Source organism: Flavobacterium psychrotolerans, from assembly GCF_003097635.1.
Lineage (GTDB): Bacteria > Bacteroidota > Bacteroidia > Flavobacteriales > Flavobacteriaceae > Flavobacterium > Flavobacterium psychrotolerans.
The window spans coordinates 1-57,671 of sequence record NZ_QCZI01000008.1 but is presented as its reverse complement, the minus strand read 5'-3'; the positions used below and the strand labels follow the sequence as shown (position 1 = coordinate 57,671).

36 protein-coding genes and 2 tRNA genes (1 of these 38 running past the window's edge) are annotated in these 57,671 nt (G+C 38.4%); 25 read left to right on the top strand and 13 right to left on the bottom strand.

Translation table 11 applies throughout. The annotated features are described in order from the left end of the window. The 13 genes from DB895_RS07760 to DB895_RS07700 form a co-directional block, all read left to right on the top strand. Positions 1–1,300, top strand: partial view of an alpha-amylase family glycosyl hydrolase gene (locus DB895_RS07760; protein WP_116724797.1) — the 3' portion only. 56 nt of this gene lie to the left of the window's left edge; only the last 1,300 of its 1,356 coding nucleotides appear in the window; its start codon lies beyond the left edge, outside the window; the stop codon is at positions 1,298–1,300. Between the two features lie 78 nt (positions 1,301–1,378). After that, positions 1,379–1,450: transfer RNA gene (locus DB895_RS07755), tRNA-Arg, on the top strand. A gap of 128 nt (positions 1,451–1,578) precedes the next feature. Further along, positions 1,579–3,012, top strand: coding sequence for an MBOAT family O-acyltransferase (locus tag DB895_RS07750; protein WP_116724796.1), 1,434 nt, complete (start codon positions 1,579–1,581; stop codon positions 3,010–3,012). Next, entirely contained in the window at positions 3,012–3,893 is an 882-nt protein-coding gene (locus DB895_RS07745; protein ID WP_116724795.1) for a hypothetical protein, read from the top strand. The genes DB895_RS07750 and DB895_RS07745 overlap by 1 nt, the downstream gene beginning before the upstream one ends. Positions 3,894–4,331: 438 nt before the next feature. Continuing rightward, positions 4,332–5,372, top strand: a complete 1,041-nt coding sequence (locus tag DB895_RS07740; RefSeq protein WP_116724794.1) for a hypothetical protein — start codon at positions 4,332–4,334, stop codon at positions 5,370–5,372. A 12-nt stretch (positions 5,373–5,384) separates the two neighbouring features. Continuing rightward, the gene (locus tag DB895_RS07735) at positions 5,385–6,224 is read left to right on the top strand and encodes a polysaccharide deacetylase family protein (protein WP_116724793.1); all 840 of its coding nucleotides are present in this window, start codon (positions 5,385–5,387) and stop codon (positions 6,222–6,224) included. 707 nt (positions 6,225–6,931) lie between these two features. Then, positions 6,932–8,374: a circularly permuted type 2 ATP-grasp protein gene (locus DB895_RS07730; RefSeq protein WP_317046135.1), complete on the top strand. Its 1,443-nt coding sequence runs from the start codon at positions 6,932–6,934 to the stop codon at positions 8,372–8,374. Between the two features lie 48 nt (positions 8,375–8,422). Beyond that, a complete protein-coding gene (locus DB895_RS07725) occupies positions 8,423–9,376 on the top strand; it encodes an alpha-E domain-containing protein (RefSeq protein WP_116724792.1) in 954 nt (317 codons plus the stop codon). A 6-nt stretch (positions 9,377–9,382) separates the two neighbouring features. Then, a complete protein-coding gene (locus DB895_RS07720; RefSeq protein WP_116724791.1) occupies positions 9,383–10,333 on the top strand; it encodes a transglutaminase family protein in 951 nt (316 codons plus the stop codon). 143 nt (positions 10,334–10,476) lie between these two features. Further along, a complete protein-coding gene (locus DB895_RS07715; RefSeq protein WP_116724790.1) occupies positions 10,477–11,565 on the top strand; it encodes a glycosyltransferase in 1,089 nt (362 codons plus the stop codon). A gap of 106 nt (positions 11,566–11,671) precedes the next feature. Then, entirely contained in the window at positions 11,672–12,289 is a 618-nt protein-coding gene (bioD, locus tag DB895_RS07710) for a dethiobiotin synthase (protein WP_116724789.1), read from the top strand. Between the two features lie 29 nt (positions 12,290–12,318). Beyond that, on the top strand, positions 12,319–13,590 hold the full coding sequence (bioA, locus tag DB895_RS07705; protein ID WP_116724788.1) for an adenosylmethionine--8-amino-7-oxononanoate transaminase: 1,272 nt from the start codon (positions 12,319–12,321) through the stop codon (positions 13,588–13,590). A 170-nt stretch (positions 13,591–13,760) separates the two neighbouring features. Further along, a complete protein-coding gene (locus DB895_RS07700; protein WP_243694644.1) occupies positions 13,761–14,942 on the top strand; it encodes a beta-ketoacyl synthase N-terminal-like domain-containing protein in 1,182 nt (393 codons plus the stop codon). A gap of 67 nt (positions 14,943–15,009) precedes the next feature. On the opposite strand, the gene DB895_RS07695 is transcribed toward DB895_RS07700, so the two are convergent. Continuing rightward, the gene (locus DB895_RS07695; RefSeq protein WP_116724787.1) at positions 15,010–15,489 is read right to left on the bottom strand and encodes a regulatory protein RecX; all 480 of its coding nucleotides are present in this window, start codon (positions 15,487–15,489) and stop codon (positions 15,010–15,012) included. A 767-nt stretch (positions 15,490–16,256) separates the two neighbouring features. Between DB895_RS07695 and DB895_RS07690 the strand changes: the two genes are divergently transcribed. After that, complete coding sequence (locus DB895_RS07690; RefSeq protein ID WP_116724786.1) at positions 16,257–24,272, top strand: fibronectin type III domain-containing protein; 8,016 nt, start codon at positions 16,257–16,259, stop codon at positions 24,270–24,272. A 160-nt stretch (positions 24,273–24,432) separates the two neighbouring features. Here the strand turns inward: DB895_RS07690 and bioB are convergent, their stop codons facing one another. The 3 genes from bioB to DB895_RS07675 form a co-directional block, all read right to left on the bottom strand. After that, positions 24,433–25,518, bottom strand: coding sequence for a biotin synthase BioB (gene bioB, locus DB895_RS07685; protein WP_116724785.1), 1,086 nt, complete (start codon positions 25,516–25,518; stop codon positions 24,433–24,435). Between the two features lie 103 nt (positions 25,519–25,621). After that, a complete protein-coding gene (locus DB895_RS07680; protein ID WP_116724784.1) occupies positions 25,622–26,059 on the bottom strand; it encodes a hypothetical protein in 438 nt (145 codons plus the stop codon). Between the two features lie 151 nt (positions 26,060–26,210). Then, positions 26,211–27,140, bottom strand: a complete 930-nt coding sequence (locus DB895_RS07675) for a bifunctional riboflavin kinase/FAD synthetase (protein ID WP_116724783.1) — start codon at positions 27,138–27,140, stop codon at positions 26,211–26,213. Positions 27,141–27,354: 214 nt separating this feature from the next. On the opposite strand from DB895_RS07675, the gene DB895_RS07670 reads away from it, so the two are divergent. Continuing rightward, positions 27,355–29,643: a zinc-dependent metalloprotease gene (locus tag DB895_RS07670; protein ID WP_116724782.1), complete on the top strand. Its 2,289-nt coding sequence runs from the start codon at positions 27,355–27,357 to the stop codon at positions 29,641–29,643. A gap of 51 nt (positions 29,644–29,694) precedes the next feature. On the opposite strand, the gene pth is transcribed toward DB895_RS07670, so the two are convergent. The 3 genes from pth to DB895_RS07655 all read right to left on the bottom strand — a co-directional run bounded on the left by pth (position 29,695) and on the right by DB895_RS07655 (position 32,209). Further along, positions 29,695–30,321 (bottom strand): aminoacyl-tRNA hydrolase, encoded by a 627-nt coding sequence (gene pth, locus DB895_RS07665; RefSeq protein WP_116724781.1) that lies wholly within the window; start codon positions 30,319–30,321, stop codon positions 29,695–29,697. A 253-nt stretch (positions 30,322–30,574) separates the two neighbouring features. Beyond that, positions 30,575–31,183 (bottom strand): 50S ribosomal protein L25/general stress protein Ctc, encoded by a 609-nt coding sequence (locus DB895_RS07660; protein WP_116724780.1) that lies wholly within the window; start codon positions 31,181–31,183, stop codon positions 30,575–30,577. 84 nt (positions 31,184–31,267) lie between these two features. Continuing rightward, positions 31,268–32,209 carry a ribose-phosphate pyrophosphokinase gene (locus DB895_RS07655; RefSeq protein ID WP_116724779.1) on the bottom strand — a complete coding sequence of 314 codons (942 nt, stop codon included), beginning with the start codon at positions 32,207–32,209 and terminating at the stop codon, positions 31,268–31,270. Positions 32,210–32,429: 220 nt separating this feature from the next. Between DB895_RS07655 and DB895_RS07650 the strand changes: the two genes are divergently transcribed. Next, positions 32,430–32,509, top strand: a tRNA-Leu gene (locus DB895_RS07650). A gap of 40 nt (positions 32,510–32,549) precedes the next feature. Here the strand turns inward: DB895_RS07650 and DB895_RS07645 are convergent. Next, complete coding sequence (locus DB895_RS07645) at positions 32,550–33,548, bottom strand: GntR family transcriptional regulator (RefSeq protein WP_116724778.1); 999 nt, start codon at positions 33,546–33,548, stop codon at positions 32,550–32,552. Positions 33,549–33,665: 117 nt separating this feature from the next. Here DB895_RS07645 and DB895_RS07640 point away from each other — a divergent pair, with 117 nt between their 5' ends. From DB895_RS07640 to DB895_RS07610, 7 genes are all read left to right on the top strand, one after another. Next, the gene (locus tag DB895_RS07640; RefSeq protein WP_116724777.1) at positions 33,666–34,703 is read left to right on the top strand and encodes an aldose epimerase family protein; all 1,038 of its coding nucleotides are present in this window, start codon (positions 33,666–33,668) and stop codon (positions 34,701–34,703) included. A gap of 2 nt (positions 34,704–34,705) precedes the next feature. Further along, complete coding sequence (locus tag DB895_RS07635) at positions 34,706–35,803, top strand: glycoside hydrolase family 53 protein (protein WP_243694643.1); 1,098 nt, start codon at positions 34,706–34,708, stop codon at positions 35,801–35,803. Between the two features lie 2 nt (positions 35,804–35,805). Continuing rightward, on the top strand, positions 35,806–36,858 hold the full coding sequence (locus DB895_RS07630; protein WP_243694642.1) for a glycoside hydrolase family 53 protein: 1,053 nt from the start codon (positions 35,806–35,808) through the stop codon (positions 36,856–36,858). A 5-nt stretch (positions 36,859–36,863) separates the two neighbouring features. Then, a complete protein-coding gene (gene galA, locus DB895_RS07625) occupies positions 36,864–39,296 on the top strand; it encodes a beta-galactosidase GalA (protein ID WP_116724775.1) in 2,433 nt (810 codons plus the stop codon). Between the two features lie 89 nt (positions 39,297–39,385). Beyond that, positions 39,386–40,555: a galactokinase gene (galK, locus tag DB895_RS07620; protein ID WP_116724774.1), complete on the top strand. Its 1,170-nt coding sequence runs from the start codon at positions 39,386–39,388 to the stop codon at positions 40,553–40,555. Further along, on the top strand, positions 40,556–41,611 hold the full coding sequence (locus tag DB895_RS07615) for a UDP-glucose--hexose-1-phosphate uridylyltransferase (RefSeq protein ID WP_116724773.1): 1,056 nt from the start codon (positions 40,556–40,558) through the stop codon (positions 41,609–41,611). A gap of 19 nt (positions 41,612–41,630) precedes the next feature. Then, positions 41,631–43,301 carry a sodium/sugar symporter gene (locus DB895_RS07610; RefSeq protein WP_116724772.1) on the top strand — a complete coding sequence of 557 codons (1,671 nt, stop codon included), beginning with the start codon at positions 41,631–41,633 and terminating at the stop codon, positions 43,299–43,301. Between the two features lie 5 nt (positions 43,302–43,306). Here the strand turns inward: DB895_RS07610 and DB895_RS07605 are convergent, their stop codons facing one another. The 3 genes from DB895_RS07605 to recA form a co-directional block, all read right to left on the bottom strand. After that, positions 43,307–43,747, bottom strand: coding sequence for a LexA family protein (locus DB895_RS07605; protein ID WP_116724771.1), 441 nt, complete (start codon positions 43,745–43,747; stop codon positions 43,307–43,309). Further along, complete coding sequence (locus tag DB895_RS07600) at positions 43,738–45,012, bottom strand: Y-family DNA polymerase (RefSeq protein WP_116724770.1); 1,275 nt, start codon at positions 45,010–45,012, stop codon at positions 43,738–43,740. Before DB895_RS07600 ends, DB895_RS07605 begins: the two co-directional genes overlap by 10 nt. 144 nt (positions 45,013–45,156) lie before the next feature. Beyond that, positions 45,157–46,188, bottom strand: coding sequence for a recombinase RecA (gene recA, locus DB895_RS07595; protein ID WP_116724769.1), 1,032 nt, complete (start codon positions 46,186–46,188; stop codon positions 45,157–45,159). A gap of 137 nt (positions 46,189–46,325) precedes the next feature. On the opposite strand from recA, the gene DB895_RS07590 reads away from it, so the two are divergent. Both DB895_RS07590 and DB895_RS07585 read left to right on the top strand, forming a co-directional pair. Beyond that, positions 46,326–47,063, top strand: coding sequence for a lysophospholipid acyltransferase family protein (locus DB895_RS07590; protein WP_116724768.1), 738 nt, complete (start codon positions 46,326–46,328; stop codon positions 47,061–47,063). Positions 47,064–47,125: 62 nt separating this feature from the next. Beyond that, the gene (locus tag DB895_RS07585) at positions 47,126–48,112 is read left to right on the top strand and encodes an acyl-ACP desaturase (RefSeq protein WP_116724767.1); all 987 of its coding nucleotides are present in this window, start codon (positions 47,126–47,128) and stop codon (positions 48,110–48,112) included. Positions 48,113–48,372: 260 nt separating this feature from the next. Here the strand turns inward: DB895_RS07585 and DB895_RS07580 are convergent, their stop codons facing one another. After that, positions 48,373–49,176, bottom strand: a complete 804-nt coding sequence (locus DB895_RS07580; protein WP_116724766.1) for a T9SS type A sorting domain-containing protein — start codon at positions 49,174–49,176, stop codon at positions 48,373–48,375. Between the two features lie 260 nt (positions 49,177–49,436). Beyond that, a complete protein-coding gene (locus DB895_RS07575) occupies positions 49,437–56,783 on the bottom strand; it encodes a T9SS sorting signal type C domain-containing protein (protein ID WP_116724765.1) in 7,347 nt (2,448 codons plus the stop codon). Between the last annotated feature and the right edge of the window lie 888 nt (positions 56,784–57,671).

Sequence of the window (57,671 nt, the reverse complement as noted above, 5' to 3'; positions counted from 1 at the left end):
CTGTAAAACCAACAAATTATCAAACAGTGATAATGGTCAAATCAGCGGTCATCCAGCTTGGATTATGCAAGGCAATATTTATGAAGTTAACGTGCGCCAATACACGCCCGAAGGAACTTTAAATGCGTTTGCAAAACATCTTGACCGATTGAAATCGATGGGAGTAGAAACGATTTGGTTCATGCCTCTTAACCCTATTAGCAAAGTGGGCAGAAAAGGTTCTTTAGGGAGTTATTACGCCGTTTCTGATTACACGAAACTTAATCCTGAATTCGGAACAATGGAAGACTTTAAGAAAGTTGTACAATCCATTCACCAAAAAGGGATGAAAGTAATAATTGACTGGGTGCCCAATCATACTGGAGCAGACCATCGTTGGCTTACACAACAACCTAATTTTTTTGTAAAAGACAAATCTGGGAAGGCAGCCGTTGCTTTTGATTGGGACGACACCCGACAGCTGGACTATAAAAACCAAGTAATGCAAGACAGTATGGTTGCTGCAATGAAATTTTGGATTAAAGACACGGATATAGACGGATTAAGATGTGATGTTGCATGGAATGTTCCTGCTTCCTTTTGGCGTAAGTCAATCCCACAATTAAAAAAAATGAAGAATGTTTTTATGCTTGCGGAAGGGGATAGTACCTATCTTCCAAAAAGTGGTTTTGATGCTGTATATCCTTGGCACATGTTTAAAATGATGGAGAAAATTGCAAAAGGCGAAAAACCAGCATCTGGTTTGGATAGCATAAATAAAGAAAATGAGACTCGATATCCTGAAAATACAATTCAAATGTATTTTACCAGCAATCATGATGAAAATAGTTGGAATCATGCCGATTTTGGGAGTTTTCCTGGAGATGTACATGCGCCATTTGCCGTATTTACTCAAACCATGAAAAATAGCGTTCCATTAATTTATAGCGGACAAGAAGAACCCGTATTAAGAGCCTTGAAGTTTTTTGATAAAGATCCTATGACTTTTAAAAATTTTCAAAGAGAAAAATTCTATAAAACACTGCTTGCTCTTAGAAAAAGAAATACTGCGCTTTCTGCTGATGCTTCATTCAAAAAAATAGATGTTGGAAACGAAAATGCCATTTATGCTTATACAAGAGAAAATGGAAACCAAAAAGTATTTGTAATTCTAAATTTATCAGGAAGCGAGCAGGCAATTTCTATAAAAGACAAATCATTAATAGGAAATACACACAGTGTTTTTGAACAAAAAGAGGTGCTTTTAAATAGTGCCGAAAGGACTATTAAACCTTGGGGGTATGAAATTTATGAATACTAATCTATCAGAAATATAATCCTTGATTTAACCCCAGTGAAATCAAATTATTCAAATCAAACGAATAGTCTTTTTTATTTTAGCTCCGTAGTTCAACGGATAGAATGGGAGTTTCCTAAACTTTTGATTCGGGTTCGATTCCCGACGGAGCTACTAAAAACAATTGCTGCAATCGTGATTTTTTGGTTTGAATAAACCAAGACAAACCATAATGCAGTGCCATTCAGGTAAAACGTAATTCGATTTGCATTTCTGGATTAGAAACCAACTTTAATCAATCTATGTTTTTTAATTCTCTTTCTTTTGCTGTTTTTTTACCAATAATTTTTCTGCTGTATTGGTTTGTTTTTTCAAAATCGAAACTAACACAAAACGGTTTGTTGTTACTGGCGAGCTATTTTTTTTACTCCTGTTGGGATTGGCGCTTTCTTTTTTTATTGCTTTTCTCCACGTTTTTGGATTATTATACCGGGATTCAAATTGAAAATAGCGACTCTAAAAAAAAGAGAAAAATTTGGTTTTGGCTAAGCATTGGAACCAATCTTGGTTTTTTGGGAGTCTTTAAATACTATGATTTTTTTGCCCTCTCTCTTTCGAATCTGTTGTCGAATGTCGGAATCAAAGAAAACCCATTGCTCTTGCATTGGATACTGCCCGTGGGAATCTCCTTTTATACCTTTCACGGATTATCTTATGTAATTGACATTTACAAATCCCGAATCAAAGCCGAACACAATCCTATCGATTATGCCTTGTTTGTGAGTTATTTTCCGTTGCTGGTTGCCGGTCCCATTGAACGAGCCACACATTTATTGCCTCAGGTAAAAGAGAAAAGAAGCTTTAACTTTCAGCAGGCAAAAGATGGAGTTTTCATGATTGTATGGGGATTGGTCAAGAAAGTTGTGATTGCGGATACGTGCGCCACTTATGCCAATGCCATTTTTGACCATTATGAATCCATGAATGCGCTGTCACTTGCTCTGGGAGCCGTCTATTTCGCCTTCCAAATTTACGGGGATTTCTCAGGCTATTCGGATATGGCGATAGGGATTTCTAAATTGTTCGGACTTGAACTGTTGCGAAATTTCAACTATCCCTATTTTTCCCGAGACATAGCCGAATTTTGGAGACGTTGGCACATTTCATTATCGTCGTGGTTTAGGGATTATGTCTATATCCCTCTTGGCGGAAGTAAAGGAAGTAAAGTAAAACAGGTTCGTAATGTTTTCATCATTTTCCTGTTGAGTGGTTTTTGGCATGGAGCCAATTGGACCTATATTGCTTGGGGATTCATCAATGCGCTGTATTTTTTACCGCTTTTGCTTCGGAATAAAAATCGCTCAAATATTGAAGTTATTTCGCTAAAATGGAATCTGGATTCGGTCAAGGTCATTCTTAGCATATTGATGACTTTTGTTTTAACGTGCTTGGCTTGGGTTTTTTTTAGGGCTAAATCGATTACAGCGGCATTTGACTATATCAAAAGAATGGCGACCAACGGTATTTTTCAATCACAATATTTAGCGAACCGCCGCTACAATTATGAAATTCTGATTTTAATCCTGATTTTTGTCTCTGTAGAATGGAACAACAGAATCAAACAGGAACCCATTTCAGGACGTTTTTCCATACTACGACTTGCTTTATGTTTTGGCGCAATTTTGGCTCTCGGAACCTACTCTGATTACAAAGCATTCATCTATTTCCAATTCTAATGAAACAGTTTCTACTACTTGTCGTTAAAGCTTTTGTCTTACTCTATCTGATTGCTTGGGTTTTAGATTTGGCGTACACACAAGTCTATTTGCATTCTTCAAAACGCGGGAAGGTGGAAGCAGTATTTAACGGAAAGCCCAAAAAATATGACGTGGTGATTTTGGGAACTTCTCGAGCGAACAACCATTTTGTTCCTGAACTTTTTGAAAAAAAAGGACTAAAAACCTTTAACTACGGAATGAGTGGCTCTCATTTATTTGAAACCTCTTTGTTATTGGAACTCATGATAGAACGTAAGTTTCAAATGAAGTGCATTATTCTGGAAGCCGATTTGAGTTTAAGCAACGACAAAAGAGACGAGGGAACCACTGCGCGCTACTTGCCTTTTCTGCATCATTCAAAGGCCATTGCTAACCATTTTCGGCAGGAAAAGGAATTTTATGGGTGGTGTTGTATCCCATTTTACCGCTATATCGAATACGATTCACAAATAGGTTTCAGGGAAATGTACGAGTCACTTCTGGGTAAAACCACTAGTAATTTAGATAACGGAGGATATTATCCCTTGCACACAAAAAATGAGGCCAATATGAAAAACAACTATCAAAGTTTAAATCCCTTGCATAACAAATACTACGAAAAAATAAAACAAATTTGTAAATCAAACAACATTCGCCTCATTACAGTCACAACTCCTGTTTGTGAAAACGTAAAAGGAATGGACTATTTTCAAAAAGTCACCGAAATGTATCCGGAAATACACAATTTAGAAAACTTTGTTCAAGGTGATGAATACTTCTCGTCATGTGGACACCTGAATGACAAAGGCGCTAGGTTATTTACCCAAAAAGTAATAAACCTGTTTTTTAGTGAAAAATAAGTGTTTGTTCCTGACTAGTTCTTTATTTACCAGAAAGGTATGCCGTCGGTTGATGTCTTTTAGTCCAATCGTTATGGAATAACCCCGCTCTAAATTCCGTTTAGTTTTCCGCCATTATGATTATTAGATAATATCAATATTTTATAAATTATTTAATGATGTTTTATTAATTAGTATCAGTTTTTTAGCAATAACTATTAAATGAAGCCGTTTAAATGGCCAAAAGAGGGCAAAAATATAGAAGTCAAAAAAAATGTACGATGGGAATTAAAGCCTTCATACCCCCAAATGACTTTACGTGGAAATTGACCCCAAAAAGAATTGTTCCAGTTTGTTCATTTTTCACAAGTTATTGAAAATGAAAAATAAAAGAGACCGAATTTTGTAATAACTAACAATTCTTAAATCCTTATATTTGTATCGAAAATTAATTATTTTATGAAAAAGTCCCTTAAAGCGTTTCTTGTTCTCATCACCCCTATGTTATTTCTTCTTATTGTCACTGGCTGCAACAAGGCAAAATCAGCAGAAGCATTAGCTGAAAATTTAATAACAGTTAAGGAAACTTCTGTCCTTGTGTCAAAAGAGAAATCACTAACAATTGATACCGCCGACTACGATAAAAGAATGTTGGCATTAAGTAATAAGGACACAACGGGAAGATGGCCGGTAAAAGCGCCATATCCATTGCCGGGAGCTGTTTTGCCTTATAACAGAATCATTGCATTTTACGGGAATTTATATTCTAAGAGGATGGGGATTTTAGGAGAACTCCCAAAACAAGAAATGCTAAAAAAATTACAGGGAGAAGTTGCCAAATGGCAAGCCGCAGATCCTACAGTGAAAACAATTCCCGCTTTGCATTATATTGCTACCACTGCTCAAGGGAAGCCGGGAAAAGACAACAAATACCGCATGCGTTTGGCCACACGTCAGATAGATACCGTCATAAAATGGGCTAAACCTATCAATGCGTTGGTGTTTGTGGATATTCAGGTAGGCCATAGTACGGTAAAAGACGAGGTGGTTCCGCTAGAAAAATTTCTTATACTACCCAATGTTCATTTGGGGATTGATCCCGAATTTTCGATGAAAAACGGGGAGGTACCGGGAACCAAAATTGGCACCTTTAATGCCGAAGATATCAATGACGCTATAGATTTCTTGGCCAACTTGGTGCGAAAAAACAATCTTCCACCAAAAATATTAATCGTGCATCGTTTTACCCAAGGCATGGTTAGGGGTTACGAAAAAATTAAAAAAGTGCCTGAAGTACAAGTTGTGATGGACATGGACGGATTTGGCGATAAAGTATTGAAAAAATCAACCTACTTGCGCTATATTTTTAGAGAACCGGTTCAATTTACGGGATTCAAGTTGTTTTATAAAAATGACATTAAAAAAGACAGCAATGGCATGTACACTCCGGAAGAACTTCTGAAGTTCAAGCCTCAGCCAATCTATATACAATACCAATAATTTGACATAACCATGAAAAATAGACTATTTTCATTCTTCATCCTATTGATTTTGTTTTCTAGTTGTCAAAAGGAACAAAGCAAATTAAAAAAAGAAGCAACTTCTATTCGTGATCAGGTTAAAGTGGAGTCGCCTAAAAAACAGATGGCTGACGCTACTACAATTCTTTCCAGAAAGGAAGTGCCTATATTGTGTTATCACAACATCAAAAATATTACTGCCAGTACCAGTGAATTTGCTACGGTCTATACCGTGACTCCGGCCGCTTTTGCGGAACAAATGAAAATTTTGTCCGATAATGGCTATCATACTATTTTGCCCAATCAATTGGAAGACTATCTGGTATATGATAAGCCCTTGCCGTCAAATCCGGTGATGATTACGTTTGATGATACCCGAGAAGAACAGTTCAGTATAGGGGCTGCCGAAATGAAAAAATACGGTTTCAAAGGGGTGTATTTTATAATGACGGTTTCAATCAATCGTCCGAATTACATGACTAAAGAGCAAATCAAGAATTTATCTGACAATGGGCATGAAGTTGCCGCGCATACTTGGGATCACCACATGGTCACTAAATATGAGGGTGCCGATTGGGGAACTCAACTGGTAAAACCTAAAAAGAAATTGGAAGACATCATTGGCAAGCCAGTGAACTATTTTGCCTATCCTTTTGGATTGTGGAACCATTCTGTTATTCCAGAAGTTAAAAATAGCGGTTACAAGTTGGCATTCATTCTGTCCACAAAGAGAGATTCACTAGAGCCGCTTCATACAGTTAGGCGTATTATTGTTTCCGGTTTTTGGTCAGCTCCTACAATGCTGAAAGAAATGAAATCCTCTTTTAAATAATTGGCTAAGAAAGTTCAGAAAGGATTTTTTAATACTAACTTTGGTTTAACGGTTGTACATTGGATAGCAATCCTACTTCTAGACCAGCTAAATCGCACAAAGCAGATAATTTGTCCTACTTCCTACACTAACCGTTGCTTCTTAAATGGTTTAATAAGGATAAAATCGAACGTTTATTCTTTCTGTTTACGAGAGCAATAGTTCAAGCCGTCAAGCGACAATTGTTTACGGTACATACTAACTTTGGCATTGTTCAAATTCGAAAAATTGTCGTTCAATAAGTAATCAGGATCTTGTTGGAACGTATTATTTTAAGCAGTAGACTTGGGTTTGTTGCACGTCTGTTTTGTAATGTCTTCTTCTTCTAATTTAAATTCAGAAACAGGGCTTCTATTGCTTGAAAGCGACAATTTATTGTTTTTAACGTTAAAATCAATGGGGTTATCTTGTATTATCGCTATTTTTTTAATCGTAACCCAGTTATAATTTGGGGATAAAGTAAAAAATATTTATTTTTCATGGTGTGAAATCAAAAAAATAAAGCGTTTTAATACAAGAATAGTCAAAAAAGAATAGTCAAAAAAAAGAATATCACATAAATTATTAAATAGTCAGCTAAATGACTTTTTTGAATAAAATAAAACTCTATTTTAGTACAAAATACATGAATTTTATATGTAAATGTATTAAAAGTTGAATTTTTAATAATGATGATGATGGAATCGATGCCTAAATTAAACCCAAACGGTTGGGATGAGATGTTTTCTAGTAAAGGAGTGCGGAGCTCTTACCGTCAGGTTATGCAAACTTTACAAAACTTAAACCAAGAACGACTGAACCACAAACAGAATCAGGCGGCTGATTCCTTTATGAACCAAGGAATTACGTTTACTGTTTACGGCGATGATAATCAAGGGATTGAGAGAATTTTCCCCTTTGATATTATCCCCAGAATTATTACCCAAAAAGATTGGCTTGAAGTAGAAACAGGCATAAAACAGCGGCTAAAAGCACTTAATTTGTTTTTAGAGGACATTTATAACGAACAGCAAATAATAAAAGAAGGGATTATTCCGGCTTCATTGATTGCTTCTTGTCCGCACTACATCCAAGAAGTTCACGGGATTAAAGTGCCCCACAACATTCACGTGCACATTGCTGGAATCGATTTGATTCGGGGTGCAAAAGGAGAATTCTATGTGCTGGAAGACAATCTAAGATGTCCAAGCGGTGTGAGCTACATGCTCGAAAACAGAGAAATCACCAAGCGAATATTTCCCAAAATGCTGGCGGCCAACAACGTAAGCATGGTTGGGAATTATCCCATGCTTTTTCACAATATTTTGATTTCTCTATCCCCGCGAAATATTTCCAATCCTAATGTGGTGTTGCTTACACCCGGTATCTATAACTCGGCCTATTACGAACACACATTTTTGGCCAGACAAATGGGTATTCCGCTCGTGGAAGGAAGGGATTTGGTAGTAAACAACAATGTTGTATATATGAAGACCACATCAGGCCTTCATCGGGTGGATGTAATTTACCGACGCTTGGACGACGAGTACCTTGATCCTTTGGTTTTTAAACCCGATAGTACTTTGGGGGTTCCCGGACTAATTAGTGCTTACAAACAGGGGAATGTAGCCCTTGTGAATGCAGTAGGGAATGGTGTGGCCGATGACAAGGCTGTTTATGCTTATGTTCCCGATATGATAAAGTATTACCTCAATGAAGAGCCTATTCTTAAAAATGTCCCTACCTACCAAATGGAAAATCTGGAGGAGAGAGAATTGGTATTTGCCGATATGGGAAATATGGTCATTAAAGAAACCAATCAAAGTGGCGGATACGGAATGGTTATGGGTAATAAAGCTACTGATAAAGAATTGAAAAATGCCAAAATTGCCATTGCCAATAATCCAAGAAATTTCATTGCACAGCCCATTATTCAGCTCAGCACGGTGCCTTGTTTGATTGACGGCCAGCTAAAACTGCGGCATGTTGATTTTAGGCCTTATGCCTTGTGCGGGCCTAACGGCGTGGAAATTGTGCCAGGCGGACTTACTCGGGTCGCCTTAACAGAGGGTTCACTAGTGGTCAATTCTTCTCAAGGCGGTGGCAGTAAGGACACTTGGATCGTGAGGTAATTAAAAACGAAAAGTGACGTCTTCGGACTTTTCTAAAAAACAAACAAAATGAAAGTAAACATGCTCAGCCGGGTAGCAGACGGAATGTACTGGCTCAACCGATATATGGAAAGAACAGATGGAATGCTGCTCACCCTAAACACGTCCTATATCTTGTCTTTTGATAAAGAAACTAACGATTGTCAAGGGTACAAGCCCTTGTTGGGGTATTATACCGACTTGTCTCCAAAACAAATTACTGATTCTCAATACGACACGAACTTTGTATTGAAGTACATCATCTGTGACAACCAAAACCAAAATTCCGTAAAAAATCTTGTCATCAAAGCCCGTGAAAACGCAAGGGGGTCTCAAGATAAAATAACAAAAGAACTTTGGGAACACATCAACTCGTTGTATCATTATATGAATTCGCCGGAATTACCTAAAAAACTAGAGACCTATGAGGCACTTGGTATTATTACCAAACTCAATAAAGATCTTTTACTTTATAATGGCATTCTGCACGTTACCATGCCTAGAGGATTGGGATGGTGTTTCATGAGTATTGGTAAACATATAGAACGCTGCCTGCAAACTATTTCTATGACTCAGGCATACTACAGTCCCATCAATTACAATCTTGACGGGGACGAGGATTTGCTGTATTGGAGAAGATTGTTATTGTCCCTTTCTGGTTACGAGTTGTATCTGAAAAGCTACAGCAATATCCCACACAATCGCAAAGTGGTGCAACAGGTAATTTTTAATAGGGATTTCGCGCATTCGGTGATTTATACCCTAGAATTAATAGATACCTATTTAGAGACCCTTTTCAAAGACAACAAATTGAGTGAAGCCAGAACCTTGCAGAATCAATTTGGAAGATTAAAAAGCTACGTCGAGTTTACAGACTATCATCACCTAACTAACCAACAATTGAAAGATGTGCTCAATAATACAACGGCTCAATTGGTGCAGTTTTCAACAGATTTTTCGAAATTATTTTTCTCTTATACGTAATTAAAAATGGCGGTTTTCAAAATAGTACACATTACAAAATACCAATACAATTGGCCCATAAAAGAGAGCATAAATGAAATACGTTTGTTTCCTCATAATTTCGAGAATCAAGATGTACTTCAATACGAACTCTTGATAACCCACAATCCTGAAGTGGAAATTTCAAAGGATTATTATGGGAATCGGGTTGGCAATTTCAATAATTTGGAGGCACATTCCGAAATGACTATCGAATCCAGAATGTTAGTTCGGGTCAATCATTCGCTAAAAATACCTGAAATTGATCCTACCACAATACAAGATTTGGCAGAAGAAAAAGAAAAAAACATTGCCTTACTTCGTCTTTGTTATCCTGAAACAATCCAAAAACAAAATAAAATCGATGCCATATTAAATAAAATAAGTTGTACCGATAAATCTGTTATCGAAATTGCACAACAATGCAACCAATATATTTTTGAAAACTTTACCTATACCAAAGGAATCACCAATATTGAAACCACGGTAGATGAAATTTTGGGAATTAAAAAAGGGGTTTGTCAAGACTTTGCCCACGTACTGTTGCAACTCTTGCGCACTGCTGGCATTCCTTCAAGATATGTGAGCGGTTATATTTGCCCTAACGAAAGCGGACTTAGGGGTGAGGGAGCCACACATGCTTGGGTAGAAATTTACACTCCAACTCAAGGTTGGTTAGGGCTGGATCCTACCAATAATATATGGACGATGGACAATCACATTAAGCTTTCTGTGGGAAGAAATTTTTATGATTGCACCCCCGTTAAAGGAACGTTCAAAGGACTTGCCAGACAAACCCTTTCGGTATGCGTTTCTATAGGGTATGAGGATGGAAGGCATTTCGAAGAAATAAATGACGTACAACTGGAAGAAGTTTCAGTAGAAGAACAGGTGCAACTGGATTATATAGAGCAATTGCACCATCAGCAACAGCAATAAAATTTCAATTAAAAACAAGGCGGAAGTTCTCTTAGTGTATCCAAATGCGGAATTGGATAATTTTCCGAAAATTCCATTAGGTGGATTGAAGCTAATTGAAATCAAAACATTTTAGTTTTTGTAATATACTTAAAAAAACGATTATGAATTTAGCCAACAAGAATATTTTAGTTGCCCCACTAAATTGGGGTCTGGGTCACGCGACACGTTGTATTCCTATCATAAAAGCATTGGAAGCAAATGGTTTTACGCCAATAATCGCTTCAGATGGAATTGCACTCGAAATGTTGAGAAAAGAATTCCCACACCTCCCTACACTAGAACTGCCTTCCTATCAAATTGAATCGGATAAAAGCAGGGCAAATTTAAAATGGGAAATGTTAAAAAATATGCCAAAGATGATTCGCGCTATATTGGATGAGAATAAATTGGTGGAAAAATGGGCGAAAGAATATACTCTTACCGGTATTGTTTCAGACAATCGTCTGGGGGTTTTTAATAAGAGGGTACAATCCGTTTTTATTACTCATCAACTGAAAGTCATGACAGGAAGCACTACTTGGATTACCAGTAAACTATACCAACGGGCTATCAGAAAATTTGATGAATGTTGGGTTCCTGATTTTGAAAAAGGGCCTAATTTAACTGGCACGTTAGGACACGCGGTAAATCATGGCTTGAAATTAAAATACATAGGCCCTTTAGGGCGATTGGAAAAAAAGGAACTTCCCATAAAATATGATTTGATGGTTCTTCTTTCTGGTGCTGAACCCCAACGGGAAATACTGGAAAACATATTGTCACAAAAACTGTTGAATTTTGATGGAGAAATAGTTTTTATCAAAGGAAAATTGGAAAATAGCCAGACAAGGGAGCGGGTAAATAATATTCTGCATTACAACTTTATGACGTCCAATGAACTGGAACGCACTTTTAATGAAAGTAAAGTTGTGCTTTGCCGCTCCGGTTACACCACGGTTATGGATTTGACAAAGTTGGGAAAAAAAGCCTTTTTTATTCCAACGCCCGGGCAATACGAACAGGAATATTTGGCAAAAAAGCTAAAGAGGCAGGGTCTTGTTCCATATGCTAGGCAAGACGATTTTACATTAGAACATTTAAAGGAACTCGATTTGTATAAAGGATTAAATATGGTTGACAATCCCATTCCTTGGAAAAATCTATTTTATCTTTTCGGAAGCGAAACAAGAGCTGTAAAAAAACCTTTTTAGAAGGGTAAGGGGAAATGCGTTAAAGTGCATAGTTTTGACTATTTTTGTGGACAATAAATACTGTGGCAAAATCTATAAAAGAAGTGTCATTTGTAAGTCATAAATCATGAAACTATTCATAACAGGAATATCAACCGATGTAGGTAAAACCATTGCTTCTGCCATTATAACCGAATCGCTCCAGGCCGATTATTGGAAACCTGTTCAAGCAGGGGATTTGGAGAATTCCGACAGTCATAAAATTAAATTGTTTGTTTCCAATACAAAAACGGTAATTCATCCCAATTCATATTCATTTAATACGCCGGCAAGTCCGCATCTTGCTGCCGAAATCGAAGGAATCACAATCGATTTAAACAAAATCGTAGAGCCTATTACCCATAATCATCTTGTCATTGAAGGGGCAGGAGGGATTCTGGTTCCGCTAAATGACAAAAATTGTGTGGTCGACCTCATTCAGCCTGATTACAAAGTTATTCTTGTTTCCCGACATTATTTAGGCAGCATCAATCACACTTTGCTCACCATCGAGGCCTTACAAAATAGAAAGATAGCCATTGCTGGAATTATTTTTAACGGAGTCGAAAATAAAGCTTCGGAAACAATCATTCTAAACAAAACGGGCATAAACTGCATCGGAAGAATAGAACCGGAACCTTATTTCGACAAAAATGTCGTTTTAGAATATGCCGATTTGTTTCGGGAAAAACTATTGGAACTGTAATTTTTTTAAGTCAGTAAATTAAAAATCAAATGAACCTAACAGAAAGAGACAGCCAATGCCTTTGGCATCCTTATACCCAACATAAAACAGCGGCACCTCCTGTTGCCATAGCTAGAGGGGAAGGCGCCTTGCTTTGGGATGACCAAAACAAGGAATATATTGATGCCATTGCTTCCTGGTGGGTCAATCCGTTTGGGCACAGTAACCGCTGTATAGCCGATGCCATATATAAACAACTCACCACATTAGAGCACGTTTTATTTGGCGGATTCACCCATGAACCTGCGATTTTGGTAGCCGAAAAATTGTTGCAAATCCTTCCGGACAATCAAAAGAAAATCTTTTTTTCTGATAACGGTTCCACTGCAGTTGAAGTTGCAATAAAAGTGGCATTGCAATATTTTTATAATTTGGGGAAAAAGAGAACCACCATAATTGCCTTCGAAAATGCCTTTCATGGCGATACTTTTGCAGCCATGGCAGCCAGCGGGATTTCCTTTTATACCCAGGCCTTTCAAGGAATGTTTATTGATGTGGTTCGAATTCCAGTTCCGGTAAAAGGGGAGGAGCAAGCTAGTTTTGATGCGCTTCGTGAGCGGATAAAAACCAATAACTGTGCGGGGTTTATTTTCGAGCCCCTAGTGCAAGGTGCCGCAGGAATGGTGATGTACGAGCCCGAAGCCTTGGATCAGCTCATCCAAATTTGCAAAGAAAACAACGTGCTCACCATTGCCGATGAGGTCATGACGGGTTTTGGAAAAACCGGAAAAACATTCGCCTGTGATTACATTAAAGAACAGCCCGACATGATGTGTTTGTCTAAGGCATTAACGGGCGGAACAATCCCCATGGCGATTACCACATTTACCCAGGAATTATTTGATGGGTTTTATAGCGACGACATCAACAAAGCCTTGTTCCACGGGCATACTTTTACCGCAAATCCTACGGGTTGTGCCGCGGCATTAGCAAGTATGGAGTTGTTGCAAACCCAGGAAATGCAAGAAAATATCGCCAGAGTACATAGGAGCCACTTGGATTTTCAGAAAAAAATCCAGTTGCATCCCAAGGTAACCACCACACGCGTACTCGGGGTAATTTTTGCATTGGAAATCAAAACCGAAGACCACGCTTCTTATTACGGGACTTTGCGCAACAAGCTTTATGATTTTTTTATAGAAAACGGCGTTATTTTGCGTCCCGTTGGGAATATCGTTTACATTTTGCCGCCCTATATCATTACCGAAAAACAATTACAAAAAGTCTATCAAGTTGTAGAAAAAGCAATAGAAATTGCTTAAATTTGGAGCTATTCCTGCTATTCGTTACAATCTGTCCTTTCGAGGAACGAAGCAATCTTTTAAGGAGATTGCCCTATTCCTCTAAAGGGCAGGATTTCCACTTTTATCAGGGCTAAAAATCAATCGAATAACAAGACAATATGGAGCACGTATGAAGGTAGGTGTTATCCATGAAAAAATATATTATGGTGTCCAAAACGATTTCCATTACCGCCATTTCTTCCATTTCTCCCTTAGGGAACAACCCTGAAACCGTTTGGGAAAAGTATCTCAACAACCAACATTGTTTTATTGAAAAAGATTTTGGCAATCAAAAAGCGTTTGCTGCCGTTTTAGACGCAGCTTCGAAGGAAGAAATCGAATCCATAAGACAATTCGACATCAAATACAAATCCTTAGATCCATCGGTATTGTTTGCCATTGCTGCTTCCCGTAAAGCCATTGCCCAATCAGGCTGGACTAAAAACGACATCTTTGGCGTGAATTTGGGCTCTTCTCGTGGCGCGACCGAATTATTTGAAAAACACCATCAGGAATTTTTAGCCACCGGAAAAGCGCAAACCTTAGCGTCACCTACCACCACGCTAGGGAATATTTCATCCTGGGTTGCCCATGATTTGCAGAGTCAAGGGCCCGACATTTCACATTCCATAACCTGCTCTACTGCTTTGCATGCGTTGTTAAATGGCGTGGCATGGCTTCGTGCGGGCATGGCTGATAAATTTTTAGTAGGTGGTAGTGAAGCCCCACTGACCAATTTTACTATTGCCCAAATGAAAGCGCTAAAGATTTATGCACAGTCTAAAGAGGAGCTTGACGTATGGCCTTCCCGCGCTTTAGATTTTGAAAAAAAGCAAAGCACCCTGATTCTTGGCGAAGGGGCAGCGGTTTGTTGTCTAGAAATTGGCAAATCAGCAAATGCATTGGCCTATATTGAAGGCATTGGCTATGCCACGGAAATTTTAGAACACAACATTTCCATTTCGGCGGAAGCCCTATGTTTCCAGAAATCCATGAAAATGGCCTTGGCAAATACTAATGCTGATGAGGTGGATGCCATTGTCATGCATGCGCCCGGAACAAAAGCCGGTGATTTGACGGAATACAAAGCCATCCAAAAAGTATTTGGTTCTCAATTGCCTTTGCTTACTACCAACAAATGGAAAATAGGACATACTTTTGGCGCTTCGGGAATGCTTAGTATTGAATTGGCGATCATGATGATGCAAAGGCAACATTTTATAGGAGTGCCTTTTGTGCCAGTACAACAATCCAAAAAAGTCATCAAGAAAGTATTGGTGAATGCGGTAGGTTTTGGAGGAAATGCCGTGAGTGTTTTACTGTCATTGTAACCAATTAAAGGATTGGTGTGTTTTATTGATAATTCGACGCACGTTGTAATTTGTTTTTGAGTCTATTTTATTCTGTTTCGGAATTTTCCAACTCCTTCATTTTCTCATACACCCAATTGCTCTCAAACCCTTTGCGCAAGAAATAATCACAAAACTTTTTACGTTTTTTCAGTACATTAGTTTCTCTGATACTTTCCCATTGGTGTTGAGTGACGCGATGAAAAGTGGCGGCATATTCCTCGGGAGTAATTTCCTTGAGTGCTGTGTTGATGTTGTATTGCGAGATGTTTCTGAATTTCAATTCGTTCACAATTCTAATTTTCCCCCAATGTTTGATACGATGTTTTCCTCGTGCAAAACTGCAGGCAAAGCGTTCCTCATTTAAAAAATTATGTGCAATGAGATGCACCACCACTTCGTCGAGGTCTGGAGGTTTTATGCCCAAATCATACAATTTAGAAACTACCTCTTGGTGACATCGATCCTGGTAGGCGCAGTAATGTTCCAATTTTTGTTTGGCTTCGTTAAAAGTGGCTGTATGCGTCATTGTAATGCAGTTGCAAAACGGAGGTTTGTTGCTTGCAAAAATAGTTAAAATCAGTTGCTTTCAACCCATTTTTTCTATCATTATATTTCAGGATTTTTGGTTTGCAATAGGTTAATTTTTTTGAAAAATGAAGGTCTTTTTCTTTTCAAAAAGGCTCTTTAATAGCTGACACTTTCGCAATCCTGATTTTTTGGGTGCATTAGATGTTATTTGTATGTATTAATCATATTTTTCGGTATATAAATGGTAATATAGTCCCTAAAATTCACTTTTATACAAGTGATTCACAATAAAGTAAGATATTTCTCATGATGAATATGTTAATTTTTTAATCTTGTTAATAGGGGAATAATAGGCCATTTTGTCTGTTAAACATTGAAAATAAAAGAATATTTGACTTTGTTTTTTTAATAAAATAATTATCATATATTTATATATTATAGTAAAATATTAAATAATTATCGTATATTTAACTAAAAATTATCGATAAAAATATTTTATTTCACATTGTTAAATGAATTTTACAATATAATTTTCAGGAGGTTAAGAGTGTTGTGTGTTATAAAAATGCGTTAATTACAACGTTATAGTTGAAAATTTAACAATTCAAAATGCTTGAAATCGGTTGAAATTGACTTACTTTTGAACCCCCTATTTTACTCATCGTAAAATTGTCAGTTTTGCATGCGATAAATAATACTTATTGCATGTTTTAATGCGAATATGGGATACGGAAAAAATTATTTTAACTATAATGCCACATATTTATGAAATTGAAATTACTGTTTTTATCACTTGCATTGTTTGTTGTTTCTTTAGGGAGTTATGGGCAGACTGTGGTTAGTTATACTGCGATGACAGCTCCTTCATGTCCTGCTAACTCGGCATCAACCATTTCAGCCGTCCCAGCAGGCTTGACATTTTCTCAAATATTGAGAGGATCTGGAGTGACTTGTACAAATACGTCAACTTCTATTAATGGTAGCGGGTTTAATAATACTTTAGCAAATAATATAACCAATTCAGCTTGGTTCACTTATAGTATTACAAGTGATGCGTCAGTGACTTTTACTTTGTCGAGTCTAAGTATCGTTTCTCGCGTTAGTAGCGTAACTGGAGCTCCTACTGTTTCTGTACAATATAGTATTGGGGCAGGGGCAAAAACTCTTATAGGGACTTATACGCCAACAACATCGGCTGCAACTTATGTAATCACTCCCGGTACGGCAATAGCGGTTGGGGCTAGTCAGGTGCTGAATGTCTATATTATTCCAGTTGGTTTAACATCTGCCGGAACAACTTGTAGAGTAGAAGCTAATACCTCTGCGACAGTAACAACAACACCTGCCGGCCCAACGGTATCTGGAGCTCCAACAATTGGGGCTGCCACCGCCACCGGAGTTTCGGGTCAGGCAACGGTTGCCTTTACCGCTCCTGCATCTAATGGAGGTTCAGTAATTACATCTTATACCGCAACGTCATCTCCTGGTGGGATCACCGGAACAATATCTCAGGCAGGAAGTGGCACGATAACCGTAAACGGCTTGACCAACGGAACGGCTTATACTTTTACAGTAACGGCACTTAATGGAGTGGGGACTAGTGCCGCAAGCGCGGCCTCTGGTTCGGCAACTCCTTATACGGTTCCTAATGCGCCAACGGCAGCTACTGCCACGGCAGGAAACGGGCAGGCATCTGTAGCTTTTACCGCACCGGCATTTAATGGGGGTTCGGCAATTACCTCTTATACTGTGACTTCATCACCGGGTGGTTTTACAGGTTCTGGGGCTACAAGCCCTATAGTCGTTACGGGTTTAACCAACGGAACTGCTTATACTTTTACTGTTACGGCCACCAATGCCGCAGGAGCTGGGGCGGCAAGTGTTGCGTCAAATGCAGTAACACCAAATAGTGGGCCAACAGTCTCTGGAGCTCCAACAATAGGAACGGCAGTAGCAGGAAATGCTCAAGCTTCTGTTCCGTTTACCGCACCAGCCTCTAATGGAGGTTCAGCAATTACCACTTATACCGCAACTTCTTCCCCTGGAGGAATTACCGGAACTTTAAATCAGGCGGGAAGCGGTACCATAATCGTTACGGGCTTGACCAACGGAACCGCTTATACTTTTACCGTTACGGCTACTAATGGAATAGGAACAAGTGTTGCAAGTGCGGCATCCAATTCTGTTACGCCTTTTACCGTGCCTAATGCACCTACAATAGGAACGGCTACAGGCGGAAGTACACAGGCGTCAGTAACTTTTACCGCACCGGCTTTTAACGGAGGTTCGGCAATTACTTCTTATACCGTGACATCATCGCCAGGTGGTTTTACAGGTACAGGGGCATCTAGTCCTATAATCGTTACGGGATTAACTAACGGAACGGCATATACTTTCACTGTTACGGCTACCAATGCTGCAGGAACAGGAGCGCCAAGTGCTGCATCCAATTCAGCAACACCTCTTGGGGCGCCAGTTAACGACTTATGTTCTGGTGCAACAACATTGGTTCTGGATGCTGCGGCAATTACTGGGACATTTGTAAATGGGACTTCAACTGCGGGAAATACTTTTGCATACGCTCCGACAAAGAATGATGTATGGTATTCTTTTATACCTACATGTACCGGAAATCATACCATTACAGCTAGTTATACAGCTGGTCCAGATTTAGACTTTGATGTTTTTACTACAACTTGTCCAACAACTGGAACTGCTCCGGTAATTGCTCACGGATCGGTTGCAGGTTCTGAAACAAAAACAGCAAGCTTTATAAGTGGTACAACGTATTATATTCGCTTAATTGATTTTAATACAAATGCGACTACCTTCACCATAGGGATTACAGCACCTGCTGCGGTTGCACAAGCAGTAACCTCGTCTGCGGCTTCTTCCGTTTTAGCGACTACCGCCACCTTAAACGGGAATGTTACCACATTAGGAGTTTGTCCCGCTTCAACATTTAAAGGTTTTGTGTATTCACTTACAAGTGCCAATGCCAATCCAATAAATTTAGGCACAGGCGTTACCACAACATCAGTAGCTGTTGGGGCTACCGGAGCCTTTACTTCGGCTTTAACCGGTCTGACCGCGGCAACCAATTATACTTTCAAAGCCTATGTGTTTGATGGTACAACCTATACTTATGGTGCAACACAAACATTTACAACCATAACCGTACCAGGCGCACCAACAGCGGTAACTGCTACCGCAGGTAACACCCAAGCAACAATTTCGTTTACTGCTCCGGCCTCTAATGGGGGCTCAGCTATTACCTCTTATACGGTGACTTCGGCTCCGGGTGGTTTTACAGGTACAGGAGCAACAAGTCCTATAATAGTTTCGGGTTTAACCAATGGAACGGGGTATACTTTTACCGTTACAGCTACTAATGCTGCAGGTACTGGAGCGCCAAGTACCACATCAAATTCAGTGACTCCAACTGCTGTTGCACCATCGGCACCAACCATTACGGGAATAACTCCAAGTAGTGGTCAATTATCGGTAGCTTTTACCGCTGGGGCAACGGGAGGTTCAGCCATAACCAATTATAAATATTCTACTGATGGTGGAGCAACCTTTACGGCTTGTTCGCCTACGCAGACCACCAGCCCAATCTTAATTACAGGATTGACCGATGGTACTTCTTACAATGTACAAATCCTTGCAGTAAATGCGATAGGAGACGGGACACCAACCGGAAGTACAGCAGCAACTCCAGTGGCTGTGGTAACGCCAATTTATTTAAACGATTTTGGAACAACAACAACTCCAAAACCTTATACGGCTGTAACAACACTTGATCCCAACTTGTCCAGTTCATCTTGGACTAATAATACAATTGCTTTTACAGCTTTAGTTGGAAGTAGTGGTAATAGTTTATCCAATACTTCGTCAGGATCACTTGTCTATACCTTGACTTTTAATGTAGCGGCAAATTACGGACTTTCGGTAACGTCTTTTAATTTTTGGGGAAACCACAGTGGTACAGGTTCTACTGCATGGTCCATGACAATTAACGGTACGGCCGTTGGATCAGGATCGTTCCCGTCAGCGGCTGCTTACGGACAGACCAATGTTTCCAATGCCATTAGCGGATTAAGCGGAACGATAACCGTTGTTATGACAATGACTGGTTCTACGGGAGGTTCAACTCGTTTAGATGATTTTACTTTATATGGCAGTGTATTACCAACATTCCCGCTTTTAACCACTCCAACGGCTACATCTATTACAACCACGGGCGCTACATTAGGGGCAACCATTACAAATACAGGTGGTTCGGCAATAATAGCTAGAGGAACAGTATGGGGAACAGCCGCAGCTCCAACAGGAAATATCCTTGCGGAAGGCGGAACGGCAATTTCAGCTTTTTCTCATGCCCGTTCGGGTTTTACTCCTAATACCGTATATACCTATAGAGGATATGCGACTAACTCTAGCGGAACGGGGTATTCACCAGATGCTACTTTTACAACGCTACACAATGCGCCTACTATTGGTTCAGGTTCGGGGGCTACAGCTGCGTCTATAGTTGCCAATTGGACAGCTCCAACTGGTGGCGGAGCAGCGGCTTATACCTATGAGATACAAGTAGATAATGATCCTGCATTTGGATCTATAGATTATACACAAAGTGGAATTTCGTCAGCTACATTATCGGCAACAGCAACAGGTTTAGCATCTGTAACCGTTTATTATTATAGAGTTCGTACTGTAAATGCAGGAGGAACCTCCGCATGGTCAACAGTTTCTGTAGGATATAGCACTTTGGCTCCGGTGGCTACGGTAAACCTATCTACCACTACCTTAACTGGTTTTACTTATGTTTTTGGGGCTGGTCCATCAGCAACACAAACCTTTACGGTTAACGGAACCACTTTGTCAGCTGACATTTTGTTAGCCGCACCAACAAATTACGAAATAGCCACAGTGGTTGGAGGACCTTATAGTGCTACTTTAACATTAGCTAAATCAGGTATGACGGTAGCAACCACCACTATATATGTGAGACAGAAATCAGGTCTTGCCGGAGGAAGTTATAGTGGAAACATAGCGGTAACCAGTACAGGAGTGACCGCTCAAAATGTGGCATGTAGCGGAACAGTTTCTGCTCCCGAAATTAATATCAAAGGGAATGCGGTATCTATTGTAAACGGGAATACGGCTACGGTATCCACTAATTTCACTGCCTTTGGTAGTGCCAATCTTGCTGGAGGGACGATAGTTCGTACGTTCACTATAGAAAACACGGGGACTGCCAGTCTTTCTCTAACGGGAGCTTCCCCTTATGTAACCTTAAGTGGAGCTAACGCTGCGGATTTTACCGTTACGGCAATTCCTTCGGCGACTATAGCGGGTAGTGGTTCTACTACTTTTAGTATAACGTTTGATCCATCTGCTTTGGGTTCTCGTACCGCTACGATTTCTATCGCAAACAATGACAGTGATGAAAATCCTTATACATTCAACATTCAGGGGGATTGTATTTTAGGACCTATCTTTTTTGAGACTATAGGAACTGTGGGGGGAACAACTGCTATTTCAACACACGAAACAGCCAATGGCTTCGATTATGATGCCTTGACCATGTCTAGTGGAGGGGCTGCAAATGCCGCAGATATTAGAGCTACAAGTGCATCGTCAGGTTATACCAATGCCTCTGGTGGTGCAAATGTTAATTTTACCGTTACATCGGGTAACTACGGATTTTCAATTGGAAGCATTGACACCTCTGCTTATACAACATTGGCCTTAAGTTTTGGAGTTTATAAAACAAACGGGGTGGGATCTAGTTTCGGAACATTAAATTTAGACTATTCACCGGATGGTGGTGCCACTTGGATTAATGTGCCCTATACAGCCCCTGCTTCCTCTGTTGCCGCTGGTTGGTATCTTATGTCAGATATCGCATTGCCTGCTGGAGCTTGCGGGCTTGCTAATCTTATGATTAGATGGGTAAAAACGGGTGGAATAGCCATACGTTTAGATGACATATTATTGACCGGTACCAATTGTACTTTGGTTTTAGGGGCTATTACTCCAGAAACTGGTCCGGTGGGAACTCTTGTGACCATCAATGCCACTGCAGGAGATTTATCTGCTGCCACGTCCTCAGCTAGTTTTAATGGCACGGCTGCCACTGTTATTTCAAGAACCGCTACAAAAATGATAGTTGAGATTGCTGCGGGATCCACTACCGGGAATTTAGTTGTTAATGATGGTACGTGTCAAACGGCAACTCCTTATGTTATTATTGATACCGTTAATAGTGCTTGTGAATATACTCCGCTGACAGAATTAATTATTACTGAGGTATTAGATGATTACTTTGGAAGTACTGGAGGGTTTGAAATTTACAATCCTACCGCATCGGCAATAGATTTGACTGCAGGTAATTATACTTTTGTTAAAACCCCGGATGATTCTGTTACAGAAACAACACATACCTTGACGGGTATTTTACCCGCAGGAGGAATCTATTTAATTGATGCGAGATCAGGAGACAGCGAATGTGGTACAACAGCCAATGGATTTTTAGGCTCGGGATTTAATGAGTTGGATAAATTTGAGCTTCGTAAAGGAGGGGTTGTTATTGATAAGGTAGTTGCGCCAAATGAGGTTGGGTATAGTATTTTAAGAGACCCTACTAAATTAACACCTTCGTCAACATTTAGCGCTGCTAATTGGACAACTAACAGTCAGGAATCGTGTGCTAATTATGGAATATTTGCTCCTAAAGGAACAACGCCTACCATTTCTGTACAACCCGCCGCAGTAGAAAGTTGTTCTTCTGTAAGCATTAGTGGGTTAGTAGCTGTTGAAGGTTTTTCTGGAGGGACTGCATTGTCTTACCAATGGTATGAGGTTGCACCAGATGTTGCAGCTTGGACGCCACTTGCGAATGGCGGAGTATATTCTGGTGCTACATCTGCGGTCTTGGATATTTCTTCCACTTCGGGGAAAGTGGATTATCAATATTATGTTAAAGTGAATGAAAGTTCCGCTTCTTGTTATATTGCCTCTCAGACGGTTAAAATTGTAGGTTCAAGCGGAAGTTCAGGATCTAAGACCTGGAGTGGATCTTGGTCTCCAAGCGGACCGCCATCATTAAGCAATACGGTAACTATTGATTCCGATTATAATACGACCACAAATGGAAGTTTTGATGCATGTAATGTAATTGTCAATGCCGGAAAAACGTTGACTATAACAGGAGATCATTATGTGAACATTCAAAATGATTTAACGGTAAACGGGACTTTAAACATACAAGACAATGGTAGTCTGGTTCAAATAAATGATGCGGGAGTTAATACGGGTAACGTATCTATGGAGCGTATTGCCACAGTTAGGAAATTAGATTATGTGTATTGGTCTTCGCCGGTTAAGGATTTTAATGTTTCTGATGTAGTTCCTACTTCTTGGTTAATTTACAAATGGATGCCTACCATAGCGAGGTCTTACGCCAGTAATTTTGGAGGTTGGGTTGCCGCCGCTGGTGAAACGATGGTGAACGGTAAAGGATATATTATTAGAGGTCCAGGTACGGCAACAAATGCAACAGTGGCAGAGGATTATTCCGCCATCTTTACAAACGTTCCTAATAACGGAGTGATAACCAAAGCAATTGAGAGAAGTACTTGGAATGGTGCGGATTACACCTATACTAGTGGTGCCAATACCTTAACCGTTAAGAATGACGATGATAATTATAACTTGTTGGGTAATCCTTATCCTTCAGCTATTGATGTTCATTCTTTTTTAACGTTTAATACCAATATTGCAGGATATGTTAAATTATGGTCTCACGGCACGTTGCCTTCCGCTTCAAACGGCCAGTCCTTTTATAATTCTTTTGCTTATACTTATACCGCAAGTGATTATGTGACTGAAAATGTAGGGGGTTCCTCTGCAGGGCCTGCGGATTATGCTATTCCGGCAGGACAGGGATTTTTTGTAACCATGAACCACACTTCGGCATTAGCCACTGAAAATGTTACCTTTAAAAATTCTATGAGGAATAAAACCTATAAAAATAGTGCTTTTTATAGACAAGCCAACCGCGGAAATATTGAGAGACACCGCATCTGGTTGGATATAGTAGATGCTTCAGGGCGTAATGTAAGAACAATGGTGGGTTACATTCAGGATGCGACTTTGCACAAAGACAGATTGTTTGATGCAAGTATTAAAGTAGACGGTAATTTAAATATGTATTCCTTAATTAGCGGTGAAGCGCATATTATTCAGGGAAGATCTTTACCTTTTGACAAGAACGATAAGATCCCTTTGGGGATAAACACTCCAATCAAAGTGATTAACGGTGCTCCTTCTCAAAACACTTATACTATTGCCATAGCGTTTACGGACGGGTTGTTCAGGGATGTGAGACAAAATATTTATTTAGAAGATAAACTGCTTAATATCATACATGACTTAAGACAGGCGCCTTATACTTTCACTACTGTGGGCGGAAGATTGGACGACCGTTTTATATTGCGATATACTAATGGAGCCAGATTAGACGCTACTGATTTTAGTAAGTTAGACAGTAATGTGGTAGTGGCTTCAGCCGATAGACAAATAAAAATCAAGTCCTATTTAGAGGATTTGAAAAATATAACAGTGTATGATGTTTTGGGCAGAGAAGTGTTTAAGAAGAACAATGTAAACACAACCGAATTTTATGTAAATGATATCATATTAAGTCAACAGGCTTTAATTGTTAAGATTGTTTTGGCCAACGGACAAACGGTAACCAGAAAAATTATATACTAATAATAGCGAGCAACAAAAAATCCCGTCTTGAAAATAATCAAGACGGGATTTTTTTTTGACAAATAAGTGTGTTTTAGTACAATTATGACGGGCTACTATCCAAAAAAGTAGATATAATAATTCCTGTTTTTAGATAGTAATAAATTACAAATAGCTTTACTTACTTCCCTTTCTCCGAAGCTTCTACATTTCTTTCAATGGTATGTCCTGGTCGAGACCATTTTGGTTTCTCTCCCAAAGGTGCAAATTGAGAATCGGATGCTTCTACTGAAATGGGTTGCGTGATTTTGATGAAAGGCTTTTGAGGAAGAAGACCTAACATCTCAAACATTTTCATGTCGTCATTTACATCAGGATTAGGGGTGGTCAATAATTTATCACCTGCAAAGATAGAATTGGCTCCTGCAAAGAAACACATTGCCTGTCCTTCGCGACTCATGTTCATTCTTCCTGCCGAAAGGCGTACCTGGGTTTCGGGCATTATGATTCGGGTAGTGGCTACCATGCGTATCATTTCCCAAATTTCTACTGGTTTCTCATCCTCTAGTGGCGTTCCCTCAACGGCAACTAATGCGTTTATTGGTACCGATTCTGGCTGTGGGTTTAGTGTAGAAAGAGCCACAAGCATTCCGGCTCTGTCCTCAATAGATTCTCCCATGCCAATAATTCCCCCACTACAAACCGTAATGTTGGTTTTACGGACGTTCTCTATGGTTTGCAAACGGTCTTCGAAACCACGAGTGGAGATGACTTGCTTGTAGTATTCTTCTGAGGTGTCTAAGTTGTGGTTGTAAGCATACAAACCCGCTTCGGCAAGACGTTTCGCTTGATTTTCAGTAATCATCCCAAGGGTACAACACACTTCCATGTCCAGTTTGTTAACGGTACGAACCATTTCTAAAACTTGGTCAAATTCAGATCCGTCTTTTACGTTTCGCCAAGCAGCTCCCATACATACGCGGGAAGAGCCGTTGGATTTTGCACGCAAAGCCTGTGCTTTTACTTGGCTTACCGACATTAGGTCATTTCCTTCAACATCAGTGTCATATCGTGCGGCTTGTGGGCAATAGCCACAGTCCTCCGAGCATCCGCCAGTTTTTATAGACAACAAAGTGGACACCTGAACCACATTCGGATCATGGTGTTCCCTGTGAATGGTGGCCGCTTCATAAAGCAAATCCATCAGGGGCTTGTTATAAATTGAGATAATTTCCTCTTTGTTCCAGTCGTGTTTTGTAATACTCATATCAGCATTTTTATAATGCCTCAAAAGTAGTTAAATTGTTCTAAAGTAACAACGTTGCAGTGCCGAAAAACAAGGCAATACAGAATAATTCTAAATGCGAATGTCAATCGGCTTCAAAGCGATTATTGAAATACAACATCAACAGCAAAGTGACGATTACCGAAGAAGCGATTCCTTCAAAAAGTAAACCGATACAATAAGTATTCACTGAGGGGTTTCCTCCAAACAAAAAGATCTCCGATAAAGATTGTACATACGCATCACCTCCTTTGATGTGGCTGTAAATGAATAATGCAAGAAGACTAAAAACAACGCCAAAAATAGATGTGGTCATAGCGGCCATAGCATTAGAGGCGAAATCCATTTTGCCTTCGGACAGATTCATTTTTAAGGTCCTGTTAACGCCATAAAAAATGAATACCACATTAAACAAACGCAGGTAAGACAAATTTGAAAATCCCAGTACATTCATCAACAAAAAATAAAACCCAATTCCGAGGAAAATGAGAAATCCGTTAAGTAATTCTTTTGGCAGTTTCATACAATTGTTTTTTTTAGAGTTAAAATAATATATCACTGACAATCAAAATAATAGTATTTCAAATTTACAAAAAACAATGCATTATGTCATGAATATGTCAAGGAAAATTTTGAATAAAAAAGTAAATAGATAAAAAATGAACCCTCAATAATTAAAGTTTATTGATGAATGCAATAGCGGTAAGCTTATCTTTTTCTAATTGGTCTTTCAACAATGTCACCGATTCGAATTTTTGTTCCGAACGAATATAATGCAAGAGTGAAACTTCAATTTTTTGAGAGTATAAATTAGCTTCAAAATCCAAGTAATGAATTTCAATCGATAATTCTTTTCCGTTTACGGTAGGATTTGTTCCAATATTCATAATTCCAAAAACCGTATTATTGCGGAGTGTGCTTTGTACAACATAAACGCCGCTTTTAGGAATGAGTTTGTAATCTTCTTTGATTTTTAAATTAGCGGTAGGAAAACCAATGGTTCTTCCCAATTGTTTCCCCTGCTGAACCGTACCGGTGAGAAAATAGGAATAGCCTAAATATTGGTTGGCCAAATGGATGTTTCCCTCCTCAAGCGCCGTTCTTATTTTTGTTGAACTTACTGACACTGCCTGAATTTCTTGTGCAGAAATCTGTTCCACTTCAAAGGCGTATTTTTTGCCAAAGACAATTAAATCATCGATGTCAGCCGTACGATTCTTTCCAAACCGATGGTCATGACCAATAATGATTTTTTTTATTTTTAATCGATCCACAAGGATGTTTTTTACGAATTCTTCAGCAGTAAGTCTGGAGAACACTTTGTCAAAAGGATGAATGATTAAATTGTCAAGTCCTGTTTTTTCTAGGAGTTCCGCTCGTTCTTCAATCGTGTTCAGAAGTTGCATTTCTGATTGCTCTTGTAAAACCATTCTGGGATGTGGAAAAAAAGTAAGGATTAAACTCTCGCTATCACTGCTATTGGCATTATGGATTAGTTTTTCGATAATTTTTTGATGCCCAATATGTACGCCATCAAAAGCGCCTAGCGTGATGATGGTTTTTTTATGGGTATGAAATGATTCTATAGAATGGAAAAGCTTCAATTTTTTATTTTTATGGACACAAATTTAGGCTATCGATTCCGATATTTTAGGATTTATAAACAGTTAATTTCACAAACGGTTAATATATCATAAAGAACGGAAAATAGTTTGTTATTTCTTAATAAAATTTACAAATTACTGTTAAATACGTAACTTGGCTCTTTAAATTTTAAAAAAATCATTAATTTTGTGAACTATTATTTTAATAAAATAAATGAAAAGAGTATTACTATCATTCGTTATGGCATTTTCTTTTGGGTCAATTATTGCACAAAAAAATGTCGTTTGGAAAACGGTTTCAGAAGATCAAATCCCGTTATCGGATAAAATCAGAACGACTACTTATTCTGAAAACCAAAAATTATTTTTCGTCAACATTAATAAGATTAGGCTGTCTTTAGAAAATGCTACCGATAAATTTTCCGGGAAACCAGGAGTACTTGTTGATTTTCCTGTTGTTGATGGCGGCTCCGAAAAATTTATGGTTTGGGAAAATTCTAATTTTGCCCCTGAATTACAAACCCGCTATCCTAGCATTAGAGCTTACATAGGTAATAGCCTTAAAGATAAAACGACCACCATTAATTTTAGCTTGTCGCCGAGCGGTATTCAAACCATGATATTGAGAGCAGATAACGGTTCTGAGTTTATTGAGCCTTTCACAAAAGACAATTCGGTATATGTGCTTTTTGATTCCAAAACAAGAACGGCTGGGAAATTACCATTTAGTTGCAAAACAATTGATAAGACCTTAAGTCAGGGAATTTCGAATAGGATAATGCAACAATCGGCCTACATGGCAAACAACAAATCTTACAAAACATTGCGTTTGGCCTTGTCATGTACGGGGGAATACGGTGCCTATTTTGGCAGTGTGAGTAAAGCTTTGGCCGCAATGAATGCCACCATGACAAGGGTAAACGGGGTATATGAAAAAGATATGGCGTTGCATTTAAATATTATTGCCAATAATGATCAAGTCATTTATGTCGATGGAGATACGGATCCTTATTCTGAAGTACCTCCCGCTCCAAATAATTTTGCTCCCGATGCTTGGAACCAAGAATTACAAGATAATTTATCCAATGTGTTAGGCGATGATCTTTACGATATCGGACACTTGTTTGGCGCTTCCGGGGGTGGTGGAAATGCCGGTTGTATTGGCTGTGTTTGCGGAACAAGTACCGAATCTTGGACTGATATTGGATTAGGGAAAGGCAGTGGCTATACCTCACCATCGGACAATATACCTCGTGGAGATTTTTTTGATATTGACTATGTAGCTCACGAAATGGGGCACCAATTGGGTAGCAATCACACCTTTTCGGATAGTTCTGAAAGCAGTGGTGTGCAAGTGGAACCAGGAAGTGGATCCACAATTATGGGCTATGCTGGAATTACGGATTATAATGTGCAGTCCCATTCCGACGCTTATTTTACGTACAGAAGTATTCTTCAGATGCAAACCAACTTGGCAACTAAAACATGTCCGGTAAGCACTCCAATTGCGAATTTGACACCTACTGTAAGTGCAGGTGCCGATTTCTCCGTGCCTTCGGGAACAGCTTACATTTTGAAAGGGATAGCTACAGATGGGAATGGAGATACATTAACCTATTGCTGGGAACAAAACAATGACGGAGATTTGCAAACAGGATCCAAAAGTATGGCTTTCTTAACCAAGCCTTCTGGGCCTACGTTTAGATCTTTTTCTGCAAAAACATCGCCAAACCGATATTTGCCTGAATTTTCAAAAGTTTTGGCGGGTACTTTAAGCTCTAGCTGGGAATCCGTTTCGTCGATTTCCAGGGTTTTAAAATTTACGTTGACAGTTAGGGATAATAATGTAAACGGTTCACAGACCAATACCGATGAAGTTTCGGTAACGTCTAAAATACCATATAATGCAACAACAGCTCCTACAGGGGTTGGTCCGTTCAAAGTTACGTCTCAAAATACCTCTGGAGTCTCTTGGGCTCAAGGAACTTCCAAGACGGTTACTTGGGATGTGAATAATACGACCGCATTACCGGGATCGTCAAACGTGAATATTAAATTATCGATTGATGGTGGAGCTACTTTTCCTTACGTTTTAGCGTCGGATACGCCAAATGACGGTAGTGAAGCTATTACGGTTCCCGCAACTCCAGCGTCTTCAAACTGTAGGTTGTTAATTGAGCCTACGGCAAATGTATATTATGCCGTCAATTCGAAAGCATTTGCAATTGCCAATTTGGCCAATGAAAATTTCAGTTTGTCTAATTTTAGTCTGTCTCCCAATCCTAACAGAGGGAATTTTACAGTTCAATTTGATTCTTTGTCAACCAATGCCATTGAGATTTTGGTTCATGACATGAGAGGAAGAAGTATTTTTGAAAGAAAATATAGCAATACGGGGTTATTTTCTCAAAATATTCAACTAGACACTATGCAAACTGGAATCTATTTAGTGACCGTTAAAGATGGTGGTCAGAAAGTGATTAAGAAAATAGTGGTAGAATAATTCCAATCTATTATAAAATAAAAAAGGGAAGACCGAGTTGTCTTCCCTTTTTTATTTCCCATTAAAAGCGGTCATTGTGTTTTCTAATCCAGCCGTTCCAAAGGATTTGATAATTTCTGTAGCGAGTTCCAATCGTTCCGGAAGCTTTGTTTTTTCAGCTTCGTCCCATTCGCCAAGCACGTAGTCTATTTGTTTCCCTTTTTTGAATTCGTCACTGATTCCAAAACGGAAACGGGTATAGTTTTGAGTGTTCAAAATAAGGTTGATGTTTTTTAGTCCGTTATGTCCGCCATCACTTCCTTTGGGTTTGATTCGGATAGCTCCGAAGGAGAGGTTTAGGTCATCTGCAATTACCATTATGTTTTCTAGGGGAATGTTTTCCTTTTCCATCCAATGTTGAACGGCTTTGCCACTTAGATTCACATAGGTATTGGGTTTAAGGAGTAAAAAAGTTCTTCCTTTTAATTTGTATTCTGCCAAAGCGCCCAGTTTTACGGTAGCAAAAGAAAGTGATTCTTTTTTGGCAAAATGGTCTAATATTTTAAAACCAATATTGTGTCGGGTATTCACGTATTCGGCTCCGATGTTGCCTAAGCCTACAATTAAAAATTTCTTCATGCAATTCGTATTGTCTGGTGTTTTCTGGGATGAAAATAGTTTGGAAAGCCAATTTATCATGCCACAAAAATAGAACAAAATTGGTAAAGATGCCAAAGATTTATTCTCTAGCCCCGATGGAAGTGGAAATCCCACGTCATTGTGAGGCACGAAGCAATTTGGCATGGATTGTAGCGTACAGCGGGAACAGGATGGATATATAGGGTCAAGCCATTCGCTTCAAATTCTTCTGCCAATTTGGAGAGATTGATATTATTAAACAAAAAAAGCACCAGTTTTGCAACTGATGCTTTTATAATTGAATTCAGAAGAATTATTTTTTCTTTCCTTTTACTGGCGCTTTTGCTGCTTTTGCTGCTTCTTGAGCTGCTTTCATAGCCGCACGAGAAATTCTTACTTGAGCAACAACAGTGTTGTCAGGGTGCAACAATTTGTATTTGTCAGAAACTAGTTTCGTAACGTACAATTTGTTTCCCATTTGAAGTTGAGAGATTTCTGCTTCAACGAAATCAGGAAGATTTTTTGGTAATGCTTTTACTTTTAATTTACGAGTGTTCAAACGTAAAACACCACCTAATAAAACACCTGGAGAAACACCTGTTACTTTTACAGGAACTTCCATTGTGATTTCTTTGTTGTCGAATAATTCGAAGAAGTCAATGTGCAAGATTCGGTCTGAAACTGGGTGTACTTGAATGTCTTGTAAAATGGCATTGTATGATTTGTCACCCAATTCAATCACAACTGTGTGTGCGTTTGGAGTGTAAACCAAGTTTTTGAATGCTTTTTCATCTGCTGAAAAGTGTACTGCTTGATTTCCTCCGTATAACACGCAAGGAACCGCTCCAGCATTACGTAAGGCTTTAGTCGCAACTTTGCCCACGCTTTCTCTTTCTGATCCTTTAATTGTAATCGATTTCATTGTAAAAAAATATAGTTAATAAATAATAAATTACTGTTTTGAGCTTTATTTTAAGACGTTTGACTTTAGACTTTCGACTAATGTTTACATCAAAAACTTCCCGCTTATGGAATTGTTGTGTTGTACCATGTGCATTACTTCTGCAAAAAGCGGCGCACAACTTACCACTCTTATTTTGTTAGATGCTTTTTTTAACGGAATAGAATCCGTTACTATCAATTCGCTTAATTGCGAGTTTTCTATTTTCTCGTAGGCATCTCCTGATAAGAGGGCGTGCGTACAAATTGCTCTTACGCTCAATGCGCCTTTTTCTATCATTAAATCGGCGGCTTTCGCCAGTGTACCTCCGGTGTCAATCATATCGTCCACCAAAACTACATTCCTTCCTTTTACATCACCAATTAACTCCATCGTGTCAATAATATTGGCCACTTTTCTTTGTTTGTAGCAAATTACCACATCCGATTCTAAAAACTTAGAATAGGCATAGGCTCTTTTGGAACCTCCCATGTCTGGGGATGCAATAGTCAGATTTTCTAAATTCAGGCTTTTTATGTATGGTAAAAAGATAGTTGAAGCGAAAAGGTGATCTACTGGTTTCTCGAAAAAACCTTGAATTTGATCGGCGTGCAAATCCATCGTCATTACTCTTGTAGCTCCAGCGGCATCCAGTAAATTCGCCACCAATTTTGCTCCAATCGGAACTCTTGGTTTGTCCTTCCGGTCTTGTCTCGCCCATCCAAAATAAGGAATTACTGCAGTGATGTGTCTTGCCGATGCTCTTTTGGCCGCATCAATCATCAATAACAATTCCATTAAGTTATCAGCGGTAGGGAAGGTGGAACAGACAATGAATACGCGTAATCCTCTTATGGATTCTTCGTATGAAGGCTGAAATTCGCCATCACTATATTTTGAGAACGTGACTTTACCTAGCGGAATACCATAGATTTGAGCTATTTGTTCGGCTAAATAGACACTTTGGGAACACGCAAATATTTTTGCTTCGGGTTCTTGATGTGACATTTTTAAGGTGTTGTTTTGTAGTTAGTTGCTGTTTTCCGCGTTAACGAGGTGCAAATTTAGGAATTAAAACGAACTCTGAAAGGAAATTTTTGAGTATTTTTTTAGAAATTGTAATTTTATTTTTTACATTTGCACCGTGTTAAAGGAATCGATGGTTGATTTATATACAATCTCCTCTTTTATTGCGTTGAAATAGCTGTCGCTATTTCATGTCTGCTAAGCCCGGATGGCGGAATTGGTAGACGCGCTGGTCTCAAACACCTGTGGGAAACCGTGCCGGTTCGACTCCGGCTCCGGGTACAAAAACCGCTTCGAAAGAAGCGGTTTTTTGTTTTTAATATTATAGCGAATTCCGGATAATCAAAGCGCACTTGTTTTCTATTTGTTCCTTCTTCCCTTTTAAAATCATTTCCGCCACGATTCTTCCCATCGCCTCAAAATTAGTAGATATGGTGGTGATGCCGTTTTCGACGACCTTTTTTAATGGGGTTTCATTGTAGGAAATAATTCCAAAATCGCGCCCCAATTTTAAATTCTGGTTTTTAGACTTTTCGATTACGCTCACTAAATCCCGGTCATTTGGAATAATATATACTTCTCCAATTCCTATTTTGCGATCTTTAAATTCCGTAATTGTTTCTTGTTGAAATGAGAATTCGCCGCAAAACTTTTCAAATCCTTCTTTCATTCCTAAGGGCTCTCTAAATCCGGGAAAAATCAAAATCAGTTTTTCGTATTTATTCAATCTGGTTTTTCCTTTTAACAAGGCGTCATAAATGTCCTTTACGAAATTTTGATATACCGCAGGAAAAGATTTAAGTTCGGGATTCGTTTGGTCTACAATGTAAACGTCATTCACCGGTAGGGTTTTTATTATTGCACACGCTCCAACTAAATTGGTGGGCATGATAACGTATTTTGTGTAATTCCCATTGCTGTCATTTATTAGTTTTTGGAATACCTGGAGGTTGAAATGATGGAAAAAAATATCCACTTGTACGTCTTTCCCAATGTGCTCTAAAAAGGAATTGTAAAGGTCTTCTTTGAAAATGTTCAACTCGTCAAAAAGTAAAAATATCCGTTGTTTTATCTTGACTTCCGTGCTTTTTACATAGTATCCTTTCCCAAGAATCGCATAGATTATCCCTCTTTTTTTTAACTCTTCATAGGCTTGTAAAACCGTATCTCGGGATAATGAAAACTCGAGACACACTTTGTTTATTGAGGGCAGTTTTTCATCTTTTTTTAAAAGCCCTTCTTCGATGGTCTTTTCAATTGAGGAAATAATCTGCTTGTATTTTGGTATTCCAAAATTGTTTTGAATCGAAATTATTTTCATAAATTAATGAATTTCTTGCAAGATACAAAAAAACTGGTAGGTACCGGTATGTAATAGTCAAATTATTCTATAATTTTGAATTTCATTATTGATAATAAAAAAGTAAAAATAAAACACATGTCATATTTTAAAGCTGACTTTTCGAAGAAATTGTTTGGTTTAATGCCAGACGGAGAAGCTGTGTTTTCTTTCGAATTATCTAACAAAAACGGAATGCAATTGAAAATCATCAATTTTGGAGCTGCAATTGTAGCTTTGAAAATGCCGCTGAAAAACGGCAATACAATAGATGTGGTTTTAGGTTTCGACAATTTAGAGGCTTACATTAATTCCTATGAGTTAGAAAGTGCGCCTTATCTAGGCGCCACAATAGGGAGGTTTGCAGGTCGCATTGATGCAGGTGCTTTTAATTTGAATGATAAAACCTTTCATCTCAATAAAAACAACAATGGCCATTCGCTCCATGGCGGGATGGTTAGCTTCAGTCAAAAGGTTTGGAAAGTGAAAAAGGTAAATTACGGCAGCAACCCATCAATAACGTTAACCTATTTCAGCCCTAATAAAGAGGAAAATTATCCAGGAGATTTAACAGTAGAATTGATCTACACTTTATCAGAAGAAAATGAATTAATAATTGAATACAAAGCAACAACAACCGAGGATACCATTGTAAATTTAACTCATCACAGTTATTTCAATCTCGAAGGGCATAATGCTATGGTTACTGATCAAAAACTATTTGTAAATGCTGAAAAACTATTGGAAAAGACTCCTGATGATATTCCTACAGGTCGTTTTCTGCGGGTTGCCAATGGTACTTTTGATTTTACATCGCCACGAGAATGCCCGTCAAAAATTGACAATACTTTTGTTTTAGAAAATGAAACGGAATTAGCAGCATCGCTTTTTAGTGAAAACAATAATCTGAAAATGTCGGTTTATACGAATCAGCCGGGGGTTCATGTTTATGTAGGCGGCAATTGTTTCAATGCAATAAAAGGCAAAGAGAATGCCGATTATCATTCGACGAGTGGCATTTGTTTTGAAACCCAAAATTTTCCTGATGCTCCCAATCATCCCCATTTTCCAAGTTCAATCCTAAAAAGCAAAGAAATGTATTATCATAAAACCATTTATAAATTCCAATCCTTTTAAAAATGAGAAAATACAGCTCAATTTTCGGAATATTGTTTCTTTTTGCAATTCTGTTTTCTTGTTCTAGTGATGATGAAACAACAAAGAGTGTAGTGGCGCCTCCGGTCGTGGCGGAAGACACTTTCATTAGGGCTGCCGATATTTCTTTTTTGCCAGAAATAGAAAGTTCGGGTGCTATTTTATACAACAATGCCAAAGCAGAAGACCTGCTTACGACCCTAAAAAATGCGGGTTGTAATACTGTCAGGATACGTCTTTGGAAAAATCCTTCAGACGGACATTCAGGGATGGGCGAGGTAAAAGCATTGGCACAAAGGGCGAAATTATTGGGGTTGAAAGTTTGGTTGACGGTTCATTATTCAGATACTTGGGCTGATCCTGCAGTTCAAACTACACCAGCCGAATGGAAAAATTTGTCATTCGCAGAGTTGAAAACGGCCGTTGCCGCTTACACTTCAAACATTATGACGGAAATTAATCCCGACATTATCCAAATTGGTAACGAAATTAATAGCGGATTACTTTGGCCGCAAGGACATTTAATTAATCAAGAATCACAATGTCTCGCATTATTGGCAATTGCCAGTGCCACCATTCGTTCTAAAGTACCGAACACCAAAATAATGATTCATTATGCAGGTGTTACGGCTACTAATACCAACTGGTTTTTTAATAAACTGAAAAGTATCGATTACGATTACATTGGATTGTCCTATTATCCGATTTGGCATGGGAAAGATTTGACTGTGGTGAAATCTACCATCGATGCTTTAGGAACAACGTACAATAAAAAAGTAATTATTGCCGAAACGGCATATCCGTTTACATTGGGTTACAATGATTGGACGAATAATATTGTTGGGTTGGATTCTCAACTGGTAACGGGTTATCCAGCCACTCCCGATGGACAAAAAAGTTTTGTAATAGCACTTAAAGATCTCGTAAAATCATCCGCATCCGGGCAGGGATTTGCATATTGGGGAGGTGAATGGATTGCTTTCAAAGGCAATGAAGCTAAAAATGGTTCTACTTTTGAGAATCAGGCTTTTTATGATTTCAGTAATAAAGCATTGCCTGTTCTGCAGGCCTTTAATAAATAAATATGAAAAAAATACCCGTACAATTTCGATTAGTTTTTATGACAATAATGTCATTACTAGCTTATTCTTGCAGCAAAGCACAAATTCGTGAAACAACACCAACAGCTTTTGCCTTTTCAAAAGGAGCAGATGTAGGATGGTTACCTCAAATGGAAGCTACAGGATACAAATTTTATGATTCCGATGGAAGCGAAAAAGATTGCCTCTTATTATTAAAAGAACGCGGAATGAATTCTATCCGACTTCGTGTTTTTGTCAATCCAAACGATGATAAAGCCAGCGGACATTGTAGCAAAGAAGAAACTGTCGTGATGGCGTTGCGCGCCCAAAAAATAGGAATGCGCGTGATGATTGACTTTCATTATTCTGATTCATGGGCCGATCCTGCCAAGCAATTCAAACCAAAAGCATGGGAAAATCATTCGTTTCCTGAATTATTAGATGACGTTTATAACCATACTTTCGAGGTGCTGCATGCTTTGAAAGTAGCTGGTGTAACTCCGGAATGGGTTCAAGTTGGAAATGAAATTCCCGGCGGAATGCTTTGGCCTGACGGGAGTACTAATAACTGGAGCCAACTTGGACAATTGTTAAACAAAGGATATGATGCCGTAAAATCGATTAATAAAAATATAAAAGTGATTGTGCATTTAGATGAAGGAAATAATAATGATAAATTCAGAACATTTTTTGATAATGCCACAACTCAAAAAGTAAAATATGACGTGATTGGAATGTCCTATTATCCATATTGGATTAAAAAAGATTACAGTGAAACTATAGCTGATTTAGAATTCAACATGAATGATATGGTAAAGCGTTATGGCAAAGAAGTCATGGTAGTAGAAGTGGGTGGCGAAGATGACAAAGTGCAAAATACCTATGAGCTTTTGGCAGCCACCATTAAAGCTGTAAAAAGTGTACCCAATAACAAAGGAATTGGAGTTTTATATTGGGAGCCCCAAGGTGCTAAAAGCTGGAGTCAATACAGTCTAAGTGCTTGGCAAGCCGATGGAAAACCTTCACCAGCCTTAGATGCTTTTAAAGAAAATTAATTACTATGCAAAAAATAACAACCTATTCATTTGCTAAATTATCCGTATTCATTTCATGTTTACTCGTAAATTTTTTAGCGGTAAATGCACAAGAAAAAACAAGTCTCGACGAAGGCTGGAAGTTTCATTTTGGAAATTCTGCCCATCCTGAAAAAGATTTTGATTACGGAAATACGTTATTACTTCATAAGTCCAATGTATTTGAGACAACAATCATAAGTCCAAAATTTGTAGATACGGCATGGAGTAAAATAAATGTGCCTCACGATTGGGTTGTAGCACTTCCTTTTGTGAAATCATCCACACATGAAATGGATTCTCATGGCTACAAACCGGTTGGCGGATTGTATCCCGAAACGAGTATTGGTTGGTATCGCAAACATTTTACTGTAGATAAATCAAAAAGCAATAAGCGATTCGAAATTCAATTTGACGGAATTTACAGAAATGCTGCCATTTGGATAAACGGATTTTATGTAGGTACAAACTTTAGTGGCTACTTAGGAAAATCGTATGACATTACCGATTATATGAATTTTGATACAGAAAATGTAATGGTAGTGCGCGTGGATGCCACACAAAGTGAAGGTTGGTTTTATGAAGGAGCCGGAATTTATAGACATGTTTGGTTAAATAGTACCGATAAAATTTTCATTCCAGAAGGCGGTCTGTTTGTCCATTCTGAAGTGAAAGGGAAAAATGCCATTGTAAACATTGAAACAACTGTTCAAAACAATACTTTCAACACTTCAAATTCTACAATTTACGCCTATATAACCGATAGAAACGGAAAGTTTATAGCCAAAACATCCGAACAAAAAATTACTTTAGCTAGCGCTAAAAACACCATTGTCAAGCAGAAATTAAACTTGAATAATGCACATCTTTGGTCGTTAGAAAATCCATATTTGTATAAAGTAATTTCTGTCGTAAAATCAGAAAATAAAATAGTACATCAAACTAAAACTCGTTTCGGAATTAGAACTCTAAAATTCGATGCTCAAGAAGGATTTTTTCTGAATGGAAAACATCTCAAAATTCAAGGAACCAATAACCATCAAGATCACGCCGGAATTGGTAGTGCCTTGCCTGATTATATGCAATATTATCGCATTAAATTATTAAAAAAGATGGGTTCCAATGCCTACAGAACCAGTCATCATGCTCCCACTCCGGAACTTCTGGAAGCCTGTGACAGTTTAGGAATGTTGGTTTTAGACGAACAACGATTACTCAACAGCAGTCCGGAATATATAGATCAATTCGAGCGATTAATTCGAAGAGACCGGAATCATCCTTCTGTATTTTTGTGGTCCATTGGAAACGAAGAAGGAGGGATTCAAAAAACGGAATACGGTAAAAAAATTGCACAGTCCCTTTTGGCCATTCAAAAAGATTTAGACCCATTTAGAACAAGCACTTATGCTGCCGATATGGGTAATGAATTTAAGGGGGTTAATGAAGTAATTCCTATTCGAGGATTCAATTATCGGGAATATGCTGTTGCCGATTACCACCGCGACCATCCCAACCAACCATTGCTTGGAACCGAAATGGGAAGTACCGTAACCACTAGAGGGATATACGAAAAAGACAGCATTCGGGCTTATGTCCCGGATCAGGACATCACGGCGCCTTGGTGGGCCAGCAAAGCCGAAACCTGGTGGAAATTAGCAGCTGAAAACGACTATTGGCTAGGCGGTTTTGTATGGACGGGTTTCGATTATCGGGGCGAACCGACGCCTTATCAATGGCCGAATATCAATTCCCATTTTGGTATCATGGATGTTTGTGGTTTCCCGAAAAACATTTATTACTACTACCAAAGTTGGTGGACTAATGAGGATGTTTTGCATATTTCTCCGCATTGGAACTGGCCTGAAAAACTAGGAGAACCCATTGATGTTTGGGTAAATTCTAATGCTGATGGGGTGGAGCTTTTCTTGAATGGTAAAAGTTTAGGCAAAAAAGCGATGCCCAGAAACAGTCATTTGCAATGGCAAGTCAATTATGAACCTGGAACCTTGGAAGCCATTGGCTATAAAAAAGGTAAAAAAATAACTTCAAAGATTGAAACTACCGGACAGGTTTTAATTGTTGTACTTTCTCCAGACAAAAACCTATTGACTGCCGATGGAAAAGATGCAACGGTAATTAATATTTCCCTTACCGATGAAAAAGGAAGAGAAGTTCCGAATGCCAATAATATGATTAGTTTCTATCTTTCAGGTGATGCCAAAATAATTGGCGTGGGTAACGGCGATCCAAGTTCACACGAACCGGATCAATGTAAAGTTGGTGCTTGGCAGCGAAGCGCTTTCAATGGCAAATGTCAGGTAATTATTCAAGCAGGAAAATCAGTAGGTTCCATAAAATTGGAAGCAAAATCAAACGGATTGCAATCTGGATCAGCTATTATAAACCTTGTTAAATCGTAACTGTCAAAAGATTTTGATACTGAATTCATGAAGAAAATGCTAATCCAACAAACATCAGAAAAATTAAAATCTAATACTATTTCAAAATAATGAATGCTATTTTAATACATAAAACAATCGCTTTTTTCGAAGATGCTTTTGGTTCATCACCGGAAAAAATAGTGCTTTCTCCAGGAAGGATTAACATCATTGGCGAACATGTAGATTACAATGACGGCTTTGTTTTGCCAGCAGCCATCGACAAAATCATTTGTTTTGCTTTTGAAAAAAATAATTCTGATCTGGCCAAAATTATAGCTATCGATCTTGATGATGAGTTTGAAATAGACATTAATGATGAAATGAAACAGAATGATAAAGTGTGGACCAATTATCTCCGAGGTGTCATCAATCAACTTAAAAGTATTGGTTTTACTTTTGAAGGTTTTAACTGTGTTTTTAGCAGTAATATTCCAGTTGGTTCCGGTTTGTCCTCTTCGGCGGCATTGGAATGTGGTTTTCTATTTGGAATAAACGAACTTTTTAATTTGAATATAAAACCATTACATATTGCCTTAATGGGACAACACGCAGAACATTGGGTTGGAATCAATTGCGGGATTATGGATCAGTTTTCGAGCGTTTTCGGATTGGAAAATAAGGTCATTAAAATTGATTGCAAGACTTTGGAATTTGAATATCACAACGCTAATTTTAGTGATTATTCCTTGGTTTTATTTGATAGTAACGTGAAACATTCCTTAATGACATCGGCCTATAATGAAAGAAGACAGCAATGTGAAGAAGGGATCACTATTATAAAAAATAATTTTCCGGGAATCAGTAGTTTTAGAGATTGTACTGAAGAACAAGTTTTATCCTTACAGTATTTAATGAGTGAGGATGTTTTTAAAAGAAGCCATTTTGTAGTAAAAGAAATTAAGCGTGTGATACAAGCCTGTGACGCTTTAGATAAAGGAAATATTGAGTTTTTAGGGCAATTAATGTTTGAAACGCATGAGGGATTATCAACCGAATACGAGGTAAGTTGCCCCGAATTAGACTTTTTAGTTAATACGGTGAAAGAAGAACAATCCGTAATTGGTTCCCGATTGATGGGTGGCGGTTTTGGCGGCTGCACGATAAATTTGATTAAAAAAGGAGAGGAAGAAGCTATAAAAGCAAAACTTTCCCAAATGTATTTAGAGACTTTTGGAATAGCATTAAAAATTTATGATGTTAAAATAGGTAACGGAACATCACTTTATAACCGCAATTAAATGAAAAAATTCGACATCAACGAAGACCCGCACAGACGTTACAATCCGTTAATAAATGAATGGGTTTTAGTATCTCCGCACCGTTCCAAACGACCTTGGCAAGGACAAAAAGAGCCAATCCATTCTGATAATTTACCAGAATATGACCCAACGTGTTATCTGTGTCCTGGGAATATTCGTGCCAACGGAATGCATAATCCGGAGTATGAAATGTCTTTTGTGTTTGAAAATGATTTTGCGGCTCTAAAGCAAGAAGAAATACAATTTGACGATAAAGCAACGGATACTTTTTTTAAAGCGCAACCCGAAAGAGGCATTTCAAGAGTGGTATGTTTTTCGCCAAAACACAATCTAACTTTACCTGAAATGCCTGTTGAAGCTATTGAAAACATTATCAGGACTTGGCAAAATGAATACATTGATTTGGGCAAAATAGATTACATCAATCACGTCCAGATTTTTGAGAACAAAGGAAGCGTTATGGGGTGTAGCAATCCGCATCCGCACGGACAAATTTGGGCGCAATCGTCTTTACCAACCGAAGTGGAGAAAACCCAGAATAATCTAAAATCGTATTTTGATAAACACCAAAGCAATCTTTTGCAGGATTATTTGATAGAAGAATTGAAACTGAACGAAAGAATTGTTATTGAGAACAACCATTTTGTGGCTTTGGTTCCTTTTTGGGCAATTTGGCCCTATGAAACGATGATAATCAGCAGGCGCCATTTTGGCAAAATCACTGATTTCACGGAAGAAGAAACTACTGATTTTGCCCTAATCTTAAAGCAATTGACCATTAAATACGACAATTTGTTTGAAACTTCATTTCCGTATTCATCAGGAATTCATCAGTCACCTACCGACGGAGCATTGCATCCCGAATGGCAATTTCACATGCACTTTTACCCGCCATTATTGCGCTCTGCAACAGTAAAAAAATTCATGGTAGGCTATGAAATGTTAGGTGAATCACAAAGAGACATTACACCCGAAAAAAGTGCAGAAGTGTTGAGAAATTTATCGGATATCCATTATAAAAATAACCAATTATAAACCTAAAAACAGTAATTCAATGCAAACATTAGCAACCAAAGATTATATTGTTTTCTTCTTTTATTTTCTGCTTATCGTAAGTTACGGACTGTGGATTTATAGAAAGAAAAAGAAAGAACAAGCCAGCAGTAAAGATTATTTTTTAGCCGAAGGTTCCCTGACGTGGTGGGCAATAGGGGCTTCACTCATTGCCAGCAATATTAGTGCCGAGCAATTTATAGGAATGAGTGGCAGCGGTTTCAAAATGGGATTGGCTATCGCAAGTTATGAATGGATGGCAGCGGCTACCTTGATCATTGTTGCTGTTTTCTTTATGCCCGTGTATTTAAAAAATAAGATTTCTACGATGCCACAATATTTAAATAAGCGTTACAACGGCAACGTTGCGATGATTATGGCGGTGTTTTGGTTGTTACTTTATGTCTTTGTCAATCTTACTTCAATTTTATACCTAGGGGCTTTGGCTATAAGCAGTATTTCAGGTTTAGATATTACGGTTTGCATGGTTTTCTTGGCGTTTTTTGCGGTAATGATTACTTTAGGCGGAATGAAAGTGATTGGTTATACCGATGTGATTCAGGTTTTCTTTCTGATTTTAGGTGGATTGGTAACTACTTATTTAGCGTTGGATTTAGTAGCCAAAGAATTTGGGTCTTCGGGTGTAATTAATGGGTTCAAATTAATGACGACACATGCCAACGATCATTTTCATATGATTTTCGAAAAGACGAATCCCAATTATATGGATTTACCCGGACTTTCGGTTTTGATAGGGGGAATGTTAATCATCAATTTGAATTATTGGGGTTGCAACCAATACATCACGCAGCGGGCGCTGGGTGCTGACTTGAAAACGGCCCGAAGCGGAATTTTGTTTGCCGCTTTTCTGAAATTGTTAATGCCGGTTATTGTCGTTTTACCCGGAATTGCCGCTTTTGTCTTGTATCAAAATGGACATTTTCAGACCGAAATGCTACAAGATGGAACTTTGAATCCGGATCGCGCCTATCCCATTTTGCTGAATTTATTGCCAGTGGGTTTAAAAGGACTTTCCTTTGCGGCTTTGACCGCTGCAATTGTGGCATCTCTCGCCGGAAAAGCCAACAGTATAGCAACCATTTTTACTTTAGATGTTTATAAAACCAAATTAAATGTAGATGCCGACGAGAAAAAGTTGGTCAACATTGGCAAGAAAGCCATTATTGTGGCAATGTTAATTGCTGTTGTTGTTGCTCCATTTTTAGGAATTGACAAAAAAGGAGGATTCCAATACATTCAGGAGTACACAGGATTTGTAAGCCCAGGAGTTTTTGCCATGTTTATTTTAGGATTTTTCTGGAAGAAAACCACTTCAAATGCGGCTTTATTTGCCACGATTGGCGGTTTTATGTTGTCCCTTGTGTTTAAATTCATGCCACTTTTTGTCGATTTGTCTTTTTTGAATCCAATGGGGTTTTCAGTGCCAAACGCCAATGGAGTATATGAAATTCCGTTTATTGACAGGATGGGATTTGTTTTTCTGATTAGTGTAGCTGGGATGGCAATTATTAGTCTCTATGAAACCAGAAAAGGGCTTCAAACACATGGCTTGGAAGTGGACAAATCGATGTTCAAAATGTCGGCTGGATTTACTGTCGGAATGCTAATTGTGCTTTCGGTTATTGCAGCATTTTATACTATTTTTTGGTAAACCAGTTATAATTTCTTAATGACATAAGTCACAATCCCCCATATAATCAACTCATTTTCTTCCGTAACTTTAATGGGTTGGTAATTGGGGTTTTCGGGCATGAGGTACAAACAGTCTTTTTCCAAGAGGATACGTTTTACGGTAAATTCCCCGTCGATAAAACAAATGGCGATTTTGTTGTTTTGAGGTCTCAGGCTTCGATCTACCACAAGCACGTCTTTGTCGTTGATGCCGGCGTCAATCATCGAATTTCCTTTAACTTTGATGTAAAATGTTGCCAATGGATTTTCGCTTAATACTTTGTTTAGGTCAATATTTGTCTCCATAAAATCGGATGCAGGCGAGGGAAATCCCGCCGAAACGCCTTCTTTTATGAAAGGAATTCGGAGTTCGCTTTCTAAATCCGGGAGGTAAAAAGTGAGCTTTTGTTTCTTGTCTATTGACATTTTATTTCGAGAATATCGTTGAAGTTCGTAGTGTATTTTGGGGATAAATGATTCTGGTTCATGTCCCAAGTTAGGCTTAAATTCTGGGAAGCCAGTTTTATTTTGGTATCTCCAATTTTACGGTTCAGTCGATCCATTACTTTCATCAAAGCCAAGTGTTTTGGGTTTTCCTCTTCAAATAATTGCAATTGTTTTTTATTTTCATCAATAAGTTCCGTGACAATTACTCCCGCTTTTTTGAACTTCATGTTCTCATTTCCTTTGTGTAATTTTTTCAAGATGTTTATTGCTGCGTTCGAAATGGTCAAAGTCGAATTTGTGCCAAAAGGTAAGGTAATTGCCATGTTGAAATAATATTTAGACGCTTGAATGGTATGTCTATCCATCATCAACAGTACAATTATGGTATGGCAACAGGAATTTTGTTTGCGTAATTTCTCGGCGCAAACGGATGCAAAAGTAACCACACGCTCCCGCAATAAATCAAAGTCCGAGATTTGTTTCGGAAAACTTCTCGTTGTGGCAATACTTTTCTTTTGGACGGAAATGGGTTCTAAGTCCAAAACAGACTTCCCTTCCAATTCGAATTTCAAGCGAAGTCCAATGACTCCCATTTCTTTCTTAATCCAATTTTCATGTTGAGGCGCAATGAAATCTAGTGCCGTTTTGATGTTCCTCAACTTCATTTTTTTATTCATTCGATGACCAATACCCCAAACATCTTCAATTTTGGTCCATTTTAGGGCTTTGATGCGTTTCTCTTCGCTATCGATAACATAAACGCCTGACGTTTTTTCTTGGAATTTCTTGGCGATTTTGTTGGCCACTTTAGAAAGTACTTTTGTTTCTGCAAATCCGATACAAACCGGAATTCCCACCCATTTTTGTACACGGGTTTTCATTTGAATTCCGTAATCATGATAGTCAGGAATTGGGATGCCTTTAAAATTAAGGAAAGCTTCATCAATGCTATAAATCTCTAAATTGGGCGTGAATTGTCCCAAAATGTTCATTACCCGATTGCTCAAATCGCCATACAGGGCATAGTTAGACGAAAAAATTTTTACGTTTTTCTCTTTTACGAGTTCCTTGATTTTAAACAAGGGAGCACCCATCGGTACGCCAATTGCTTTGGCTTCATTGCTTCTGGAAATTACGCAACCATCGTTATTTGATAATATCGCAACAGGCTTTCCGTTGAATTCCGGTTGAAAAACACGTTCGCAAGAGGCATAAAAATTATTGCAATCGACTAAAGCATACATGTCGTAAAATTACAGAATAAGCTTTTGTGTATAGGGATGACAATAGTTAATTTTGAGGATTGTTGATAAATAAAAAACCCACTCGAAATTTTGGAGTGGGTTGTAAATTGAAAGGGAATCCCTTTATTTGCACAAGATTTTAACCTATGCGTTATTTTCTTTAATTCTAGCTTTAATTTTCAGCTCTAATTCATCGGCTAATTCCGGATTGTCCTTAATTAAGGATTTAACCGCGTCTCGACCTTGCCCTAATTTGGTTTCGCCATAACTAAACCAAGAACCCGCTTTTTTGATGATTTCAAACTCAACAGCTAAGTCAAGAATTTCTCCGGTTTTAGAAATGCCTTCGCCATACATAATGTCAAATTCAGCAACTTTAAATGGCGGTGCCACTTTGTTTTTGACCACTTTTACTTTGGTTCTGTTCCCTAATACGTTGTCGCCGTCTTTTATTTGGGTTGAACGACGAATGTCCAATCGAACGGATGCGTAGAATTTCAAGGCATTTCCTCCTGTAGTGGTTTCCGGATTTCCAAACATTACTCCAATTTTTTCTCTTAACTGATTAATGAAAAAAACCGTACAATGGGTCTTGCTAATGGTTCCGGTAAGTTTTCTCAATGCTTGGGACATTAATCGTGCATGCAATCCCATTTTAGAATCGCCCATTTCACCCTCTATTTCACTTTTAGGTGTCAAAGCGGCAACCGAGTCAATCACAACTATATCAATAGCTCCTGAACGAATTAGGTTTTCAGCGATTTCTAAAGCCTGTTCCCCGTTATCGGGTTGCGAAATAATTAAATTTTCAATGTCAACCCCTAATTTTTCAGCATAATTTCTATCAAAAGCGTGCTCTGCATCAATGAATGCAGCAATTCCTCCTGCTTTTTGGGCTTCGGCAATCGCATGCAAGGTCAAGGTGGTTTTTCCGGATGATTCTGGGCCGTATATTTCTATAACCCTTCCTCTTGGATACCCGTTAACGCCTAAAGCCAAATCTAGACCTAGAGAACCTGAAGAAATAACTTCTACTTCTTCAACGGCTTTATCTCCCATTTTCATTACCGTTCCTTTTCCGTAAGTCTTGTCAAGCTTGTCGAGGGTTAGTTGCAATGCTTTTAATTTCGCCTCTTTTTCTGAAATTCCTTTATCTGAAGTGTCTTTTACTGCCATTTATGTAGAATATAATTTTTAGTAAAAATACTTATTTTTTTTAAAGTTGCAAGTGACGAATTGATAAAGAATTTCTAATTTTTTAAAATCGGGCAAACCAAAATATATTTCTTATTTTTGCCCATATTTTTTATATCATGCAAAAAATTATTTCTTATCCAATATCCTTAATCGCCCTGCTAACTTTTCTTTTGGCATTGGTGTTTTTTCATCCTATTCAGTGGATCTGTTTTAATTTGTTTGGATATCAGGCTCATAAAAAAAGTGTGGATTACCTGAATTTCGTTCTTTTAAGAATAGGACATCTTTTGGGAAGTTCGTATGTATTTAAAAATCGCGAAAGTATTCCTAAAGGAGTGCCTATCATTTTTGTTGCCAATCATCAGAGTTTGTACGATATCATTGCCATGATTTGGTTTTTGAGAAAATTCCATCCTAAGTTTGTGAGCAAAAAGGAATTGGGGAAAGGGGTTCCCAGTGTTTCTTATAACTTAAGGCATGGAGGTTCGGTTCTTATTGACAGAAAAGATCCAAAACAAGCTGTTCCAACAATTAAAGCCTTGTCAGAATATATTGAGTTACATAAACGGTCGGCAGTAATTTTCCCTGAAGGAACCCGAAGTAAAACAGGCGCCCCGAAAGAGTTTTCTCAAACGGGATTAAAGATTTTATGTAAATATGCACCATCCGCTTATGTAGTTCCTATTTCTATTAATAATTCATGGAAAATATTTAAATACGGATTTTTTCCGCTTGGTTTAGGAAATCGTCTTACCTTTACGGTTCATAAAGCGCTATCAGTAAAAGATTTGTCATTTGAAGAAATAATGAAACAATCTGAACAAGCAATTGTTCGGGGAATACATGTAGTATAAATTAATTTGGCATCTCTAGATTACAAACCAAAAACCTAATTTTAAATTTTTAAATAATACCAATGTCTATAAAAAACATTCGTCTAGAAGTGATGCAATTTCTAGATAATAAGGTTGATGGTTTCATTGACCAATACCTAATTCCAGTAGAAAAAATTTGGCAGCCTTCAGATTTTTTACCCAATTCAGAAAGTGATACTTTTTTAGAAGAGGTTAAGGAATTGCGTGAAATTGCCAAAGATTTGCCCTATGACTTTTGGGTCGCCATGGTGGGGGATACCATTACCGAAGAAGCCTTGCCTACTTATGAATCCTGGTTAATGGATGTAGAAGGGATTGATAATGTAGAAAGAAATGGGTGGTCACGATGGATTCGTCAATGGACCGGAGAGGAAAACCGTCATGGTGATGTGTTGAATAAATACTTGTACTTGTCAGGCCGCGTAAACATGCGCGAAGTTGAAATCACCACACAACATTTGATCAATGATGGATTTGATATTGGAACAGGAAGAGATCCTTATAAAAACTTTGTTTACACTAGTTTTCAGGAATTGGCGACTTATGTTTCCCATAATCGAGTTTCGCAATTGGCAAAAAGTTATGGCGATAACAAATTGGCAAAAATGTGCAAGATGATTGCCGGTGATGAAATGCGTCACCATCACGCATACAGCGAATTTGTGAATCAAATTTTTAAAGTAGATCCAAGTGAGATGATGCTTGCGTTTCAGTACATGATGAAACAAAAAATCGTTATGCCAGCGCATTTCTTAAGAGAATCGGGACAAAAAATAAGTTCTGCATTTGAACAGTTTTCCGATTCAGCACAACGAATTGGCGTTTATACTGCGAGTGATTATGTTGATATTATGCAAAAACTAATCGATAAGTGGGAAATCGACAAAATTCAAGGGTTAACAAGCGAAGCCGAAAAAGCTCGGGATTATTTGATGAAATTGCCGGCACGTATGGCGAAAATTTCTGAAAGATTAGTTATTCCTCAAGAGTCCTACATTTTTAAATGGGTTGAACCGTCAAGAATTTAATTTTTATTTTAAAATTATTGAATGTCAATTGAAATTTGACTTTGATGATTTATAAATTTCTTCATAAATGCTTTCCTTCGGGAGAGCTTTTTTTGTATAGCCTTTAAACATTTAAATTAGTCTGACTAGTCTTAAATAATCGATACAGATTATTAGACAAAAACAGATAAATTAAAAAGCAAATTATTTTTTGGTTTAATAACTTTTAAAAACACACACTTATTTTTGGGGCAATTAAAAACAGCTCTTTTTAAGGGTAATTATCTGATAACTAATTTTCTAGTTGCGGTTTTTCCTTCTTCAGTAATTTTCAAGATGTAAATACCACTAATAAGATCTGAAATATTAATCGCTTGATTAGAAACAACGGCGGTTTTTAAAACTTGTTTTCCTAATAGGTCAAAAATAACAATTGATTTAGTTTCGTTACTATCAGAATCAATGAATAAATTCCCTTTTGTTACGGGGTTAGGGTAAACATTTAAGCCTAAAATTGAGTTTTTTTTAACTGCGAGCGTATTGTCTATCAAGGAGATGTCATCCAGATACAAAATGCCGCCACCAGCACTAGAAGATTCTTGTATGGTTCTAAAATCCAATTTTAATATTGTTGCCGTTGCTGGAGCGGTAGTGGTTATAGTTATTTGTTTCCATGTACCTGCGGTGTTTTCATTGTATAAAGAAGGTTGTAATGTATTATCTGGAATTGCTGTACTTGCAGTTCTCCATACCCCCCAATGCCTACATTTTGCATTATTAGACTCATCTTTATACCAATAGGATAAAGTGTATGAATGCCCTTCAGTTATTGTAAAATCTTCTAAAGTAGTTCTTAATGTACCCGTTCCTGATCCTATAGGAGCTGTAACTACAGCTGCACTAGTCCCACTATGTTTTTCGATTGTTCCTTGTTCCACCTTTCCACCACCAGAAGGAACGGTTATTGTAAAGCCGTCTGGCTGACCAGCAGACCAATGCTCAAATCCACCGTTTATAATTAATTCCGTTTGGGCATTTGCAGTGAAGGCAACTATCAATAATAGAAGTATGTAATTTTTTTTCATTTTTTTTAATAATTGTTTGGCGGATAAGTTATAAAGTAAACTTTGTCCTAATTGTTTGATTTTTTGTAAATATACTTGATTTGTAGATTTTTATTCCATTTTTTGTCGGAAGTAACTTTGTCTTCGCAAAATTTTATGATGCAAATACCGTAATAAATTTTATTTCTGTTGAACTCTTTGCAGAATGGGCAGCTCTATTTTATCATTAAAAAGAATCCTGTCCCAATAAATTGAGATAGGATTCTTGATGTGTGCAGTCGTCAATATATTATTTTTCTGGTTACTGTCTGTCCATTTGCTAAAACAATCTTAATAATTAAAGCCTGTTGACTTAATATAATATCATTCACATAAAACTCCATGGCATTTATATTGTTCTTCTTAAATACTTCTCTGCCTAAAACATCATACACCGTTATATTTTTCAAATCTTCTAAATAGGATTTGATTTTTATTTGTCTATCGGCTGAAGCCACTACCACATTACGGTCTAACTTACTGAAATCAGTAGCGTCTAATCTGGCTCCATTAGTATATCGCAATACAAAACGGTCGTCCAATCTTCCGCCCACTGTAGTGAAAGTATAAGGCGCTTGTCTTAAGTCATGAATGATATTAAGCAGTTTATCTTCCAAATAAATATTCTGTCTCGTATCTCTGAATAAACCATCGGTAACCCCTATGGCAATTGTGTAGGTGTTTTGAGAAGGAGCGCCGTTAATCATTTTGACTGGAGTGCTTACTCCTAATGAAATTTTATCATTGATATCAAAAGGCAAAGGCCTTCCTTGAATAATATGTGCTTCATCATTGATTAAGGAGTAGATATTTAAATTAGAGTCCACTTTGATATTTGCATCAAACAATCTGTCTTTGTGCAAAGTGGCATCTTGAATATACCCAACCATTGTTCTTACGGTACGTCCTGAGGTGTCTACTATATCCAGCCAGATTCTGTGTCTCTCAATATTTCCGCGGTTCGCTTGCCTATAAAAAGCATTATTTTTATAGGTTTTGTTCCTCATGGAATTGTTGAAAGTAACATTTTCAGAGGTGGCTGCCGAGCTGTGGTTCATCGTTACAAAAAATCCCTGACCAGCCGGAATGGCATAATCTGTAGGCCCAGCCGATAAACCGGTTTCATTGTAGGTTACATAATCACTTGCCGTATAGGTATAAGGAAAAGAATTGTAAAAGGACTGACCATTTGTATTTGAAAGGGCAGTGCCATGAGACCATAGTTTAACATATCCCGCAAGGTTGGTATTGGTGGCTAAAAAAGAATGAACATCAATCGCTGAGGGGTAGGGGTTTCCTAATAAATTATAATTGTCGTCGTCATTTTTAACGGTCAGGGTATTAGCGCCACTAGAATAGGTGTAATCGGCTCCATCCCATGTGCTTCTTTCTATTCCTACGGTGACAACTCCATTATTAGGAACGTTTGTAAAAGTAGCTGAATAAGGCTCTGCTGTTACAGCATTAGTTCCTGTTCCTGGGCCTCTTATGATATATCCTTTTCCAATTACCATAGTTTCTCCCCCAGCCGCTGCCCAACCGCCAAAATTACTGGCATAAGATCTCGCTACAGTCGGAACCCATTTGTAGATTAATGAAGAAGTAGGACTCACATTTGATACAGAAAAATTAGAAACAGGTGAGGACCAATACACATAATCTAATGTTCTAATAGTAGCTGTACGTTGCATGGAGATGTTTCCTGTATCTACTCCAGCATCATTTGTTTGAATCAAAGAGCCATTATTTGCAATATTTAATGTTCCGCTATTGGTCACATTATAACCTACTTCTGCAAAGTCATTTGAGGCAATGGTCAGTGTTTTTCCACTTGAAATGGTTAAGTCTTTCGAAGCAATAATGTCATTGGATACGCTGGTGTCAAAATTATTTCCCAAAACTAAATTATAAAAAGTTTCCGTTCCTTCTGGCGTTACATTACTGATTACTTGTGCTGAACTTCCTAAAAAACGCACGGTTCCATTTCCTTCTTGAAAGGCAGAATTCCCAACGCTATTAGTCCAGTTTCCATACAAGTACAATTGTCCGTCAGCCGTGGCAGAATTACTGTCATCCATATCTAAAGACCCGGCGGAACCAATTGATAAATTTCCGTGAACTTCCAGTTTGTTGTTGGTATTGGCGACAATTTCCACTTTCTCACCCGTTATTGTCAAGTTTTTAGCTAGAGCAATATTTCCATAATAATCCGCATAGGCGGCCGCATAATTTACATTAGCTTGCCTGTCGTATGAGGTATCCACAACCGTCACATCTACGGTTTCATCCGGAACCGTTAAGGTGTCCCAATTACTACAGTTAAACCAGTTTGTGTCTATTTTTCCCGTCCATCGACCGTTAACGTATGTACTGGCCCCCATGGTCATTGCAGGACACGTTGTGGAGCCTATATAATTGTAGCCACCAGCATCATAATTGGCATCTGTAGTATAATAATCCCAGTTTGCCGGATTGTTGATTAACCCAATCCAGTCGATTCTCCCGTTAGTAAGGGTAGAAAAATCGGGATTCACAGGGTCATTAAATTTAACTCGAGAAGCTGTAGTTATTGGGTTTGCTACGTCAGTGGTATAACATTCTCTTTTAGGAACGATTGTAGATCCCTTGGTACTGGCATAATTGATGTCTGTTTTCCAAGGAATATCCGTCCATCCATACAATACATTTCCATTATAAGTCATATCATGAGCTAAAGTTGTCGCGTTTCCCCAAGTCCCCCCTTGGGTAATCCAGACTTGATCATCTCTGTTTAAGTCAAAATTACCACCTCCTACACCCCCAGCTACAATCCCTTTTGTCCAATTAGAATCAATAGAACCACAAGTAGATATAGTAAAATCTGTTCCTGCATAAACTCCTCCATTAACGGTATGAATCGTAATAATGGTTCCTTTTGGCAATGTTGATGTTGTACGCATAAGTGATATAATACCTTCGCCATTACCCCATAATCCTGTATAAAGTCTTTCGTAACCATTGTCTGTCAAATAAAATGTAGTTCCGGGTAAAATATCCACAAAACAAACAAAGGAAATTTCGTCTTCAGAAGAACTTGTGGCAGCGGAGGTATTTACAGCCAATATAGCCAATTCTCCAGGTTGGAACGTTGTGTTACCAGTAATGTCAAACACAGGACTGATTGATGTGGTAATTCCCGTACCTGACGCAGATAAAGTATAGCCAGTACCTTGTACAGAATGTATAATACTACTAAATGTTGCCACTCCCGCAATTGCAGTTGCCGTAAGTGGTGACCCGGTCATTGTACCCGTACTGGTTATGGAAACAACCCCAGTATAACCTAAATCCTTATTCCCGTTAGCATCTGTCCCCGTAATTTTAACCGAAGTCATCGTGGCATTTTGACCCGTATTGGTTGGCTGTTGCGTATATACAAAATTAGTTGCGACTACTGTCAAAACATCTTGTCCGTTGGTACTTGAAACAACCCCTGAACTTTTGAATTGGGATCCCGCAGCAGATTCTGTTAAATTGGCATGGTCGATACTGAATACAAAATCGTCCCCGTCTAAATTACCTCCGGTATTGTTTGGATTGATTTGAATTGACAATCGTATGGTTAGCGTAACACTTCCGTTGTCCGGAACTGAAATAAGTGGCGCACCAGTAAAGGTTATTCCGGTAGAGGTAACAACACCATCCGCAATTTTTGTTGTCCCATTAAACAATGCGACTACTTCTATGGCATCTGCCCAATCATTAATTGCATTTCCTGAATTTTGTGTTAACGTGATGCTATTTACGATTGTGGCCAGAGCATCGCTGTCAACAACAGTTCCGCCATCTCTTATTGTAAATTGCCATACCTGTGCACCGTCTGCCGTTGTGGTAATTGTTGCGTCATTTTCCATAGACGATACCGTTGTCGATTCGCTGGAAGCAACCGCTATAATGTCTGAGGTAATTGAGTTAGTTGAAGTATTTACGGTTCCGCTACAAGTTTCATTCTTTGTAGTTGCTCCTGCACTGGTCGCTGCAACATTTTCAGTATTGTAATTTGCTGCGGCCAAACCTACTTTTAATCGAACGTAAATAGTGGTGGCATTAACAACCCCTCCTGATTGTGTCAAGGTAATCGTACTACCAAAACCAGATCCTGAATCTGTAGAAATTTCATAATCAGTTGGTGGTGTCAGTAAAATATCTGCCGTCAGATTATTTCCGCTTGCCGTAAAAGTTTGATTGGCGGATGGCCCTGATCCAAAAATATAGGAAAACCCGGTTAAGGTTGTTGGATTCAATGTGATTGTTGGCCCTGCAACAGAATTACAATACGCATTTAAATCATCAATGTATATGGTACTTGCCGCAGATGAAATCCTGAAACTGACATTTGCGGTTGCGGATAAGTTTGGCGAACTCGTTAAAGCGAAAGTTACCGTGGCTCCAGCCGTTGATGCCACAAAAGTTCCTACAGAAGTCCATGCTCCGGCACCAACCCTATATTCCAAAGTTCCTGTTCCGCCATTACCACCACTACTTGCATCTACGTAAAAATCAATGGAAATCGGGTTGTCTATTGCACTTGTAATTAAATTATTTCCATTGATTAAAGCTCTACAATTGGAGGAGCTTTGTATATGCGTAGAACCAGTATCATTAGTACTTGTACCACTCCAACCCGAAGGCACAGATGTTGAGGAATCAAAACTGGAGCTCAAACAAGGTCCTGAAGAGGATACACTTCCACTGCATGTTACATTCTGCGTAGTTGCACTGGCACTGGTCGCCGCAATAACTTCACTATTGTAACTACCTATAGCCAAACCTGCTTTTAATCGAACATAAATAGTGGTGACACTAACCGTACCTCCTGATTGCGTCAAGGTAACGGTACTGCCAAAACCTGATCCTGATGCGGTAGAAATTTCATAATCAGTTGGTGGCGTTAACAAAATATCTGCCGTTAAGTTTACACCGCTCGCCGTAAAGGTTTGATTACTGGATGGTCCTGATCCAGAAAGATAGGAAAATCCAGTTAAAGTTGTTGGGGTTAGTGTGATTGTTGGCCCAGTGCCTGTCACGGTTCCGCTACAGGTTACATTCTTTGTAGTTGCCCCAGTACTGGATGCTGCAATAGTCTCACTGTTATAACTGTTTACGGTTAGACCTGTCTTTAATCGAACATAAATAGTGGTAGCACTTACCGTACCTCCTGATTGCGTCAAGGTAATCGTACTGCCAAAACCAGATCCTGCTGCAGTCGATATTTCATAATCAGTCGGCGGTGTCAGTAAAATGTCTGCCGTTAAGCCTGAACCGCTCGCTGTAAAGGTTTGATTTGCAGATGGTCCGGAGCCCAAAGCATAGGTAAAGCCAGTTAAGGTTGTTGGGGTTAGTGTTATTGTTGTTGGGTTACAATAAGCGTTTAAATCATCAATATATATTGTATTTCCTGGGGACGAAATTCTAAAACTAACACCTGTCGTTCCTGATAAGTCTGGAGCACTTGTTAAGGGGAAATTTGCAGTTGATCCAGCGCTGGTAGCGGCAAAAGTACCGATGCTAGTCCATGCTCCTGCACCAATTCTATATTCTAAAGTTCCAGTTTGTGAACTGCTGGCATCTACATAAAAATCAATCGAAGTCGGATTGTCTATTGAAGCAGTAATTAAATTTATTCCGGTGCCTAATCCCCTGCAATTAGAGGCACTTTGATAATGTGTGGAACCAGTATCATTGCTACTTGTGCCACTCCAGCCACTAGGTACCGATGTTGATGAATCAAAATTAGCACTCAAACAAGGTCCAGAAGCAATTGTAAAACTAATTGTTACTGGAGTGCTTGTTCCGGCTCCATTTGTGGCTGTTACCGTTATTGAAGATGACCCTGACGCTGTTGGGGTTCCTGTTATGGCACCTGTCGAAGTGTTTAGAGATAAGCCTGTCGGCAGTGTTCCACTGGCAACGGCATAACTTGTAGGGGTATTAGTGGCCACAATAGAATAGGAAAAAGCAGTTCCTGAAGTCCCAGTTGGCGATGCGCTTGAAACAACCGGAACTCCTAAAGTTGTAAATGTCAACGCTGTGCCATAAGTATAAGTGACACCGTCAAACACATAAGCCTTAAAAGTGTAATTTGTTGCTGAAGCCAAGCCTGTCAGTGCTAAAACATAGGCACCCGTTGAAACTCCGGCAACGGATGTTGTGGTAACACCTGTGCCACCATTTAAGGGATTCGCATTCGTACTAGTAACCGAATACACAAAACCTTTTGATGTCGTGGCGGGACACACCCCTAAAGCGGTAACATTCCCATTTAAGGTTGCTGAAGTAGATAAAATGGATGATGCCGCCGAAGAAGTTACCGTTGCCGTTACTGCTGTTGTTCCTGTCCCCGTAAGAGAACTTGTAGGAGAATTGCTGCCGCTGGTGGTGCTTGCTACGGTAATCGTTGCCGTTTTAGCTCCGGAACTGGAAGGAGTAAAAGTAACAACATACGTTGCCGTACCCCCACTTCCGGCAATAGTAGTAGAAGACAAACCTGAAACCACAAATTGAGCATCATTTGACACAACAGTTACACCTGCGGCAGTCACTGAACCTGAATTCGTAATCGTATATGTAATAGGAGTTGCCGCAACAGTAGGACATGAAGAACCATGAGCAGTTGTCCCTGTAATGGCAAGACTTGGTGAGCCGGCAGCAGATGTTGTCCCACTACAAGTATTAGCGGCAGAGTAATTATATGCTTTATCATAAGAATAAACCCTGTAAAAGTAAGTTGTCCCAGAAGACAGACCAGTATCAGTAAAACTAGTTCCTGTTCCTTGAAAGACAACGGTCATTCCTGCGGCAATAGTATTTCCAACAGCATAAATCCCATTTACATTTGGCGCAGTGGTCGGATCTGCGGTTCCTCTTACTACGATATAACCACCTCCATCAACCCCCCCAGATGCAGCAGTCCAACTTACATCCAAAGTACTCAAACTAGGGTTTGCTGTTGCTGCCGAAGTAGCAGGATTCGCGGCAGTAACATCAATACTGCCAGATTCGTATAATACAAAATCATCATAATACATGTCTCCAGCCGATGTCATCATTTTTACTAAAACATCTGCCGCGGCTGTTGTTGCTGAAGTTGTTGATGCAGGAGAATATGTAACTTTTTCCCATGTGTTCGTAGCAGAAACTGTGGTATAAGACCCATTTAATGTTTCGGATCCATTTCTATAACTTCCTGTTTGATTTTGTATAGTAGCCGTCGTACTGGTGGCCCTACGATAGTATTGAACTTGCCATGCTGTAGTACTTGCCGAGATTGTCATCAATGGAGAAAATACCCTACATGTAGAAGACGTAGAAGATGTTACCTTTAAGGAATTCGCGCCACTCCTAACAGTTGTAGTTTCACCAGCAATTGTAGCGTTCGTATTCGCCTTCCCCCATTTGTTGGCAACAGCCGTACCTCCAGTTGTTGTATTATCAATAGTGGCGGTACCTTCAAATCCTCCGTTTAAACCTAAATAGGAATTTGTTTGTCCAAATGAACAAAAAGAGACCATGAACAATGCTAGGGTCAGTAAGAGTAATTTTATTTTCATATAAACGCGGTATTATTGTTACTATAATTCCCATCCCATTTCGAAGTTAACGTCTAGATCTTCTCTGAACATCATTTTTACTCCTGCAATTGTAAGGCAATGAAACGACTTAACAAATGGGGGGATACAAAAATACATCTATTTTTATTTGTTTTCACGTTTTTATGTTATCATATTGTTAACATAATTGTTAAAATCCCTGTTTTTTTTCGTTATTAATTATTGGAAAGACCTTGTACTGGTTGATTTGTTAATCTATTTAAATCAAGCATTATGGAAATGACAACCTATACAGATGCCTGAAATTCTAGGATTGGTAAAATTAGTGCCTCATTTTTAGGAATTGTAGGAATTTGTCAATTTGTTTTCAAATTAAAATTTAGTTGCATAATAAAAAAGTTAATAACTTTAAATATTACAAAAAAAATATTTTTTTTAACATATTAAAATAAGCAATTTCTTACGTAAATATTTTGATCAAATGTCCGTAAACATCTTTTTTGAGAATATTATTGCCTTTTTTAGCATTCAAAGCTCTAGTAGCTACCTGTTAATTAAGTTTTTAAATTAAATGGATGTGTTAATAATCCAATTGTCTATATCAATAGGCCTTTCGATGTACAAGTGTCCAAAATCTAAATTGGGTTACGAATAAAATGGAAAGAAATTGATAGGTCTCGATAAAGTGGAAGTGTATATAAAATAATATACATGTCAAAAAAGTTGTCCATTTTGTTGTATCAGTATATTTATTCGAATTGTAAGTCTAAACAATGTTGTTTATAACAAAAAAAATCCCGTCTTGAAAATTTAGACTGCCCCCAAAAAGTTAGACACTATTTGGGGGTATTTTTATGGAAAGAAAAGTCAAGTATGATTATACATTTA

What these genes read in the sequence shown, in the direction of transcription:
- DB895_RS07750 (WP_116724796.1), top strand. Translation starts at nt 1,579, where the DNA reads ATGTTTTTTAATTCTCTTTCTTTTGCTGTTTTTTTACCAATAATTTTT.
- DB895_RS07745 (WP_116724795.1), top strand. Translation starts at nt 3,012, where the DNA reads ATGAAACAGTTTCTACTACTTGTCGTTAAAGCTTTTGTCTTACTCTAT.
- DB895_RS07740 (WP_116724794.1), top strand. Translation starts at nt 4,332, where the DNA reads ATGAAAAAGTCCCTTAAAGCGTTTCTTGTTCTCATCACCCCTATGTTA.
- DB895_RS07735 (WP_116724793.1), top strand. Translation starts at nt 5,385, where the DNA reads ATGAAAAATAGACTATTTTCATTCTTCATCCTATTGATTTTGTTTTCT.
- DB895_RS07730 (WP_317046135.1), top strand. Translation starts at nt 6,932, where the DNA reads ATGATGATGATGGAATCGATGCCTAAATTAAACCCAAACGGTTGGGAT.
- DB895_RS07725 (WP_116724792.1), top strand. Translation starts at nt 8,423, where the DNA reads ATGAAAGTAAACATGCTCAGCCGGGTAGCAGACGGAATGTACTGGCTC.
- DB895_RS07720 (WP_116724791.1), top strand. Translation starts at nt 9,383, where the DNA reads ATGGCGGTTTTCAAAATAGTACACATTACAAAATACCAATACAATTGG.
- DB895_RS07715 (WP_116724790.1), top strand. Translation starts at nt 10,477, where the DNA reads ATGAATTTAGCCAACAAGAATATTTTAGTTGCCCCACTAAATTGGGGT.
- bioD (WP_116724789.1), top strand. Translation starts at nt 11,672, where the DNA reads ATGAAACTATTCATAACAGGAATATCAACCGATGTAGGTAAAACCATT.
- bioA (WP_116724788.1), top strand. Translation starts at nt 12,319, where the DNA reads ATGAACCTAACAGAAAGAGACAGCCAATGCCTTTGGCATCCTTATACC.
- DB895_RS07700 (WP_243694644.1), top strand. Translation starts at nt 13,761, where the DNA reads ATGAAAAAATATATTATGGTGTCCAAAACGATTTCCATTACCGCCATT.
- DB895_RS07695 (WP_116724787.1), bottom strand. Translation starts at nt 15,489, where the DNA reads ATGACGCATACAGCCACTTTTAACGAAGCCAAACAAAAATTGGAACAT.
- DB895_RS07690 (WP_116724786.1), top strand. Translation starts at nt 16,257, where the DNA reads ATGAAATTGAAATTACTGTTTTTATCACTTGCATTGTTTGTTGTTTCT.
- bioB (WP_116724785.1), bottom strand. Translation starts at nt 25,518, where the DNA reads ATGAGTATTACAAAACACGACTGGAACAAAGAGGAAATTATCTCAATT.
- DB895_RS07680 (WP_116724784.1), bottom strand. Translation starts at nt 26,059, where the DNA reads ATGAAACTGCCAAAAGAATTACTTAACGGATTTCTCATTTTCCTCGGA.
- DB895_RS07670 (WP_116724782.1), top strand. Translation starts at nt 27,355, where the DNA reads ATGAAAAGAGTATTACTATCATTCGTTATGGCATTTTCTTTTGGGTCA.
- pth (WP_116724781.1), bottom strand. Translation starts at nt 30,321, where the DNA reads ATGATAAATTGGCTTTCCAAACTATTTTCATCCCAGAAAACACCAGAC.
- DB895_RS07660 (WP_116724780.1), bottom strand. Translation starts at nt 31,183, where the DNA reads ATGAAATCGATTACAATTAAAGGATCAGAAAGAGAAAGCGTGGGCAAA.
- DB895_RS07655 (WP_116724779.1), bottom strand. Translation starts at nt 32,209, where the DNA reads ATGTCACATCAAGAACCCGAAGCAAAAATATTTGCGTGTTCCCAAAGT.
- DB895_RS07645 (WP_116724778.1), bottom strand. Translation starts at nt 33,548, where the DNA reads ATGAAAATAATTTCGATTCAAAACAATTTTGGAATACCAAAATACAAG.
- DB895_RS07640 (WP_116724777.1), top strand. Translation starts at nt 33,666, where the DNA reads ATGTCATATTTTAAAGCTGACTTTTCGAAGAAATTGTTTGGTTTAATG.
- DB895_RS07635 (WP_243694643.1), top strand. Translation starts at nt 34,706, where the DNA reads ATGAGAAAATACAGCTCAATTTTCGGAATATTGTTTCTTTTTGCAATT.
- DB895_RS07630 (WP_243694642.1), top strand. Translation starts at nt 35,806, where the DNA reads ATGAAAAAAATACCCGTACAATTTCGATTAGTTTTTATGACAATAATG.
- galA (WP_116724775.1), top strand. Translation starts at nt 36,864, where the DNA reads ATGCAAAAAATAACAACCTATTCATTTGCTAAATTATCCGTATTCATT.
- galK (WP_116724774.1), top strand. Translation starts at nt 39,386, where the DNA reads ATGAATGCTATTTTAATACATAAAACAATCGCTTTTTTCGAAGATGCT.
- DB895_RS07615 (WP_116724773.1), top strand. Translation starts at nt 40,556, where the DNA reads ATGAAAAAATTCGACATCAACGAAGACCCGCACAGACGTTACAATCCG.
- DB895_RS07610 (WP_116724772.1), top strand. Translation starts at nt 41,631, where the DNA reads ATGCAAACATTAGCAACCAAAGATTATATTGTTTTCTTCTTTTATTTT.
- DB895_RS07605 (WP_116724771.1), bottom strand. Translation starts at nt 43,747, where the DNA reads ATGTCAATAGACAAGAAACAAAAGCTCACTTTTTACCTCCCGGATTTA.
- DB895_RS07600 (WP_116724770.1), bottom strand. Translation starts at nt 45,012, where the DNA reads ATGTATGCTTTAGTCGATTGCAATAATTTTTATGCCTCTTGCGAACGT.
- recA (WP_116724769.1), bottom strand. Translation starts at nt 46,188, where the DNA reads ATGGCAGTAAAAGACACTTCAGATAAAGGAATTTCAGAAAAAGAGGCG.
- DB895_RS07590 (WP_116724768.1), top strand. Translation starts at nt 46,326, where the DNA reads ATGCAAAAAATTATTTCTTATCCAATATCCTTAATCGCCCTGCTAACT.
- DB895_RS07585 (WP_116724767.1), top strand. Translation starts at nt 47,126, where the DNA reads ATGTCTATAAAAAACATTCGTCTAGAAGTGATGCAATTTCTAGATAAT.
- DB895_RS07580 (WP_116724766.1), bottom strand. Translation starts at nt 49,176, where the DNA reads ATGAAAAAAAATTACATACTTCTATTATTGATAGTTGCCTTCACTGCA.
- DB895_RS07575 (WP_116724765.1), bottom strand. Translation starts at nt 56,783, where the DNA reads ATGAAAATAAAATTACTCTTACTGACCCTAGCATTGTTCATGGTCTCT.